54 protein-coding genes and 1 tRNA gene (2 of these 55 running past the window's edge) are annotated in these 55,597 nt (G+C 61.9%); 31 read left to right on the top strand and 24 right to left on the bottom strand.

All coding sequences use genetic code 11. The features are described 5' to 3' along the window. Together argJ and FB009_RS15250 are read right to left on the bottom strand one after the other, a co-directional pair. Positions 1-915: the 5' portion of a bifunctional glutamate N-acetyltransferase/amino-acid acetyltransferase ArgJ gene (gene argJ, locus FB009_RS15255; RefSeq protein WP_012066737.1), read on the bottom strand. The gene continues 327 nt to the left of window position 1, outside the view; the window shows 915 of its 1,242 coding nt (coding positions 1-915); the start codon lies at positions 913-915; the stop codon falls past the left edge of the window. Between the two features lie 172 nt (positions 916-1,087). Continuing rightward, complete coding sequence (locus FB009_RS15250) at positions 1,088-1,942, bottom strand: peptidylprolyl isomerase (protein ID WP_018010831.1); 855 nt, start codon at positions 1,940-1,942, stop codon at positions 1,088-1,090. 246 nt (positions 1,943-2,188) lie between these two features. On the opposite strand from FB009_RS15250, the gene secA reads away from it, so the two are divergent. From secA to FB009_RS15230, 4 genes are all read left to right on the top strand, one after another. Next, positions 2,189-4,900: a preprotein translocase subunit SecA gene (gene secA / locus FB009_RS15245; RefSeq protein ID WP_012066739.1), complete on the top strand. Its 2,712-nt coding sequence runs from the start codon at positions 2,189-2,191 to the stop codon at positions 4,898-4,900. Between the two features lie 179 nt (positions 4,901-5,079). Next, complete coding sequence (cml, locus tag FB009_RS15240) at positions 5,080-6,279, top strand: CmlA/FloR family chloramphenicol efflux MFS transporter (RefSeq protein WP_145161659.1); 1,200 nt, start codon at positions 5,080-5,082, stop codon at positions 6,277-6,279. Positions 6,280-6,432: 153 nt separating this feature from the next. Next, positions 6,433-7,830 carry a lipopolysaccharide biosynthesis protein gene (locus FB009_RS15235; protein ID WP_028054224.1) on the top strand — a complete coding sequence of 466 codons (1,398 nt, stop codon included), beginning with the start codon at positions 6,433-6,435 and terminating at the stop codon, positions 7,828-7,830. Continuing rightward, on the top strand, positions 7,827-9,101 hold the full coding sequence (locus FB009_RS15230; RefSeq protein ID WP_012066742.1) for a GNAT family N-acetyltransferase: 1,275 nt from the start codon (positions 7,827-7,829) through the stop codon (positions 9,099-9,101). Before FB009_RS15235 ends, FB009_RS15230 begins: the two co-directional genes overlap by 4 nt. A gap of 15 nt (positions 9,102-9,116) precedes the next feature. Here FB009_RS15230 and FB009_RS15225 read toward each other — a convergent pair whose 3' ends face one another. Together FB009_RS15225 and FB009_RS15220 are read right to left on the bottom strand one after the other, a co-directional pair. Next, a complete protein-coding gene (locus FB009_RS15225; protein ID WP_012066743.1) occupies positions 9,117-10,760 on the bottom strand; it encodes an AMP-binding protein in 1,644 nt (547 codons plus the stop codon). A 633-nt stretch (positions 10,761-11,393) separates the two neighbouring features. After that, positions 11,394-11,478 (bottom strand) — tRNA-Leu (locus FB009_RS15220). 273 nt (positions 11,479-11,751) lie between these two features. On the opposite strand from FB009_RS15220, the gene FB009_RS15215 reads away from it, so the two are divergent. Continuing rightward, positions 11,752-12,270, top strand: a complete 519-nt coding sequence (locus tag FB009_RS15215) for a disulfide bond formation protein B (RefSeq protein ID WP_024324271.1) — start codon at positions 11,752-11,754, stop codon at positions 12,268-12,270. Positions 12,271-12,287: 17 nt separating this feature from the next. Here FB009_RS15215 and FB009_RS15210 read toward each other — a convergent pair whose 3' ends face one another. Then, entirely contained in the window at positions 12,288-12,845 is a 558-nt protein-coding gene (locus FB009_RS15210) for an HNH endonuclease (RefSeq protein WP_024310944.1), read from the bottom strand. A 106-nt stretch (positions 12,846-12,951) separates the two neighbouring features. After that, positions 12,952-13,599 carry a DNA-3-methyladenine glycosylase family protein gene (locus tag FB009_RS15205; RefSeq protein WP_012066746.1) on the bottom strand — a complete coding sequence of 216 codons (648 nt, stop codon included), beginning with the start codon at positions 13,597-13,599 and terminating at the stop codon, positions 12,952-12,954. A 55-nt stretch (positions 13,600-13,654) separates the two neighbouring features. On the opposite strand from FB009_RS15205, the gene gluQRS reads away from it, so the two are divergent. After that, complete coding sequence (gene gluQRS, locus FB009_RS15200; protein ID WP_012066747.1) at positions 13,655-14,548, top strand: tRNA glutamyl-Q(34) synthetase GluQRS; 894 nt, start codon at positions 13,655-13,657, stop codon at positions 14,546-14,548. A gap of 17 nt (positions 14,549-14,565) precedes the next feature. Here the strand turns inward: gluQRS and FB009_RS15195 are convergent, their stop codons facing one another. Beyond that, the gene (locus FB009_RS15195; protein WP_012066748.1) at positions 14,566-15,438 is read right to left on the bottom strand and encodes a YihY/virulence factor BrkB family protein; all 873 of its coding nucleotides are present in this window, start codon (positions 15,436-15,438) and stop codon (positions 14,566-14,568) included. Positions 15,439-15,603: 165 nt separating this feature from the next. Between FB009_RS15195 and FB009_RS15190 the strand changes: the two genes are divergently transcribed. From FB009_RS15190 to FB009_RS15160, 7 genes are all read left to right on the top strand, one after another. Next, positions 15,604-16,437 carry an SDR family oxidoreductase gene (locus tag FB009_RS15190; protein WP_012066749.1) on the top strand — a complete coding sequence of 278 codons (834 nt, stop codon included), beginning with the start codon at positions 15,604-15,606 and terminating at the stop codon, positions 16,435-16,437. 22 nt (positions 16,438-16,459) lie between these two features. Then, positions 16,460-16,663, top strand: a complete 204-nt coding sequence (locus FB009_RS15185; RefSeq protein WP_012066750.1) for a twin transmembrane helix small protein — start codon at positions 16,460-16,462, stop codon at positions 16,661-16,663. Positions 16,664-16,731: 68 nt separating this feature from the next. After that, positions 16,732-17,310 (top strand): cob(I)yrinic acid a,c-diamide adenosyltransferase, encoded by a 579-nt coding sequence (locus FB009_RS15180; RefSeq protein WP_012066751.1) that lies wholly within the window; start codon positions 16,732-16,734, stop codon positions 17,308-17,310. A 124-nt stretch (positions 17,311-17,434) separates the two neighbouring features. Continuing rightward, on the top strand, positions 17,435-18,226 hold the full coding sequence (locus FB009_RS15175; RefSeq protein ID WP_012066752.1) for a rhomboid family intramembrane serine protease: 792 nt from the start codon (positions 17,435-17,437) through the stop codon (positions 18,224-18,226). 312 nt (positions 18,227-18,538) lie between these two features. After that, complete coding sequence (locus FB009_RS15170) at positions 18,539-19,288, top strand: electron transfer flavoprotein subunit beta/FixA family protein (protein ID WP_012066753.1); 750 nt, start codon at positions 18,539-18,541, stop codon at positions 19,286-19,288. 23 nt (positions 19,289-19,311) lie between these two features. Further along, on the top strand, positions 19,312-20,241 hold the full coding sequence (locus FB009_RS15165) for an electron transfer flavoprotein subunit alpha/FixB family protein (RefSeq protein ID WP_012066754.1): 930 nt from the start codon (positions 19,312-19,314) through the stop codon (positions 20,239-20,241). 143 nt (positions 20,242-20,384) lie between these two features. Next, entirely contained in the window at positions 20,385-21,257 is an 873-nt protein-coding gene (locus FB009_RS15160; RefSeq protein WP_012066755.1) for a 3-hydroxybutyryl-CoA dehydrogenase, read from the top strand. A gap of 37 nt (positions 21,258-21,294) precedes the next feature. Here FB009_RS15160 and tlpA read toward each other — a convergent pair whose 3' ends face one another. Beyond that, positions 21,295-21,969, bottom strand: coding sequence for a thiol:disulfide interchange protein TlpA (gene tlpA, locus FB009_RS15155; protein WP_012066756.1), 675 nt, complete (start codon positions 21,967-21,969; stop codon positions 21,295-21,297). 25 nt (positions 21,970-21,994) lie between these two features. Between tlpA and argH the strand changes: the two genes are divergently transcribed. From argH to FB009_RS15135, 4 genes are all read left to right on the top strand, one after another. Continuing rightward, positions 21,995-23,398, top strand: a complete 1,404-nt coding sequence (gene argH / locus FB009_RS15150) for an argininosuccinate lyase (RefSeq protein ID WP_012066757.1) — start codon at positions 21,995-21,997, stop codon at positions 23,396-23,398. Positions 23,399-23,617: 219 nt separating this feature from the next. Beyond that, positions 23,618-23,812 carry an LPS translocon maturation chaperone LptM gene (gene lptM / locus FB009_RS15145; RefSeq protein ID WP_012066758.1) on the top strand — a complete coding sequence of 65 codons (195 nt, stop codon included), beginning with the start codon at positions 23,618-23,620 and terminating at the stop codon, positions 23,810-23,812. A 14-nt stretch (positions 23,813-23,826) separates the two neighbouring features. After that, positions 23,827-25,095: a diaminopimelate decarboxylase gene (gene lysA, locus FB009_RS15140; RefSeq protein WP_012066759.1), complete on the top strand. Its 1,269-nt coding sequence runs from the start codon at positions 23,827-23,829 to the stop codon at positions 25,093-25,095. Between the two features lie 140 nt (positions 25,096-25,235). Then, positions 25,236-27,890 carry a TIGR02302 family protein gene (locus FB009_RS15135; RefSeq protein WP_012066760.1) on the top strand — a complete coding sequence of 885 codons (2,655 nt, stop codon included), beginning with the start codon at positions 25,236-25,238 and terminating at the stop codon, positions 27,888-27,890. Between the two features lie 215 nt (positions 27,891-28,105). Here the strand turns inward: FB009_RS15135 and FB009_RS15130 are convergent, their stop codons facing one another. The 3 genes from FB009_RS15130 to FB009_RS15120 form a co-directional block, all read right to left on the bottom strand. Beyond that, complete coding sequence (locus FB009_RS15130) at positions 28,106-28,465, bottom strand: response regulator (protein WP_012066761.1); 360 nt, start codon at positions 28,463-28,465, stop codon at positions 28,106-28,108. 214 nt (positions 28,466-28,679) lie between these two features. Beyond that, entirely contained in the window at positions 28,680-29,225 is a 546-nt protein-coding gene (gene hpt, locus FB009_RS15125) for a hypoxanthine phosphoribosyltransferase (protein WP_012066762.1), read from the bottom strand. A gap of 248 nt (positions 29,226-29,473) precedes the next feature. After that, entirely contained in the window at positions 29,474-29,893 is a 420-nt protein-coding gene (locus tag FB009_RS15120) for a hypothetical protein (protein WP_012066763.1), read from the bottom strand. Between the two features lie 466 nt (positions 29,894-30,359). Between FB009_RS15120 and ftsE the strand changes: the two genes are divergently transcribed. The 4 genes from ftsE to FB009_RS15100 all read left to right on the top strand — a co-directional run bounded on the left by ftsE (position 30,360) and on the right by FB009_RS15100 (position 33,772). Further along, entirely contained in the window at positions 30,360-31,043 is a 684-nt protein-coding gene (gene ftsE / locus FB009_RS15115; RefSeq protein ID WP_012066764.1) for a cell division ATP-binding protein FtsE, read from the top strand. Continuing rightward, the gene (locus tag FB009_RS15110; protein WP_012066765.1) at positions 31,036-32,055 is read left to right on the top strand and encodes a cell division protein FtsX; all 1,020 of its coding nucleotides are present in this window, start codon (positions 31,036-31,038) and stop codon (positions 32,053-32,055) included. The genes ftsE and FB009_RS15110 overlap by 8 nt, the downstream gene beginning before the upstream one ends. A gap of 105 nt (positions 32,056-32,160) precedes the next feature. Further along, a complete protein-coding gene (locus FB009_RS15105; RefSeq protein WP_012066766.1) occupies positions 32,161-32,859 on the top strand; it encodes a YdcF family protein in 699 nt (232 codons plus the stop codon). 133 nt (positions 32,860-32,992) lie between these two features. Next, on the top strand, positions 32,993-33,772 hold the full coding sequence (locus FB009_RS15100; protein ID WP_012066767.1) for a lysophospholipid acyltransferase family protein: 780 nt from the start codon (positions 32,993-32,995) through the stop codon (positions 33,770-33,772). A 20-nt stretch (positions 33,773-33,792) separates the two neighbouring features. Here FB009_RS15100 and FB009_RS15095 read toward each other — a convergent pair whose 3' ends face one another. Next, positions 33,793-34,362 carry a gamma-glutamylcyclotransferase gene (locus FB009_RS15095; protein WP_012066768.1) on the bottom strand — a complete coding sequence of 190 codons (570 nt, stop codon included), beginning with the start codon at positions 34,360-34,362 and terminating at the stop codon, positions 33,793-33,795. A gap of 255 nt (positions 34,363-34,617) precedes the next feature. Here FB009_RS15095 and FB009_RS15090 point away from each other — a divergent pair, with 255 nt between their 5' ends. Next, positions 34,618-35,631, top strand: a complete 1,014-nt coding sequence (locus FB009_RS15090; protein ID WP_012066769.1) for a DUF2125 domain-containing protein — start codon at positions 34,618-34,620, stop codon at positions 35,629-35,631. A gap of 87 nt (positions 35,632-35,718) precedes the next feature. Here FB009_RS15090 and FB009_RS15085 read toward each other — a convergent pair whose 3' ends face one another. The 3 genes from FB009_RS15085 to FB009_RS15075 form a co-directional block, all read right to left on the bottom strand. Then, positions 35,719-36,645: a prephenate/arogenate dehydrogenase family protein gene (locus tag FB009_RS15085; protein ID WP_012066770.1), complete on the bottom strand. Its 927-nt coding sequence runs from the start codon at positions 36,643-36,645 to the stop codon at positions 35,719-35,721. Further along, positions 36,642-37,748: a histidinol-phosphate transaminase gene (gene hisC, locus FB009_RS15080; protein ID WP_012066771.1), complete on the bottom strand. Its 1,107-nt coding sequence runs from the start codon at positions 37,746-37,748 to the stop codon at positions 36,642-36,644. The genes FB009_RS15085 and hisC overlap by 4 nt, the downstream gene beginning before the upstream one ends. 105 nt (positions 37,749-37,853) lie before the next feature. Beyond that, a complete protein-coding gene (locus FB009_RS15075) occupies positions 37,854-38,606 on the bottom strand; it encodes a class I SAM-dependent methyltransferase (protein ID WP_012066772.1) in 753 nt (250 codons plus the stop codon). Positions 38,607-38,704: 98 nt separating this feature from the next. On the opposite strand from FB009_RS15075, the gene gloB reads away from it, so the two are divergent. Both gloB and FB009_RS15065 read left to right on the top strand, forming a co-directional pair. After that, positions 38,705-39,475, top strand: a complete 771-nt coding sequence (gene gloB / locus FB009_RS15070) for a hydroxyacylglutathione hydrolase (protein WP_012066773.1) — start codon at positions 38,705-38,707, stop codon at positions 39,473-39,475. Beyond that, a complete protein-coding gene (locus tag FB009_RS15065; protein ID WP_012066774.1) occupies positions 39,475-39,939 on the top strand; it encodes a cupin domain-containing protein in 465 nt (154 codons plus the stop codon). The genes gloB and FB009_RS15065 overlap by 1 nt, the downstream gene beginning before the upstream one ends. 63 nt (positions 39,940-40,002) lie before the next feature. Here the strand turns inward: FB009_RS15065 and yddG are convergent, their stop codons facing one another. Both yddG and FB009_RS15055 read right to left on the bottom strand, forming a co-directional pair. Beyond that, positions 40,003-40,893: an aromatic amino acid exporter YddG gene (yddG, locus tag FB009_RS15060; RefSeq protein WP_012066775.1), complete on the bottom strand. Its 891-nt coding sequence runs from the start codon at positions 40,891-40,893 to the stop codon at positions 40,003-40,005. Positions 40,894-41,029: 136 nt separating this feature from the next. Then, positions 41,030-41,821 carry a DUF3108 domain-containing protein gene (locus FB009_RS15055; protein ID WP_018011273.1) on the bottom strand — a complete coding sequence of 264 codons (792 nt, stop codon included), beginning with the start codon at positions 41,819-41,821 and terminating at the stop codon, positions 41,030-41,032. A 413-nt stretch (positions 41,822-42,234) separates the two neighbouring features. Here FB009_RS15055 and rpmB point away from each other — a divergent pair, with 413 nt between their 5' ends. Together rpmB and FB009_RS15045 are read left to right on the top strand one after the other, a co-directional pair. After that, entirely contained in the window at positions 42,235-42,525 is a 291-nt protein-coding gene (gene rpmB / locus FB009_RS15050) for a 50S ribosomal protein L28 (RefSeq protein ID WP_012066777.1), read from the top strand. Positions 42,526-42,660: 135 nt separating this feature from the next. Continuing rightward, positions 42,661-43,299: a VUT family protein gene (locus FB009_RS15045; RefSeq protein WP_012066778.1), complete on the top strand. Its 639-nt coding sequence runs from the start codon at positions 42,661-42,663 to the stop codon at positions 43,297-43,299. 46 nt (positions 43,300-43,345) lie between these two features. On the opposite strand, the gene FB009_RS15040 is transcribed toward FB009_RS15045, so the two are convergent. The 4 genes from FB009_RS15040 to FB009_RS15025 all read right to left on the bottom strand — a co-directional run bounded on the left by FB009_RS15040 (position 43,346) and on the right by FB009_RS15025 (position 48,162). Beyond that, complete coding sequence (locus FB009_RS15040) at positions 43,346-44,338, bottom strand: esterase-like activity of phytase family protein (RefSeq protein ID WP_012066779.1); 993 nt, start codon at positions 44,336-44,338, stop codon at positions 43,346-43,348. A gap of 82 nt (positions 44,339-44,420) precedes the next feature. Then, positions 44,421-46,316 carry a cobaltochelatase subunit CobT gene (gene cobT, locus FB009_RS15035; RefSeq protein WP_012066780.1) on the bottom strand — a complete coding sequence of 632 codons (1,896 nt, stop codon included), beginning with the start codon at positions 46,314-46,316 and terminating at the stop codon, positions 44,421-44,423. Positions 46,317-46,455: 139 nt separating this feature from the next. Further along, on the bottom strand, positions 46,456-47,451 hold the full coding sequence (cobS, locus tag FB009_RS15030) for a cobaltochelatase subunit CobS (protein WP_012066781.1): 996 nt from the start codon (positions 47,449-47,451) through the stop codon (positions 46,456-46,458). A 75-nt stretch (positions 47,452-47,526) separates the two neighbouring features. Further along, positions 47,527-48,162 (bottom strand): J domain-containing protein, encoded by a 636-nt coding sequence (locus FB009_RS15025; protein ID WP_012066782.1) that lies wholly within the window; start codon positions 48,160-48,162, stop codon positions 47,527-47,529. Positions 48,163-48,302: 140 nt separating this feature from the next. On the opposite strand from FB009_RS15025, the gene FB009_RS15020 reads away from it, so the two are divergent. Further along, a complete protein-coding gene (locus FB009_RS15020; protein WP_012066783.1) occupies positions 48,303-48,584 on the top strand; it encodes a BolA family protein in 282 nt (93 codons plus the stop codon). Between the two features lie 21 nt (positions 48,585-48,605). On the opposite strand, the gene FB009_RS15015 is transcribed toward FB009_RS15020, so the two are convergent. The 3 genes from FB009_RS15015 to FB009_RS15005 are packed head-to-tail and all read right to left on the bottom strand — an operon-like array spanning position 48,606 to position 51,624. Continuing rightward, positions 48,606-49,910, bottom strand: coding sequence for an HlyC/CorC family transporter (locus FB009_RS15015; RefSeq protein WP_012066784.1), 1,305 nt, complete (start codon positions 49,908-49,910; stop codon positions 48,606-48,608). After that, entirely contained in the window at positions 49,907-51,040 is a 1,134-nt protein-coding gene (aroB, locus tag FB009_RS15010; RefSeq protein WP_028054226.1) for a 3-dehydroquinate synthase, read from the bottom strand. Before aroB ends, FB009_RS15015 begins: the two co-directional genes overlap by 4 nt. 5 nt (positions 51,041-51,045) lie before the next feature. Beyond that, positions 51,046-51,624, bottom strand: a complete 579-nt coding sequence (locus FB009_RS15005; protein ID WP_145161656.1) for a shikimate kinase — start codon at positions 51,622-51,624, stop codon at positions 51,046-51,048. 327 nt (positions 51,625-51,951) lie between these two features. Here FB009_RS15005 and FB009_RS14995 point away from each other — a divergent pair, with 327 nt between their 5' ends. The 4 genes from FB009_RS14995 to FB009_RS14980 form a co-directional block, all read left to right on the top strand. Then, positions 51,952-52,101 carry a hypothetical protein gene (locus tag FB009_RS14995; RefSeq protein ID WP_012066787.1) on the top strand — a complete coding sequence of 50 codons (150 nt, stop codon included), beginning with the start codon at positions 51,952-51,954 and terminating at the stop codon, positions 52,099-52,101. Continuing rightward, positions 52,098-53,039, top strand: coding sequence for a site-specific tyrosine recombinase XerD (gene xerD / locus FB009_RS14990; protein WP_012066788.1), 942 nt, complete (start codon positions 52,098-52,100; stop codon positions 53,037-53,039). Before FB009_RS14995 ends, xerD begins: the two co-directional genes overlap by 4 nt. A gap of 63 nt (positions 53,040-53,102) precedes the next feature. Further along, a complete protein-coding gene (locus tag FB009_RS14985; RefSeq protein ID WP_018011281.1) occupies positions 53,103-54,056 on the top strand; it encodes an acetyl-CoA carboxylase carboxyltransferase subunit alpha in 954 nt (317 codons plus the stop codon). Between the two features lie 265 nt (positions 54,057-54,321). Beyond that, positions 54,322-55,597 carry the 5' portion of a L,D-transpeptidase family protein gene (locus FB009_RS14980; RefSeq protein ID WP_026160936.1) on the top strand. It continues 146 nt past the right edge of the window, so the window shows 1,276 of its 1,422 coding nt (coding positions 1-1,276); its start codon is at positions 54,322-54,324; its stop codon lies off the right edge, out of view.

Below are 55,597 nucleotides of genomic sequence, written 5' to 3'. Positions count from 1 at the left end.
TTTCGCCGCGGAATCGTTCTCTGCGCCCTCGACGGTCACCTCGACCATCTTGCGTGCCCCCTCGCCGTCGCGCACCACCTGCAGCGCGAGATCGCGCAGCAGATCGTTGAGCGCGATGCGGAAGGCGTCGAGACGCGCGTCGGCCGCATCTTCTACCCTTACCTGGCCATCGTCTGCCGCCGCACCGGTTGCAAACAGCATCAGCGTGTCCGAGGTGGATGTGTCGCTGTCGACAGTCACCGAATTGAAGGTCGGTCCGACTCCGGCCGAAAGCAGCGCCTGAAGCGCCGCCGGAGCGATATCGGCGTCGGTGACGACGAAGGACAGCATGGTCGCCATGTCCGGCGCGATCATCCCGGCGCCTTTGGCAATCCCGTTGAGCACGACACTGATGCCGCCGATGTCGGCGCTGCGGGTGGCGACCTTGGGATAGGTATCGGTCGTCATGATCGCTTTGGCCGCTTCGAACCACAGGTCTTCGGTGGCCGACGCGGCAAGCTTATCGAGGACACCGGCGAACTTGGTGGCGTCGAGCGGCTCGCCGATAACGCCCGTCGACGCCAGAAATACCTCCGCCTCGCTGCAGCCGACCGCCCTGGCCGCGGCCTCGGCGGTCAGCTTGGTGGCCTCCCTGCCCTTCTTGCCGGTGAATGCGTTGGCATTGCCCGAATTGACGACGACGGCGCGCGCAACGCCGCCCGGCAGGTTCTGGCGGCAGTGGTCGACCGGTGCGGAGGGGCACTTCGACCGCGTGAACACGCCGGCGACGGATGCCGGCCGGTCGAAGAGCATCATCAATACGTCCGTACGGTTCTTGTACTTGATCCCTGCGGCAGCGGTTGCCATGCGTACGCCGCGCAGGGCAGGCATTTCGGCGAAGGTCTTCGGAGCAAGCGGAGAGACGGAACCGGACATTGAATCAAACCTGTTTTTCAGAAGTCTCGAATGTTGCGCGAAATGCCCGAACGGCGTTCAGCCGTCGGGCATCCTGGTCTTTTAAAGGCGAGCGGAGCAAATGCGAGCAGACCTTCAACCCCGCTCGGGCCGTACGCGCCCCGAAGGGACAGCCCCGCCCGGCCTTCGGTGCTTACTTGCTTTCCTGCGGTTTGCCGGCCTCGTCATAGGCCTTCTTGAGAGCCGGGTCGGAGATTTCGACTGCAGTGCTCTCCTTCGCTGAATTCAGAAGCTCGAGATACCTGTCGCGCATGACGAGCTGGCGAACCTGGGGCTCGACCTGCTCCAGCGTCGGCGGCGCCTGGGGACGCTTGTCCTCGACGAGGATGACGTGGAAGCCGAACTGCGTCTTGACCGGTGTCTTCGTGTAGGCGCCCTTTTCCAGAGCGAAAGCTGCCGTTTCGAATTCCGGCACCATGCGGCCCTTGGTGAAATATCCGAGGTCGCCGCCCTCGTCCTTGTTCGGATCGGTGGACTTCGCCTTGGCAAGCTCCGCAAAGTTCTTGCCGGCGTCCAGTTCCTTGATCACTGCCTTCGCCTCGTCCTCTGTCTTGACGAGGATATGCCGGGCCTTCACCTCTTCCTGCGGAGGAATGGCTGCAATTTCCTTGTCATAGCGCGCCTTCACTTCTTCAGGCGTCACGGCATCGATCACATGCTTTTTGAAATAGGCGTTGTGCAATTCCCGTTCCGTCAGGAAGGCAATGCGCTGCTTGAACGTCTCGTCGTTCTGAAGGCCTTCCTTTTCGGCGTCCTTCAAAAGCAGCTTGACGTCGATAACGGCCGAAAGCGCTGCGGCGCGCTTCTGCTCGTCGGGCATCCGCTGAAGTTGCGGATCGAGGCTCGTGACTGCGAGATCAAGTTCCGACTGGCGGATTTCCTGGTCCCCGACTTTCGCAATGACCGGGTCGGTCCCTTCGGCGCGGGCGACGCCCGCTGCAATCATCGCGACCAGGGCCGCGGCCGCAAGGGTCTTGTATCTGAGCATTTTCCTAACCTTTCACCATTGGCCGCCAGCGCGATTGGCGCCGGCCCTGCGAGTGCTGCACAACAACCAGAATGTGGCGGTTCTGCAGCCGTCCGGCCGTGCAAGTGCGTTGACATAATCCGACCCCCCTCTTATCTGTCACGCAACCTCGCGTCCAGAACAGTTTCCGGGCGTTTCGCGGCGTGACGCGGTTTTTCGACCGCGCGCCCGAAAGCCAAGGCGACAAATAAGGAAAGGACCATTCGCATGGTCAGTCTCGGCGGCTTTGCCCGCAAGTTGTTTGGTTCGGCCAACGATCGCCGCGTTCGCGGCTACAAGGGCCGGGTGGACGCCATCAATGCTCTCGAAGCCGAAATGAAGGCCCTGAGCGACGAGGCCCTTGCGGCGAAGACGGCGGAATTTCGTCGTGAAATCGCCGACGGAAAGTCATTGGACGACATTCTCGTGCCGGCCTTTGCAGTCGTGCGCGAGGCTGCGCGCCGCGTCCTCGGGCTGCGCCCCTTCGACGTCCAGCTGATTGGCGGCATGATCCTGCACGAGCGCGCCATCGCGGAAATGAAGACCGGCGAAGGCAAGACGCTCGTCGCCACCCTTCCCGTCTATCTCAACGCGCTCGCCGGCAAGGGTGTGCACGTGGTCACCGTCAACGATTACCTCGCCCAGCGCGACGCCGGCATGATGGGCCGCATCTACGGCTTCCTCGGCATGTCCACAGGCGTTATCGTCCACGGCCTCTCCGACGAGCAGCGCCGCGACGCCTATGCCTGCGACGTCACCTATGCGACGAACAACGAGCTCGGCTTCGATTATCTGCGCGACAACATGAAGTACGAACGCTCCCAGATGGTGCAGCGCGGCCACTTCTTCGCGATCGTCGACGAAGTGGACTCGATTCTGGTGGACGAAGCACGCACGCCTCTCATCATCTCCGGGCCGCTTGACGACCGTTCCGACCTCTACAACACCATCAACGAGTTCATTCCGCGCCTGTCTCCGGAAGACTACGAGATCGACGAAAAGCAGCGCTCGGCCAACTTCTCGGAGGACGGCACCGAGAAACTCGAAAACATGCTGCGTGAGGCGGGCCTGTTGAAAGGCGAGTCGCTCTACGACATCGAGAACGTGGCGATCGTTCACCACGTCAACAACGCGCTCAAGGCCCACAAACTGTTCACGCGCGACAAGGACTATATCGTGCGAAACGGCGAGATCGTCATCATCGACGAGTTTACCGGTCGCATGATGCCGGGCCGCCGCTACTCCGAAGGGCAGCACCAGGCACTCGAAGCCAAGGAGAAGGTGCAGATCCAGCCCGAGAACCAGACACTCGCCTCGATCACCTTCCAGAACTATTTCCGCATGTACGACAAGCTGGCCGGGATGACCGGTACTGCGGCGACGGAAGCGGAGGAATTCGGCAACATCTACGGCCTCGAAGTGCTCGAGGTGCCGACCAACCTGCCGATCAAGCGCATCGACGAGGACGACGAGGTCTATCGTACCGTCGGCGAAAAATTCAAGGCGATTATCGAAGAGATCAAATCCGCGCATGAGCGCGGTCAACCGATGCTCGTCGGCACAACCTCCATCGAGAAGTCAGAGCTTCTCGCCGAAATGCTGAAGAAGGACGGGTTTTCGAAGTTTCAGGTGCTGAACGCCCGATATCACGAGCAGGAAGCCTTTATCGTCGCGCAGGCCGGCGTTCCGGGCGCCATTACGATCGCCACCAATATGGCCGGCCGCGGTACCGACATCCAGCTTGGCGGCAACCCCGACATGCGCATTCAGCAGGAACTGAGCGACGTCGAACCCGGTGCCGAGCGCGAATCACGCGAAAAGGCGATCCGCGAAGAGGTTCAAGTGCTCAAGGAAAAGGCTCTCGCCGCGGGGGGGCTTTACGTTCTTGCCACAGAACGGCACGAAAGCCGACGCATCGACAACCAGTTGCGCGGCCGCTCCGGCCGTCAGGGAGACCCGGGCCGCTCCAAATTCTACCTGTCCCTTCAGGACGATCTGATGCGCATCTTCGGCTCCGACCGTATGGACGGCATGCTGCAGAAGCTCGGCCTGAAGGAAGGCGAGGCGATCGTTCACCCCTGGATCAACAAGGCGCTCGAACGCGCCCAGAAGAAGGTCGAGGCGCGCAACTTCGACATCCGCAAGAACCTCCTGAAATACGACGACGTGCTCAACGACCAACGCAAGGTCATCTTCGAGCAGCGCATCGAACTGATGGATGCGGAGAGCGTCACCGATACGGTGACCGACATGCGCAACGAAGTGATCGAGGAAGTGGTCGCGAAGCGGATTCCGGAGCGTGCCTATGCCGAGAAATGGGATGCGGAGGGACTGAAGGCCGACGTCCAGCAATATCTCAATCTCGACCTGCCAATCGTCGAATGGGTTGCCGAAGAAGGCATCGCCGAGGATGATATCCGCGAGCGCATCACCGCCGCTGCGGACCAAGCGGCGGCCGATCGCGCCGAGCGTTTCGGTCCCGAGGTCATGCAATATGTTGAGCGTTCGGTCATTCTTCAGACGCTCGACCATCTCTGGCGCGAGCACATCGTAAACCTCGACCATCTGAGATCGGTGATAGGCTTCCGCGGATACGCCCAGCGTGACCCGTTGCAGGAATACAAGTCCGAGGCTTTCGAGCTGTTCCAGGCGCTCCTCGGCAATCTGCGCCAGGCAGTGACGGCACAGCTGATGCGCGTCGAGCTGGTTCGCGAAGCTCCCGAGGAGCCTCAGCCCCTGCCGCCGATGCAGGCGCACCACATCGATCCCTTGACAGGCGAGGACGACTTTGCGCCCGCAGGCGACACTTTGCTGGCGGTCGCCCCCACGACCCGCGACCCGGCCGACCCGTCGACCTGGGGCAAGGTCTCGCGCAACGAAGCCTGCCCCTGCGGCTCCGGCAAGAAGTACAAGCATTGCCACGGCGTATACGAGGCTTGATCGCGAGCCCCGTATGCCCAAGTCCGAATGCATGGAGCCGTAGCCATGGGAGCTGAAAAGTCTTCAGACAAATAAGCCGCAACAACGCATTTCCTGTTGTTGCGGCGTCTGTCGATCCGACCCTGATCCTGATAGGCCGACCGCCGCCGAATGTTCCTCATTTGAGCGGAAGTCTTTCCATGTCTTCAAAGCCACATGTCTGGCGCTATTCGCTGCCGGCAGCGCTGCTGCTGATGGCGCCCTTCGATATCCTCGCCTCCCTGGCCATGGATATCTATCTCCCCATCGTTCCGGCGATGCCGGGCATTCTCGGGACCAGCCCCGCCGTGGTGCAGCTCACGCTGAGCCTCTATGTGGTCATGCTCGGCCTCGGCCAGATCGTCTTCGGGCCTCTCTCCGATCGCATCGGACGACGGCCCGTGCTCATCGGCGGAGCGATGCTTTTCGCCGCGGCTTCGTTCTGCCTTGCGGCATCATCCAGCGCCATTCCTTTCGTCGCCTTCCGCTTCCTGCAGGCGATTGGCGCATCTGCGGCCCTGGTGGCCACCTTCTCGACTATTCGGGATGTATATGGCAATCGCCCTGAAAGCGTGGTCATCTACAGCCTGTTCAGTTCCATCCTGGCATTCGTGCCGGCTCTGGGGCCGATCGCCGGTGCCGCGCTGGCGGAGAGGTTCGGATGGCGCTCGATCTTCGTGACACTGGGCGCATTTGCCGTAATCGCGCTGCTGCAGGCCTTGCCCCGGTGGCATGAATCTCGCCCTTCGGCGCCCGCGCCGTCGCGGCACGCATTCGGGCCGCTTCTCCGCAGCCTCGCCTTCTGGACCTATACTCTCGGCTTCAGCGCCGCCATGGGCACCTTCTTCGTGTTCTTTTCCACCTCACCGCGCGTGCTGATCGGCAAGGCAGGATATTCGGAGCTTCAGTTCAGCCTCGCCTTTGCCACCGTCGCGGCCGTCATGATCTTCACGGCGCGCTTTGCCAAGCAGTTTGTCTTCCGATGGGGAACTTCGGGCAGCCTCCTGCGGGGCATGTGCATGTTGCTCCTCGGGGCGGCACTCCTGGCTGCCGGGCAAGGCCTCGGCACCCCTTCGTCCTGGGTCTTCATCGCGCCCATGTGGGTCATGGCCGTCGGCATCGTCTTCACGGTGTCGGTAACCGCGAACGGCGCTCTCAAGGATTTTGGAGACATGGCGGGTTCGGCGGTCGCAGTCTATTTCTGCGTCCAAAGCCTCATCGTCGCGACGGCGGGGACACTGCTCGTGATCGCACTGCCCGGCGACACCGCATTGCCGCTTGCGGCCTATGCCTCGATCATGGCCGGTATCGTGCTGATCGCGCGCCGGCAGCTGCATTCCGGAAGGCAGCCGCAGACATGATTGTAGAGGAAGTCGGCAAAAGCCCGGCTTCCTCACCCGCTAAACGAGGGTGCTGAACCCTTTGTTAACGCTGATCTGGCAGAAGTGAAGCCCTGTATTGCGTAATGTCAGGGTGTGCTCGTGTTCATGGCGGTATGTCAATCGGCCGGACGAATGCTGCCGCCGGCGCTGAGATATCGCCTTTCTCTTGTTGCGCGGGGGCTCACGCCGCTTCTTGCGGGTGCCGATCAGAGGCGCAGCGCCCAGCGCGTTGCGCTCATCGCCTTTCTGATCCGTGTCGTCAGCGCGGCAATCGCTTTCCTTTCACAAATCGTTCTGGCGCGGTTCGTCGGCGAATTCGAATACGGCATCTTCATTTTCGTCTGGGTACTGGTCGTCCTCTTCGGGAACCTGTCCTGCCTCGGCTTCCATGCGACCGTGATCCGCTTCCTGCCGGAATATCATACGACCGCAGCACTTGCGAACATCCGCGGCCTGACGACCACGGCACGCGTCTTCGCGATGATTTCGGCAACCATGCTCGCCGCTGCCGGGATGACCGGCCTCTGGGCCTTCGGGTCAGCTATCGAAAGCTACTATGTGATCCCGCTCTATATCGGCCTGTTCACCCTGCCGATGATCGCGCTCGGCGACGTCCTGGACGGCACCGCACGGGCGCATAGCTGGCCGGTCGCGGCGATGAGCCCGACCTATCTCGTACGTCCGATGCTGATTCTCGGTTTCATGATCATCGCGGTCCGGGCCGGGCTCCCCCGTGATGCGACGACGGCCATGGGCGCTGCACTGGCGGCGACCTATGTCACCACGTTCGGACAGTTTCTTGCGATGGCATGGCGACTCCATCGGCACTACACGCGCGGACCGATGAAGATCGAGCTAGGGCGGTGGCTGCGCGTTTCCGTTCCGATCTTTCTGGTCGACGGTTTCGGTTTCCTGCTGACCAATTCCGACGTCGTCATCGTGGGTCTTTACCTGAAGCCGGACGATGTGGCGGTCTATTTCGCGGCGGCCAAGACAATGGCACTCGTTCATTTCGTCATGTTCGCTGTCAAGGCAGCGGCAGGTCCGCGGTTTGCCGCGGCCATGGCTGCCGGCGACCGCCGGCAGTTGGCGGAAATCGCCGTGGAAAGCGCGCGCTGGTGCTTCTGGCCTTCGCTTGTCATCGGCGGCTGCGTGCTGGCAGCAGGCAACATGCTGCTTTCGCTGTTCGGCCCGGCCTTTACATCGGGTGCGCCCTTGATGGCCATTCTGCTGACGGGAATTCTTGCCAAGGCCTTCGTCGGACCCGCCGAAACACTGCTCACGATGGCAGGGCGGCAAAAGCTTTGCGCCGTCCTTTATGCCGCCGCGCTCGGGGCAAACATCGCCTTGAACCTGACGCTCATTCCGGCCTTCGGCCTGACGGGCGCAGCCGCCGCGACTGCAGGCGCGATGTTCGTGGAGGCAGCCATCCTGCATTTCGCCGTCAGGCGCATCTTCGGCTTCTCCCTGCTGGCCGTTGCCGCCGCGGCGGGCATGAACAACAACGAGAACGAGGCGATTGAGCCATGATCGGCAATGTCCATCTTCCCGCAGACGCGAATGGCAGCGCGGACCGCCTGCTTGGCGGCCTTGCGCATTCTGGTCTCGACGGGTTGCAGTCCGAGCGGACGCTGATGATCGGAAGGCCCGGACGGCATCTCGCGGTCTATCCCGCGAGGGCCGGATACGAGCTGCAACGGGAGCTCGACTTCCTTTCCAATCGGGCCATCGAGCAGAACGTCTTCTTCACCGGCCGCTTTCTCGCGCCGGCCATGCCGCGCCTGGAAGATCGGGTGGTTCGGCTCGCGGTGATCCGCGACCAGAGCGAGCAGAGTAGCCGCATCCGGTTCCTTATGCCTTTCTCCATAGAGAAGCCCGGCTTCGCGATCGGCGCATCCATCATCCGCGCCTGGTCCAATCCTTTCGGGCCGCTGGGAACGCCCCTTCTCGACGCCGAGGACGCAGCCGAAACGATCAGCAATCTCTATGCCGCGCTGGCTACACCCTCAGCCGGCCTCCCGCCAGTGCTCGTGCTCCCCGACATCAGGTTGAACGGAAAATTCGCCCAGCTTGCGCGTGCCGTCGCGATCGGCGAAAACCTGCCGCTGACGGTGACCGACACCTTCAGGCGGCCGATGCTCGAAAGCCTGCTGGACGGCCCTACCTATCTGAGCGAGGCAATCGGCCCGCAGCGCCTCAGGGAGCTGAGGCGGCAGTGGAACAATCTCGCAAAGCAGGGATCGCTGACTTACAGTGTTGCGCGTCGGCCCGATGATATCCGCCTGCGCATGGAGGAGTTTCTGGTCCTCGAAGCATCCGGTTGGAAAGGCCGCGAACGCAGTGCCATGATCATGGACCGCTTTCGCGCCGCCTTCGCAAGAGAGGCTATAACCAACCTCGCAGAGGCGGATAGCGTCCGCATTCACACACTCGACCTGAACGGCAAGGCGATCGCGACCATCATCGTCCTGATAATGGCGGGCGAAGCCTATACCTGGAAGACGGCCTATGACGAGCGTTACGCCAAATATTCTCCCGGCAAGCTGCTCGTCGCCGAGTTGACGGAGTGGCATCTCGACGATGCCAACATCATCCGCTCCGATTCCTGCGCGGTGCCCGATCATCCGGTGATGAGCCGCCTGTGGCAGGAGCGTGAGGAGATGGGCACACTTGTGATCGGGCTCGGGCAGAACCGCGACCGCGACGTGCGCCAGGTCGCAGCACAGCTTCACCTCTATCGCAACACCCGCAATATGGCTCGGCTGCTGCGCGAGAAGATCCGGGCGCTGGCAGGTCGCTGATCTCCCAGCTTATCATCAGCCGTGAGACGGGCGCGCCTCTGCCGCCGCCTTCTGCCGCAAAAGCCGGCGGATCACCTTGCCCGACGTGGTCATGGGCAGGCTGTCGACGAAAGCGATCTCGCGCGGGTATTCGTGCATCGACAGCCGGTTCTTGACCCATTCGCGAATCCCGGCAGCGGTCTCTTCTCCGGCAGCTACACCTGGTTTCAGCACCACGAAGGCCTTGACGATCTCGGTCCGGATCGGGTCCGGTTTGCCGACGGCGGCGGCGAGCTGAACATGCGGGTGCCCGGCCAGACAGTCCTCGATCTCACCAGGGCCGATGCGGTAGCCGGATGAGGTGATGACGTCATCGTCGCGTCCGAAGAAGGTGAAATAGCCCTCCTCGTCCATCACGCCTTGGTCGCCGGTGGTCATCCAGTCCCCGATGAACTTGGCCTTCGTCGCCTGTTCATTGCCCCAATAGCCGAGAAACATCACGGGATCGGGCCGCCTGACCGCCACCTGCCCGACCGCACCGGCAGGCAGCACTCGCCCCTGGCCGTCAATTATCGCGACCTGATGACCAGGTGCCGCCTTTCCCATGGAGCCGGGCTTCACGACACCGAGGCCGGTCGCGGACGAGATTACGATATTGCATTCCGTCTGGCCGTAGAATTCGCTCACCTCGATACCGAGCTCCCGCTTGGCCCATTCGAAGGTCTCGCGCCCGAGCGCTTCCCCCGCCGAACCCAGGGTGCGGAGCTTCAGCGCGTAGCGCTGGCGCGGCCGCTCGACGGATTTGAGCAGCCTGAGCGCAGTCGGCGGTATGAAGGCATTGCGGATGTCCATCTCTTCCATGATCCGGAACGCCTTATGCGCATCGAACTTCTGCGCCGGCGAGGAAACCACGGGCACGCCGAAGAAGAGCGACGGCAGGAGAGCGTTCAGGAGACCGCCTGCCCAGGCCCAATCGGCGGGGGTCCACATCCGGTCGCCAGATTGCGGCAGGAAGTGATGATGCAACTGGAAGCCGGGGAGATGACCGAGCAGCACGCGATGCCCGTGCAGCGCACCTTTGGGTGGCCCGGTCGTCCCCGAGGTGTAGATCATCAGCGCCGGATCGTCTGGCTTCGTCACGGCGGCCTCGAAGCGGCTCACGCCGTTTGCCAGTGCACGAAAAGGAACGGTGCCGGGCTCATCGCCCCCTTCTGCAAGCACGACCAGTCGCAGTTCCGGCAGTTCGTCGCGGCTAGCTACAAGCCGTTCATAGCCGAAGCGATTGGTGATGATCGCTGCTGCGCCCGCATCCTTGAGGCGATAAGCAAGCGCCTCGACGCCGAAGAGCAGTGCCAGCGGCAGCGCGACGGCGCCCATCTTGTAAATAGCCGCATGGGCGATCGCCGCCTCAAAGCCCTGCGGCAAGAGGATAGCAACGCGATCGCCGGGGCTCACGCCGTGCGCGGCAAGGCCGCCGGCAAAGGCGGACGAGCGCGCTGCGAACGCACCATAGGTAAGCGCAGCATGCGCTCCATCCGGGCTGAAATGCTGCAGGCAGACCCGGTCCGGATCGCGGGCCGCCCAGGCGTCGCTGACCGCCACGCCGATGTTGAACGTCTCCGGAATCCGCCAGCGAAATTCGCGAAGGAGTTGGTCGTAGTCTTCGATCTTCGGTAGCATGGGCCCGCCGCAGCTGAATTTGCTGCAACGCAGCTAACATCTTCGCACGTGCGAGTTCAATGGGGTGGATGCACGGCAAGAGTCGCTGAAGCTTCAGCAGTATGGCCGAGTTTCGCCACCCGAAGCGATGAAGCACCGCATGTCCGGAGATCAGATGTCGGCAATTGTCGCCGGCGGCAGCCTACCGGCCCATAAGGAGGCCGAAATACAGGCGATATGGCCTTCGTGACGATGGAGAAACGACCGGACACAGCGCCATTCCCGCCAAGGCCAACGAAAGCCCGGCTTCTTCCGCAAGACGCTCTACAAGGGTCTGCCCGCATCGAGCAAGCCCTCGGAAAGCTCAAGCGCTTCGAGCGCGTCGCCCTACGCTGCGAGAAGACGAAGCGCCTTTGCAATCCTCGATCGCCCTCACCGCCGGCTTCATCTTGCTCAAATCCGTCCACACGACCTCGATTAGATACACAATGTGTATCTAATCTGGATACCGAGTTGCACGGACCGATAGGCGCAATCCCCCGACGAATGATTACCGAGAAGCGCATTCGCGATCTCGAAGCGGCAATGGCCGTCAAGGCCAAGTTACGTCCCGCTCCAAGATGTTGGGAGACCTGCAAATGTCAAAAAATAGAATGGTGCCCCATGCCGGAGTCGAACCAGCACTCCTTTCGGAACTCGATTTTGAGTCGAGCGCGTCTACCAATTCCGCCAATGGGGCTTGAGGCTTGCGTGATATCAGCGTTCGGGATTTACACGATCGTTTTCGCGCCGGTCAACCGGGAAGTTTCGATTTTCGTCAATCGCGTGAGTTTGATCCTATGCGGCACGGACGGCATCGCTTGCCGCCCTGCTCCGCACCGATCACAAAAGCGTGCAGGCGGCTGAACAGGCGAGCCGATTTACAGCGGCAGCGATCCTGCCTAAGAAGGCGGCGTTCGATTTAACGGGCGCCGGGGCGACGGGTCGCCGCCCAGGGCGCCGAGAGGTGTGCATGGTTGAAGCTCCGCTCGTACAGCGCCGGCAATTTCTTTTCGCCTTGCTCGTCACCATCGGCATGGCCGCGACCGTCGGAATTGCGCTCGGCTTCGAGCATTTCGGCGGCTACATCCCCTGCGCGCTCTGTCTACTCCAGCGCGATCCTTACTACTACGGCATACCGCTCGGCGTTGCCGCCGTCCTCACAAGCGCCCTGAAGCTGCCCTCCTGGACCACCCGCACGCTGCTTCTCATTATCGGCATCTTGATGCTGATAGGCGCCGGTCTCGGTGTCTATCACGCCGGCGCCGAGTGGCATTTCTGGGAGGGCCCCTCGACCTGCGCCACCACGGCCCAGGGCGTTTCCTCCGATGTCGGCGATCTGCTGGGCGATCTCGACGCCAAGCATGCACCTTCCTGCACCGATGCTGCCTTGCGCGTGTTTGGGCTTTCTTTTGCAGGCTGGAACGTTGTCGCGAGCCTGGTGCTTGCGGCGATTGCGCTAAGCGGGGCGCGCCGGGGCCTGACATCGTGATCTAAGATGCCGCGGCTTTACGGCTGCAGCTCGACATCCCAGTAGAGATAATCCATCCAGCTGTCATGCAGATGGTTCGGCGGAAAAAGCCGTCCGTTGTTGTGCAGATCCTGCACCGTCGGGTGATAGGGCTTCTGATGCGGGAACATGCCCGCCTGCTTGGGCAGTTTGCTCCCCTTGCGCAGATTGCAGGGAGAGCAGGCGGCAACGACGTTTTGCCATGTCGTCTGACCGCCATGAGCCCGCGGGATGACGTGGTCGAAAGTCAGGTCATCGGGCGACCCGCAATACTGGCACTCGAATTTGTCACGCAGGAAAACGTTGAACCGGGTAAAGGCCGGGTGACGCGAAGGCTGGACATAGCTCTTGAGACAGACGACGCTCGGCAGCCGCATCGAAAAACTCGGCGAGGAAACGGAGTGTTCGTATTCGGCAAGGATCGTCACACGGTCGAGAAAGACCGCCTTGATCGCGTCCTGCCAGGACCAGAGCGACAAGGGATAATAACTCAGCGGCCTGTAGTCGGCGTTCAGCACGAGCGCCGGCAGGGCCTGAGGTGAGACTGCAATCGTCAAGCGTGTTCTCCTGAGCGATTCGGCATCTGCATCTTCTATATTAGGCGCGTTGCGACAGGATTGTGAAGCCACAAAGAAAAGGGAGTAAAGCATCCGCCTTTTTTCTTCAGGGCACCACGGGGAGCGCATCGCGGCGCATTTCCTGCGCATAATAGGCCCAAAAAAGCCGCGCGGCGACGCTGCGCCACGGCGACCATGCGGCAGCGAGCGAATCGACCTCGCTTGCCGTGGGGCGCAGTTCGAACCCCAGCGCGTGGCCGATGGCATTCTGCAGGGCGACGTCGCCGGCGGGGAAGACGTCCGGATGACCGGCGCAGAAAAGCAGATAGACTTCGGCAGTCCACCGGCCGATGCCCTTGATCGCAGTCAATTCGTGGATCGCCGCGGGCGCTTGGACGTCGCAGATGGCATGCAGGTCGATTTCGCCGGCTACCGCGGCGGCCGCGGTGCGCCTGAGCGTATCGGCCTTGGCACGGGACAGGCCCAAGCGCCGGCAATCGTCATCGTCGAGCGCAAGCACCGCGTCTGCAGTGATCTCCCCAAGCAAGGACTCCATCCGCTTCCAGATCGCCGCCGCACTCGCTTTCGAGACCATCTGCGACACGATTATGTTGGCAAGTCCCCGGTAACCGGGGTCGGTGCGCCTCAACGGCACCGGCCCCGCCTTCCCGACGACATGTTCGAGCCGGGCATCGAGCAGCACCAGACCGGCGATTCCGGCCTCTATGTCCTCGTGCGTCCGGATGATTCGCATGCGTCCTCCAAAAAAAAAAGTGATATTTATATCGCTTCCATGGCAAAGCAAAACGATGCCGATTTCACGACCAGAGCAACCGGTTTTTCGCTTTGCGCCGAGCCCGAACGGTTTCCTGCATCTCGGCCACGCCCTTTCCGCGATCATCAATCACGACATTGCGGCTGACTCGGGCGGCCGGTTTCTGCTGAGGATCGAGGACATCGACAGGACTCGTTGCCGGCCGGAGTTCGAGGCCGCGATCCTCGACGATCTCGCCTGGCTCGAGCTCGAATGGGAGGAACCGGTGCGGCGCCAGTCCGACCATCTCGATCTCTATGCCTCGGCGCTCGAGCATCTCAAAGCAATGCGTCTCGTCTATCCGTCCGCGATGACACGCGGCGAGATCAGGGCCGCGGTCGCGGCGTCGGAGGCGAAAGGTTCCGCCTGGCCGCGCGATCCGGACGGAACGCCGCTCTATCCCGGCCGCGAGCGCGGTTTCAGGCCCGATGATCAGGCGGCGATCCTGGCGAGTGGCCGTCCTTATGCCTGGCGGCTGGACATGGAGGAGGCCGTGAAGCGTGCGGGCGGATCACTGAGCTGGCAAGAAAAGGGTTTTCGGGGGTCAGGTGAATACAGCCAGATCGCCGATCCGGCCGCCTGGGGCGATGTCGTCCTGTCGCGTTCGGATGCGCCGTCGAGCTATCATCTCTCGGTCGTGGTCGACGATGCCGTGCAAGGTGTCACCCACATCGTGCGCGGCCGCGATCTTTATCACGCAACATCCGTGCATCGCCTGCTGCAGCGCCTTCTTGAGCTTCCGGAGCCGGTCTACCACCATCACCGTCTTATCCTCGGCCCGGACGGACGGAAACTGTCAAAGAGCAACCGCGACACCGGCATTGCCGCTTTTCGGGCTGCCGGGCACGGGCCTGCAGATATCAGGGCGATGGTTCTCGGCGAGCAATGAGATAAGCCGATAGAGATCTACTCGCCGCGACCGGCCTGGAAACTGCGCCTGACCATGAGCTTCACCTTGTATTTCAGAATGGCGGCGTTGATTTCCGCGCCGATGATGAAGATCGCGCCGAGCATATAGAGAAATACCAGCACGACCATGATCGAGGCGAGCCCCGCATAGGTCGTGGCATAGCTTGAAAAATTGGCGATATAGGAGGCGAAAGCGTAACCGCCCACGGACCAGAGCACGAGCGTGAGGAAAATTCCCGGCAATACGTCGACGATGTTGCGGTGACCGGACGGCAGCCACAAATGCGCGACGAGCAGGCCGGCCGTGAGCATGGCCAGAGTCAGCGTCAGCCCCCAATCGTCCACCGCCGCCATAACCGTATCCAGCCAGGGAAACCACTGATCCGCATTGCGCACCGCCAGAGGCACCGCCACCAGCAGAAGGCTGAGAGCGGCGAGAATGAGCACGGCACCGAGCACGAAGCCGAGGCTCGAAAGCCGGGTCACGTACCAGGAGCGGCTTTCGGCGACCCTGTAAGCGCGATTGAGCGCGATCCTCAACGCTTCGACGCCGTTCGAGGCGAAATAGGCCGCGGCAAGAACCGAGATCGTAAGCAGGCTGCCGCGCGGTATAGTCAAGACGCGCACCACCTCGTCGGCGACCGGTTTGGCAATCGATTCGGGCCATGTGTCGAAGATCAGGTGGACTGCCGTCTCGGCGAATTGATCGGCCCCCAGGAAGCTGGCGAGTGCCGTGCCGAAAATCAGGAAGGGAAAAACGGCCATCAGCGAAGATAGGGCCACATGACTGGCCATCGCCCAGCCGTCATCCTCGCTAAAATGCCAGAGTGCATCGAATACGACCTTCCAGATGATGCGTATGACCGGCATTCCGTCTCCGATTCTTCCACCGGTTCCGCTCCAGGAAGGACCAGCCGGCGTGGTATTCGAGGCCGGCCTTGACCATCTCCGGTCCGGCCAACCCCCATGCAATTCAATTGTATCGCATCGATGAATATGGGAAATGGGGCTTGCATTGCTACAGGAATCGAGTGGATGCCGGATCGCCCCACGATTATCGTCACCGGTTGCTCCTCGGGTATCGGAGCCTATTGCGCGCGTGCGCTGAAGCGGGACGGCTGGCGCGTCTTCGCGACGGTGCGGCGGCCCGAGGATCAGCCGCCGCTCGAAGCCGAGGGCATCGAGACCTTCATCATGGACTATACCAGGCCGGAGACGATTGCCGCCCTGGTCGAGGCTGTGATGGCGCTGAGCGGCGGACAGATCGATGCATTGTTCAACAATGGCGCCTATGGTCAGGCCGGCGCGGTCGAGGACCTGCCGACCGAAGCCTTGCGGCTCCAGCTCGAGACCAACGTGATCGGCTGGCACGACCTGACGCGGCGCGTCATCCCGGCGATGCGCGCTCGTGGACAGGGCCGCATCGTCCAGTGCTCGTCCATTCTCGGCATCGTGCCCTACCGATGGCGCGGCGCTTATAACGCCTCGAAGTTCGCGCTCGAAGCGCTGTCGCTCACATTGCGAATGGAACTCGCCGGCAGCGGCATCGAGGTGAGCCTGATCGAGCCGGGGCCGATCGCATCGAAATTCACGGCCAACGCGATCGCCTATATCGAGCGGTTCATAGATCTTGAAAATTCAGTCCATCGCGCGGAATACGCGCGGCAGATGCGGCGCCTGCGCGGCGAAAGCAAGCCGGCACCCGGAAAACTCGGCCCGGACGCCGTCTACGCGGCGCTGAAACAAGCTTTGACGGCACGCCGCCCGAGGCCGCATTATATCGTAACAAGGCCAGCCAGACAGGGAGCGCTCCTGAAAAAGCTCCTGCCGGCGGCGCTATTCTATCGCATCATCGGTCGTCTCGGCTGACCGTATTACAAGGACTTACGCCATGAACAGCTTCCTGACCGGTCTGACCCTGCTCGTCATGGGCCTGGTTGCGATCGTGCTCATCCGCGGTCTCCTCAACATGGCAAAGGGCGGCAGCGGCAACACCTCCAACAAACTCATGCAGGCGCGCGTGCTGTTCCAGGCGGTCGCCATCGTGCTGATCATGCTGACGCTCTGGGTAACCGGCGGCGGTCGTCCGGGCTAGCAGGAAAGTGGGCGGTCATGGATCAACCACGCACATAAGAACAATGACCCGGGGATAGCGACAGCGCCATGGTGAAATTGAACAAGATCTACACCCGGACCGGCGACAACGGCACGACTGGCCTCGTCTCCGGTCCACGCCGCCTGAAAAGCGATCTCCGGGTGGAAGCCTATGGTGCCATAGACGAGGCGAATGCCTTTGTGGGACTCGCCCGCCAGCACACCCATGCGATGCCTGACCTCGACGCAACGCTCATGCGCGTTCAGAACGACCTTTTCGATCTTGGAGCCGATCTCGCGACGCCGGACACGGGTGAAAAACCCGAATACGAACCGCTGCGCATCGTCGCCGCCCAGGTCGCGCGCCTGGAAGAGGAGATCGACAGGCTGAATGCCGACCTCGAACCGTTGCGCTCGTTCGTGCTTCCCGCCGGCAGCGCCGCTTCCGCCGCACTCCATGTGGCCCGTACGGTAGCGCGCCGCGCCGAGCGGCAAATGGTCGCGCTCTCCCGCGTGGAGGGCGAAGTCGTCAGCGCCGAGGCGGTTGCCTATGTCAACCGTCTTTCAGATTTCCTGTTCGTCGCGGCCCGCTGGACGAATGACAAGGGACATGCCGACGTTCTCTGGGTTCCCGGCAAGAACAGATGATGGACTTTCGAAAGTTTGCGCTCTTTCCTCCGGCATGATTCCAGTTCACCCGGTCTAAAATCATCGTGATCTGATCGGATACGCCTACAAAGACACGTTGCAACAGCTCGAGCTCGGGGACCGCATGTTCATACCGCTGCATGATAGAAACGAGCTGAAGCACATCAGAATGCAATATGTGACGATCGCGCTGATCCTCACCAACATCGTCGTCTGGCTCGTCACGGTGCCGGTGGCGAGCGAGGAATTCGCCAATGCGGCGATCCTCGGGCTCGGCTACATTCCTGCGATCATCTTCGATTATGCCGATCTCGACCCGTCGCTGGTGATCGTCCCCGATGGGTTCACCTTCCTCACCTATTCGTTTCTGCATGGCGATCTTTCGCATCTTGCCATGAACATGCTTTTCCTTTGGGTTTTCGGCGACAATGTAGAGGACGCGCTCGGGCACTTCCGTTTCCTTGTCTTCTACCTCCTGTGTGCTGCCGCCGGAGCATTTGCGCACGGGCTGCTCGACCTCGCCTCCGAAGCGCCGCTGATTGGCGCCTCCGGCGCGATATCGGGCGTCGTGGCCGCCTATTTTCTCCTGCACCCGAAGGTGCGGGTCTGGGTGCTCGTGCTCTTCCGGATCCCCTTACCCCTTCCCGCAGCCATTCCGCTCGCCTTCTGGATCGGCCAGCAGTTTTTCATGTTGGTGGCAGATACCGACAGCGGCGTTTCCTGGAGTGCGCATGTCGGCGGCATCGTCGCGGGTCTTCTGCTCGTTGTCATTTTGCGACGCCGCGGTGTGCCCCTGTTCGACCGGACGATCGTTACGCCGCGGGCAGTGGAGCACCGGACAAAGGCGCCCGAAGAGGTGCTGACCCCGGCATCAGGAGTTTCGAGGCCTGCCCCGCATTGGGGCCGCCCGAGCTGATTTGGAGCGCAGCCTCCAAGAAAACCCGCAACAAACTAAGGTCGATAGCTGCCGGGTTTCAACAGGTTGCGCGCGATCTTCCGAGCTGATGCCCGAAGAGCTCATCTCGACTTGTCAGAGAGTATTTTGACTTGTACGTAAACGTCATTAAATTCGGACAGGGTCATATCGATTTGACCTTGGGTGATCGCGATTTAGCGTCAAGAACGGCTTGTCTACGGAGCAAAAACGCGTATCGATGTCGCCAACCGACAATCAGGCCGCCCTGTTAAGGCGCATTTTCCTGCGAACGTTCTTGGAGGGAAAGAATCCATGAAAATACTTGTGACGGTGAAGCGGGTCGTTGACTACAACGTCAAGATCCGGGTGAAAGCGGACGGCAGCGGCGTCGAGCTTGCCAATGTGAAGATGTCGATGAACCCGTTCGACGAGATCTCGGTGGAAGAAGCGCTGCGGCTGAAGGAAGCCGGCAAGGCTTCGGAAGTGATCGTCGTCTCGATCGGCCCGGCCAAGGCGGAGGAAACGCTGAGGACGGCGCTTGCCATGGGCGCCGACCGGGCGATCCTGGTCGAGACAGAGGATCAGGTGGAGCCGCTCGCGGTCGCCAAGATCGTCAAGGGTGTCGCAGAGGCCGAACAGCCTGGGCTGATCATCGTCGGCAAGCAGGCGATCGACGACGATTCCAACCAGACCGGGCAGATGCTTTCGGCACTGCTCGGCTGGGCCCAGGGCACGTTCGCCTCCAAGGTCGAGATCGGCGACGGCAAGGTCAACGTCACCCGCGAGGTCGATGGCGGCCTGCAGACGGTGGAACTGAAGCTGCCCGCGGTGGTCACCACCGACCTGCGCCTCAACGAACCGCGCTATGCCTCGCTGCCGAACATCATGAAGGCGAAGAAGAAGCCGCTCGACAAGAAGAGCCCGGCCGATTTCGGCGTTGACACCAGCCCGCGGCTGAAGGTGTTGAAGACCGAGGAGCCGTCCGGCCGCAAGGCCGGCGTCAAGGTGAAGACGGTTGCCGAGCTCGTCGAGAAGCTCAAGAACGAAGCCGGCGTGCTCTGAGAACGGAAAGGGAGAACTAAACCATGGCCATTCTGCTTCTGGCTGACCACGATAACAGCCACCTTTCCGACCAGACGGCGAAAGCGCTCACGGCGGCCGCCAAGATCGGCTCCGACGTGCATGTGCTCGTTGCCGGCGCGGGCGTCAAAGGCATCGCCGAACAAGCCTCCAAGCTTTCGGGCGTCGCCAAGGTGCTCGTCGCCGAGGACGCCTCGCTTGCCAACAATCTCGCCGAGCCGCTGGCCGCCCTGATCGTCTCACTCGCGGGAGGTTACGACACGATCGTCGCCGCCGCCACCTCGGTCGGCAAGAACGTCATGCCGCGCGTGGCCGCCCTTCTCGATGTCGTTCAGGTCTCGGAGATCGTCGAGGTCGTGTCCGCCGATACCTTCAAGCGGCCGATCTATGCCGGCAACGCCATCCAGACGGTGCAGACGAGCGAATCGAAGAAAGTGATCACCGTGCGCACGGCTTCCTTTGCCGCTGCCCCGGAAAGCGGCGCGGCCCCGGTAGAGACGGTTGCCGCAGCGGCGAACCCGGGCCTTTCCTCCCATGTTTCCGATGCGCTGTCGTCCTCCGACCGGCCGGAACTTACCTCGGCGAAGATCATCATCTCCGGCGGCCGGGCTCTTGGTTCTGCCGAAAAATTCCAGGAAGTGATCCTGCCCGTGGCCGACAAGCTCGGTGCCGCCGTCGGCGCATCCCGCGCCGCCGTCGATGCCGGCTATGCGCCGAATGATTGGCAGGTCGGTCAGACCGGCAAGGTGGTCGCCCCCGATCTCTACATCGCCTGCGGCATTTCCGGTGCGATCCAGCACCTCGCCGGCATGAAGGATAGCAAGGTGATCGTCGCCATCAACAAGGACGAGGAGGCGCCGATCTTCCAGGTTGCCGACTACGGCCTGGTCGCCGACCTGTTCGACGTCCTGCCGGAACTCGAAAAGGCGCTCTGAGGAACTGGCCGCCGGCACGAAAAAGCTGGAAAAAGCGCCGGCATGGCATTAACAATCGTACCGGGCCGGCCCTGCCGGCCCGGTATTTTTGCATCTACTGCAGCATCGCTGCCGTAACCTGTTGAACATGGGTGTTCGCTTCAATGATCAAGACGGTGGGAATTATCGGCGCAGGACAGATGGGCTGCGGAATTGCCCATGTTTCGGCTGCCGCCGGATATAAGGTTCAGCTCTACGACATCGCTGCAGACCGCATCGAGGCAGGGCTTGCCACCATCAATGGCAACCTTGCCCGGCAGGTTTCGTCCGGCAAGATGACGGACGAAGACCGCAAGCGCGCTCTTTCCCTGATCAAGGGCTCAGGCGATATCAACGATCTCGCCCAGGCCGATCTCGTCATCGAAGCGGTGACGGAAGACGAAACCGTCAAGCGGAAGATCTACGGCCAGGTTTGTCCGGTCATGAGACCCGATGCCATTCTGGCAACCAACACCTCGTCTCTGTCCATCACCCGGCTTGCCTCCGCGACCGACCGCCCCGAGCGCTTCATGGGCATCCACTTCATGAACCCGGTCCCGGTCATGAAGCTGGTGGAGCTCGTACGGGGTATCGCTACGGAGGAAGGGACCTTCAAGGCGGCAAAGGAATTCGTCGCGCATCTCGACAAGACCGTCACTGTCGCAGAAGATTTTCCCGCCTTTATCGTCAACCGCATCCTGCTGCCGATGATCAACGAGGCGATCTACACCCTGTATGAGGGCGTTGGAAGCGTCGATGCCATCGACACCGCCATGAAGCTCGGCGCCAACCATCCGATGGGCCCGCTGCAGCTTGCCGACTTCATCGGTCTCGACACCTGCCTTTCGATCATGCAGGTGCTCCATGACGGCCTGGCGGATTCGAAGTATCGCCCCTGTCCGCTGCTCGTGAAATATGTCGAGGCCGGCTGGCTCGGCCGCAAGTCCGGCCGCGGCTTCTACGACTATCGGGGCGAGGCTCCCGTACCGACACGCTGAACCTTTCTTCAGCAACGGCGAAAACCCGCCTGCGTCTTCAACTCGCCGCGGGCGGAGCCATCGCCGCCTCGATCAGCTTCTTTGCATCGTCGCTGTCCCAGGCGGCAGGTCCATTCATCGAGCCGATCAGGCAACCCTTTTCGTCGAGCAGCAAGGTCGCGGGAAGCCCAAAGGCGAGCCCCTCCTTCTTGAGCGTGTTGAAAACGCCCATCGAGGCGTCGCGGTAGTAGCCGAGTGCTTGAACGCCGACCTCGTCGAGAAAAGCCTTCGGCTTGTCGTCGGCACCGGTGTCGATATTGATCGCGACCACTTCGAAACGATCGCCGCCGAGCGCCTGTTGCAGGGCGTTGAGCGCCGGCATTTCCTCACGGCAGGGCACGCACCAGGTCGCCCAGAGATTGACGAGAACGGTCTTGCCTGCAAAGGCAGCGAGCGTCAGCGGCTTGCCGTCCGGGCCGGCGAAGTCGAGGCCGCCGATCGGCCGCGCGTTGGCCGCCGGAGTCATCGCCGCGACCTGACCACGCATCAGCGGCGTGAGCGAAGCAACCTTTTGCGCCGCAAGCGGGCAGCTCGCATCGGCCGTCGGCGCGTCGCCGCCATTGCCAGACCCCGTCTCCTTCACGTATACCGCAGCCGCACCGGCGATCACCCCAAGAAGGGCAGCGATCGCGAACAATTTCCGGGCTGGAGGGCGTTTCTTCTGGTCTGGCATTTCATTCTCCAAGGCGGGCATCCTGATGGCTGACGGCAGTTCCGAGACGAAATCCTCCAACCAGATGTGGGGCGGTCGCTTCGCCTCGGGGCCCGCTTCCATCATGGAGGAGATAAATGCCTCGATCGGCTTCGACAAGAAGCTCTATGCCCAGGACATCCGCGGCTCAATAGCGCATGCAACGATGCTGGCGCAGCAAGGCATCATTTCCGCCGAGGACAAAGACAAGATCGTTCACGGCCTCAACACGATATTGTCAGAGATCGAAGCCGGCGCATTCGAGTTCTCGCGTCGCCTCGAGGACATTCACATGAACATCGAAGCGCGGCTGGCGGCGCTGATCGGCCCTGCCGCCGGGCGCCTCCATACGGCGCGGTCGCGCAACGACCAGGTTGCGCTCGATTTTCGCCTGTGGGTCAAGGAAGAGCTTCAGAAAGCCGATGCGGCACTCACGGCTCTGATCGCCGCCTTTCTCGACCGCGCCGAGGAGCATGCCGAAACCGTGATGCCCGGCTTCACCCATCTGCAGACGGCGCAGCCGGTCACCTTCGGGCATCACTGCATGGCCTATGTGGAAATGTTCGGCCGCGACCGGGCGCGTGTTCGTCACGCGATCGAGCACATGGACGAGAGCCCGATCGGCGCTGCAGCCCTCGCCGGCACGGGCTTTCCGATCGACCGGCACATGACCGCCAGGGCGCTCGGCTTCCGCGAGCCGACGCGCAACTCGATCGATACGGTTTCCGACCGCGACTTCGCGCTGGAGTTTCTCGCGATCGCAGCGATCGCGGCGACGCACCTGTCGCGGCTTGCAGAAGAAATCGTCATCTGGTCTACGCCGCAATTCGGCTTCATCCGGCTCTCGGACGCCTTTTCGACCGGATCCTCGATCATGCCGCAGAAGAAGAATCCGGATGCGGCGGAGCTCGTACGTGCCAAGACGGGCCGCGTCAACGGCTCGCTGATCGCACTGCTGACGGTGATGAAGGGCCTCCCGCTCGCCTATTCCAAGGATATGCAGGAAGACAAGGAACAGGTCTTCGATGCGGCCGAGAGCCTCGAGCTCGCGATCGCGGCAATGACCGGCATGGTCCGCGACCTGACCGTGCGGGCCGACCGGATGAAATCCGCAGCCGGTTCCGGCTATTCGACAGCGACCGATCTCGCCGACTGGCTGGTGCGCGAGGCAGGCCTTCCTTTCCGTGACGCCCACCATGTGACCGGTCGCGTGGTCGCGCTTGCCGAAGAGAAGGAATGCGATCTCGCCGACCTGCCGCTGGGCGAACTTCAGGCGATCCATTCCGCGATCACGGACAAGGTCTTCGGCGTCCTGACGGTCGAGGCCTCCGTGGCGAGCCGCACCAGTTTCGGCGGTACCGCGCCCTCCGAGGTCCGCAAGCAGATCGCCTGGTGGCGGGCGCGCGATTGATCCTGCCGCTGGGTCCGTCGCAGGTGGCCCGTCCATCGCCGGCCGGCCGTCTCCTTCCGCAGGCGGGGCGAAGCCGGCACCCTGTTCCTTCGGAGCAAGCTGTGCCGCAGAAACAGGGTGCACAAACCGCTGAAAAATCGATAAGACATCGCACCGGAGTGGGGGAACGACCTCAACTCCGAAGAACGTCGCTCTCAGCTTCGTCAAAGGGAAATTACGATGATATTCAGGAAGGCCGCCCGAATAGCGCTTCTTCTGGCAATTCCCGGGCTGGTTCTCGCCGGCTGCGGGCGCAAGGGCGACCTCGACCGGCCCGGCGCCAGCACACCGATCAATACGAAAACGCCCGCCGGTACGGTCGCACCCAACGAGACTGTCGAGGACCGACCGTTCCTGCTTGACCCCCTCCTCTGAGCCGAGGAAAGACCGTGAACCATTTTCAATACCGCGACGGAATTCTTTACGCCGAAGACGTGCCTTTGACGGAAATCGCGCGTGCCGTCGGGACGCCGTTCTATTGTTACTCCACCGCCACGCTGGAGCGTCATTACAAGGTATTCTCGCAAGCCTTCGCCGATGTGGACGCGATGGTCTGCTACGCAATGAAGGCCAATTCGAACCAGGCCGTGCTGAAAACGCTTGGCCGGCTCGGCGCCGGCCTCGACGTCGTGTCCGAGGGTGAGCTGCGCCGCGCGCTTGCAGCGGGCATTCCGCCGAGCCGGATCATGTTCTCCGGCGTCGGCAAGACGGCGCGCGAGATGGATTTCGCTCTGGAGGCCGGCATCTATTGCTTCAACGTCGAATCCGAGCCCGAACTGGAGGTTCTGAACCAAAGGGGCGTGCGCGCCGGCAAGAGGGCGCCAGTTTCCTTCCGTATCAATCCCGATGTCGATGCTCGCACCCACGCGAAGATCTCGACCGGCAAAAAGGAGAACAAGTTCGGAATTTCCTGGGAGCGGGCACGCAGCGTCTACGCCCACGCCGCAACGCTTCCCGGTATCGAGGTGACCGGCATCGACATGCATATCGGCAGCCAGATCACCGAACTGCAGCCCTTCGACGACGCCTTCAAGCTTTTGCGCGAGCTGGTCGATACTCTGCGTTCCGACGGGCATGTCATCGAACATGTCGATCTCGGCGGCGGCCTCGGCATTCCGTACCGGGAAGATAACAACCCACCGCCGCTGCCGGACGCCTATGCAGATGTCGTCAAGAACCAGCTCAAAGGTCTCGACTGCAAGATCGTCACCGAACCCGGCCGGCTGATCGTCGGCAATGCCGGCATCCTCGTGACCGAAGTGGTCTATGTAAAGGACGGCGGCGACAAGACTTTCGTCATCGTGGATGGTGCGATGAACGACCTCATCCGCCCAACGCTCTATGAGGCCTATCACGAGATTCGGCCGGTGCGGATCTCCGCAGCCAGTGCGCCGCGCATCAAAGCCGACGTCGTCGGTCCGGTCTGCGAGACCGGCGACTATCTGGCCCTCGACCGGGAAATGGCGATGCCGAGGGCGGGCGATCTTCTCGCGATCGGCTCGGCGGGAGCGTACGGTGCCGTTCAGGCGGGAACGTATAACAGCCGCCTGCTGGTGCCCGAGGTGCTGGTCAAGGGCGATCGTTTCCACGTGATCCGTCCGCGCAAGGACTATGACGAACTGATCGGCCTCGACTCGGTGCCGGACTGGCTCGATTGAGTCGCCTGCTACTGCGGCGCCTCGCGGCGATCACGTTTTGTTGTCGTCCTCGCCTTCGCCACAAAGAATGTTATCCTGAAGCCAGCCTCTACCGCGGCGCGCTGTAGCGGCGCCGCGCGATTGAAAGGAATACAGGGCGGATGACGCAGTTCCGTGAGGATGAAACGCCAAGACGGCCGTCATTTGCCAGAATGTTGGCGGCGAAGCGGTTTCTCGCCCGCCTCGTTCTTTTCGCGGAAGAGCTGCTGCCGCGCATGCTCCTCCCTGCTTCGCTCGTGCTTCTGTTCCTCTCCGCGGGTTGGGTCGGCCTCTTCCGGGCCGCGCCGTTCTGGCTGCACGCCGCCCTTCTCCTTGCCTTGTTTGTGGGGCTATTCTTCTCCCTGCTGCCGCTGACCCGCATTCGCTGGCCCGCAACGCCCGAGGCGGACCGGATGCTGGAGGAACGCAACCGTCTGCCGCATCAGGCGATCCGCGTGCAGGACGATGCTCCGGCGACGGAAGGCGCTTTCGGTGCCGCGCTCTGGCGCGAGCATCAGACGCGTATGGCGCGCATGGTCCGGGAGCTCGATGCGGGTCTGCCGCGGCCCGATATTGCACGGCATGATCCGTGGGCGCTGAGGGCTATTCCCGTGCTGCTTGCCTGCATCGCCTTCGCCTATTCCTATTCGAACCGCGCCGGCCTGGTTTCCGACGCCTTCCGCCTGCCGGAGCGCGAATTGGCCGCTGCCGACATCCGTATCGATGCGTGGGTCACGCCGCCCGCCTATACCGGCCGTGCGCCCATCTTCCTCACGGGGCGGCAAGACGCGGCCACCTCCGGGCAGAACCAACCACAGGACGGGGATCCGCAGGAAAAGGCTGAGATCACGATACCCCAGTTCAGCGACCTTACGGTGCGGATTACCGGCGCAGGAACGGAGGAAAAGGTCAGATACGCCGCGGCGGGCGACGATGAGATCGTCATCCCGCCCTCGGACGCAAAGGCGGAGACTGCAGTTAAGCCTGAAGCGTCCGAGCCTGAAACGCCGAAAACATCCCCAAATGGGGTACGCAATCACATCTATAAGATCGCCAAGGACGGAACGCTTTCCGTTGGCGGCCAGAGCTGGACCTTCAAGATCACGCCGGACACCGTGCCCGACATCGCTTTCGACGGCGCGCCCCGCCCAACCGTCAATGCGGCGCTGGACATCAGCTACCTGGCCCATGACGACTACGGCATCACGCAAGCCTGGGCGGAGATCAAGCCGCTCGAGGAGCCGGCACAGAATGCCCGTCCGCTCTACGCTCCTCCCGAATATCGGCTTGATCTGCCGCGGCGCAATGCCCGGGAAGCAAAGGCCACCACGAGCCGCAATCTAAGCGAGCATCCACTTGCCGGAAAGCGCGTGAGCATCACGCTGGTCGCACGGGATGCAGCCGGTCAGGAGGGGCGAAGCGTGCCGCAGGAGATCGTTCTGCCGGCCCGCCGGTTCTTCGAACCGCTCGCCGCTGCGGTCGCCGAACAGCGGCAGGTCTTCGCACTTGACGCCAACCAATTGCCGCGCGCGATTGATCTCAACGATGCGCTGACGCTTTATCCTGAGGAGACGATCCCGAATCCAACGCACTTCCTGCTCCTGAAATCGGCACGCACGCGCATGCAGCTCGCCCGGAACGACGACATGCTGCGCGATGCTGCCGACCACCTGTGGGAAATCGCGCTCGGCATAGAGGACGGCGACCTGTCGCTCGCTGACCGTCGGCTGCGCGATGCCCAGCAGAAACTCTCGGACGCACTCGAGCGCAATGCTTCGGACGAGGAAATCGCCCGGTTGATGGACGAGCTCCGCCAGGCGATGCAGGAATATATGCGCGCACTTGCCGAGCAGGCCGCCAAAAATCCCGCCGTCGCCGCCAATCCCGAAATGAACAACGTGCTGCGCCAGCAGGATCTGCAGAAGATGATGGATCAGATCGAAAATCTGGCCCGCTCGGGCGCTCGCGACCAGGCGCGGCAGATGCTCTCCGAGTTACAGAGGATGATGAACAATCTCCAGGCCGGACGGATGCAGCAGCAGATGGGCGAGCAGAACAACGCCATGCGGCAACAGATGGACAAGCTTGGCGAGTTGATGCAGCGGCAGCAACAGCTCATGGACGAAACCTTCAAGCTGGACCAGGCATTGCGCGACCGCATGCAGCGCGGCGATCCGCTCGACGGCGAAGACGAGGAACTCTTCGGCCAGGACATGCCCCAGGAGCCCGGGCAGCAGGGCGACCCGAACGGGCAGCCCAACCCCATGGACAACATGACCGCCGAGCAGTTGAGGGAGGCTCTCAAGCAGTTGAGGCAACAGCAGGAATCGCTGGGCAAGCAACTCGGCGAAATGCAGAAGGGACTCGAGAACCTGGGCATCAAGCCGGGCAAAGGCTTCGGCCAGGCGCAGCGTGAGATGGAAGGTGCCGCAGGCGCACTCGGCAAGGGCCAGGGCGAGCAGGCGGTCGGCAGCCAGGGCCGGGCCCTGCAGGCCCTGCGCGAGGGTGCTCAGGACATGATGAACCAGATGCAGGCCCAGGGACAGGGGCAAGGCCCCGGGCAAGGCATTCCGCAATATGGTCAGAACGGACGTGACCCGCTTGGCCGCCGGCAGCAGAACGCCGGTCCCGATTTCGGCAACCAGGTGAAGGTGCCGGACGAGATCGACACGCAGCGCGCCCGACAGATCCTGGAAGAGATCCGGCGCAAATTGGGGGACAGCCTGTCGCCCGAACTGGAGCGGCAGTATCTTGAGCGTCTGCTCGACATGCGGTGATAGTCTAGACCACGATGTATCAGGTCGGGTGGACCGTATGACGTGATCGGTATCAGGGAGTTCGTGCGGGCGGAAAACCGCACGAACTCTTCCTCATCGTGCTTCGGCGCTTGCGCGCATCCTCATCCGCCTGCGGGCCATCTTGTCGCCTCAGGCGAAGGAGGCGGCGTCTTCCGGAGCCGCCTTTCCCCGCGCATCAACGGTTTACGAACGCGTCAGGCCGCCAGCGCCAGAGCAACCGCCTTGCGAATATCGGGTAGTGAAAACGGCTTCTCGATGACGTCGACGACCTTCGCGGAGAGGTCGTCGGCACGCTCGCGCTGTTCGGCGTAGCCGGTCATCAACAGGATCTTCAATGCTGGAAATGCAGCGGCGGCCTGGTGAGCGAGTTCGATGCCGTCCATGACCGGCATCCGGATATCGGACAGCAACAGGTCGAACGGCTGATCGCGAAGGCAGGCGAGCCCATCGGCTCCGTCCCCGGCTTCGACCGTTTCATGGCCGTCGAGCCGCAACGCGCGCGCGACGAAGGAACGCAGGGCATCTTCATCCTCGGTGATCAGGATTTTCGCCATCATGGCCTCCCGTATTTATGCTGCGGGGAGCGGCGTGGCGCTTGGATGCCATGAACGCTCCGTTTGATCTCCATATCGTCGGACGCCTCATGCGACCGCAATACGTCTCCCAAACAACCAGCTTTTCGTTCGATTCCGGTAAACGCGATAGGAGGCATTTTAATCATTCGGCGACGGCGCCCCCGAAGGAGACCGACAGGCGTGTGCGGTCCGGTTATTTTGCGTCACCCGTCACCACTCCGACGAACGGCAGCTCCCGGAATGCATAAGCGACATCCATGCCGTAACCGACGACGAAATGGTCCGGGCATTCGAAGCCGACATAATCCGCTTCGAGATCGACGCGGCGTTTCACCCGCTTGTCGAGCAGGACCGCGATGGTGACGTTGCGGGCGCCGCGCTCAAGGAGGAGTTCCTTGGCGAAGCGCAAGGTCCGGCCGGACTCCAAAATGTCGTCGATGAGAAGTACGTCCCGGTCTCGCACATCGCTGTCTATATCCTTGGTGATCTTGACGCCCTTGGATTCGGTCCCGGTTCCGTAGCTCGAAAGCGTGATGAATTCGACCTCCGGCGCAAGGCCTGCAGCGTGCATGGCGCGAATCAGATCCGCCGCAAAGATGAAAGACCCCTTGAGGATCGAGATAACCAGAAGGTCCTTGTGCGGCCCGCGAACGATATCGGCGGCCAATTCCTGGTTCCGCGCTGCAATGGTTTCGGCACTGTAGAGGACTTCGATATTCTTGCCACGGACGACGGGCATGCGGGTTTCTCCATTTCGTAAGGAAGAACACCGGCCTTCCCTTGTGGATCACGCCGACCGAAGTTCGGTCGATTCAAATCATCGTGATCGCATGTCAGCTACTGCATGTTTCCGTAGTTCGTAACGGCTGCACCTCGAGGAAACATGCAAGCAGGCGGCATTAGCACATTCAGCGTTCGGAAACACCGCCTTCGGCAAAGGAAACCATCATGTCGGGCTTTTTTCCGCCCCATAGGGGCACCGGGCCGTCATCCCTCGGCCTTTGTCTCCACGGAGGCGGCAGCCCCTCCGACCGCTAGAGGATCCGTCTCGCCATGTCCATCTCCGCCAAGCCCGGCGATCATCGCGAAAACCGCCAGTACAAGGGCGGCGACAAGGCCGGCAAAGCGCCGACGGGGAATGACGCTGAGCCGCGCCTCCCACGCGCTCAGAAGGCGCCCTGCCATGCTCACCTTTGCCCGAATTATCCTGGTGCGGTAAGCCGGCCCGCCGCCGGCACGGCGATTGTCGTTGAAGACAGGATAAGGGCTGCGCCGCGCTGTCGGCGCAACGGTTTCGAACTCTACATCGATACAATCCAGCCGCCTCGGAGCGGCGGCGCCGGAACGCGATTTGCGCTCCGGTGGAATCAGGTCGATACCGGAGGGCTTTGAGCGAAATGCCTGCATGGGCGCTCCCCGTCGCGGCGCCGAACGTCTTGGCGTACAAGGAACGTCCTGGCGTACAAGACCGCCGCAACTCTTCTGCCTGCCTTCGATGACGCCCCTTGCAAGAAGCGAGGCTTTGCGTCTAATTCTCACGACACGTAAAGCAAAATGGTTAATGCTTTCGAAAGACGGCGGCGAAGGGGGCGCTTTTCCGACGGAAAGTAACACTTGCTTAACCATAGAGGAGGAGAAAGATGTGTGCGGCTTGCCGCCCGCATAGGGCTCCAACCTTTTAAATCGATCACGTTCATGATTTCAGCCCGGTCGGGCCTAAATTCATCGTGATCTCGTGCCATGCACGGTTTTGCCTTGGCAGGAGCGCTGTCCTACTGCATGTTCCTGCAATCGACGCCGGTGCAGGAAACACGCCGTGTTTTCAAGACCGGTGGAGCTGCGATAACCCGGCCTGCGGCATAGTGGCGAGGTCGTGACGAGAGACTGGGCTGTCCCATTGATTCACTTTGAAAATGTCGGATTGCGCTATGGCATGGGACCAGAAATCCTTCGGGACCTGACATTCGACATTCCGCGACGTTCCTTTCAATTCCTCACCGGCCCGTCGGGCGCCGGCAAGACGACACTGCTCAGGCTCCTCTTCCTGTCGCTGAAGCCGACGCGCGGCCTCATTCGCATGTTCGACCGCAACATCTCCTCCATTCCCCGCGAGGAGTTTCCCATGCTGCGCCGCCGGGTCGGCATCGTTTTTCAGGATTTTCGGCTGCTCGACCACCTGACGACTTATGAGAACGTCGCCTTGCCTCTCAGGGTTCGCGGCAAAGAGGAGGCGAGCTATCGCTCCGACGTGCTCGAGCTCCTTAAATGGGTCGGTCTCGGCGAGCGCCTCAATGTACTGCCGCCGGTGCTGTCCGGTGGAGAGAAGCAGCGTGCCGCGATCGCGCGGGCGCTGATCGACCGGCCGGAGATCCTTCTTGCCGACGAGCCGACCGGCAATGTCGATCCGCCAATGGCGCGGCGATTGCTCAATCTCTTCCTGGAACTCAACCGGCTCGGGACAGCGGTGGTGATCGCCACGCACGACCTGTCCCTGATGGATCAGGTAGAGGCCCGGCGGATGATCCTGTCACAGGGGCGGCTCGACATCTATGAATGAGAAACGCGCTCCTCGCCGCGAGCCTGACCCGCCACCGCAACAACAGCAGCAACGCCGCAGCGAGATGCGCGTGCGCCCGACGGGCCCGATCGTGCCTTCCGCCAATGTTTCCGGCCATGCGCTCATGTGCGTCATCGCCATCATGTCCTTTCTCGCCTGCCTGACGCTCGGCGGCGTGAGCATGGTACGCGCGACCGCACAAAGCTGGCAGTCGCAGATCTCCCGCGAGATCACCATTCAGATCAAGCCGGACGACAACCTCGACATGGAGAGGGCGCTTGCCGACGCGCGTGATCTGGCCTTGACCTTCAACGGGACGACTGGCGGCACGATCATCGACCGCGCGGCGACGGCGCGCCTCCTGGAACCGTGGCTCGGTGGTGGACTGGACCTCAACGAACTGCCCGTCCCGCGGCTCGTCGTCGTCACGATCGATGAGAACAATCCCCCCGATTTCACCGCAATGCGCAACGCGCTGACCGAAATCATCCCGCAGGCCTTCCTGGATGATCACCGCACCTGGGTCGATCGACTGGTCGCAATGGCGAGCACGACCACGATGATCGGAACCGGGGTGCTGGTGCTGGTCTTCTCCGCAATGGTTCTGACGGTCGTTTTCGCTACGCGCGGGGCGCTGTCCGGAAACCGCCATATCGTCGAGGTTCTGCATTTCGTGGGAGCGGAAGCGGGCTTCGTCGCCGCCGAATTCCAGAAGCACTTTCTCCGAATCAGCCTTAAAGGCGCAGGCGCAGGCGGCTTTCTCGCGGCGCTGTCCTTTGCGCTGGCGAGCTTTTGGCAGTCGCAGACGCTTGCAACCCCGGAAACGGATCAGGCAACGGCGCTTTTCGGCACCTTCGCCATCGGCTACACAGGCTATCTCGGCATCTTCGCCATTATCGTCGTTATTGCCTTGCTGACGACCTTGACGGCGCGCCTCACCGTCATGCGGACGATCTACGAAATAGACCTCATCCGATCCGATCCCGGCCGGACCGACAGCTTTCAGGGTTGAAAACGGCCGGAAAGCCATGATTTACCCGCAAACGATCTATTCCCTGCCGCAATCTGCGGCTATGTGATGGGAATCATGAAGGCGGGAGAACTACGCGGGAGCGGAATGGCCGAGAGGGGCAAATGGCTGGAGAGGGCCGCGCGCCGTCGCCAGTCCCGCAGCGTGCTGCGCAAACTCCTGCGCCGCAGTTTCTTCGTGCTGCTCGCCTTTCTCGCCGTATTCATTGCCGGCTTCCTTCAATTCGCCGATACGGTCGCCTCGCTGCAGCCACCTCCCACCCCGAAGGCGGACGCGATCGTCGTGCTCACAGGCGGCTTTCAGCGGATCGACCAGGCGGTCGACCTCCTGAAACTCGGTGCCGGAAAGCGGCTGTTGATTTCCGGCGTGCATCCGTCGACGACACGAAGCCAGATCCGGCGCAACACCCAGAGCTCGGCCGACCTCTTCAAATGCTGCGTCGATATTGGCCGTGAAGCGGTCGATACGATTGGCAATGCGACCGAGACCTCGCATTGGATCCGCAGCCGGGGGTACCGGACCATTCTCGTCGTGACGAATAACTACCATATGCCGCGCAGTCTGCTCGAACTGCGCCGCGCCAGGCCGGAAACGGAATTCGTCGCCTATCCTGTCGTCAACTCGGATCTCAAGACGACCAACTGGCTCCGCAACCCGCTGGTGCTCAAGGCCATTCTGCTCGAATACGTCAAATACTCGGTCTCCTCGCTCCGCGACGTTATGGGCGCCGGTTGGACCAATGGACTGAGGAATGAGCCCTCGCCTGTCAGACTTGGCAAGGAATAGCTCCGCCGCAGACACGGCCCCTGCATCTGGTCGAGGATCGCTCCTCCAGTAATGCGCCGATACGGCTGTTTTCCTCGCGCGCATATTCGTGTAGGCAGCGTGGCGTCCATATCCGCTTCGAGAGTCTGCCCTGATGATCATCCTGCGTTCGATCCTCTTCAACCTGGCCTTCTACGCCAACCTGGTCGTGCAGATGATCGTGCTGACGCCGATCTATTTCCTCGTGCCGCGCAAAACGGCCTGGTTCGTGCCCAAGAACTGGGCGCGAAGCAACCATTGGCTCCTAGCGAAGATCGTCGGAACGACCTTCGAGGTCGAAGGCCTCGATAACATTCCCAAAGGCGCCTACATCTTCGCGCCGAAGCATCAGTCCTTCTGGGATGTCTATGCGCTTCTGCCCTGGCTCGACGATCCCTTCTTCATTCTCAAGCGGGAGCTCACCTGGATACCGCTGTTCGGCTGGTACGTTATGAAGCAGCGCATGGTTCCGGTGAACCGCGCCGCGCGCGGCAAGGCGATGGCCGCGGTCATGGAGCGCACGAAGCACGAGATGGCAACGGGTCGTCAGCTGATCATCTATCCTGAAGGAACGCGACGTCCGCCCGGCGCGCCGCCGGAATACAAATATGGCATAGCCCGGCTCTACCGCGACCTCCAGGTTCCGGTGGTTCCCGTTGCAATGCATCCGGGGCTGTTCTGGCCCCGCCGCAAGTTCCTGCGTTTCCCCGGCCACTTCAAGGTGCGGGTCCTTCCGCCGATCGAGGCCGGTCTGGATCCGGACGCCTTTCTCGCGAAGCTGGTGGAAGTGACGGAGGCGGCGAGCGACGACCTGCTCGTCGAAACGGTGAACGCCAATCCGCATCTGCCGCTGCCGCCCACTGCCGAACAGCGGCTGCGCGAACTTGCAGCGTGATCGCGGGAGCGAGGCGGGCATCACCCGCCCGCGTGCAGGCTTCGGTCGGGCGGTGCTTCGCTAGCCGCCAACCTCGCGGCAACCTCCTCCAGCCAGTGGTCACGAATGCCCATTTCGCGGAGATGCTGGAGCGTGTTGAGAACATATTCGCTGTTCGGGCCGGATTTGCCGATGGCCACGGCAACCGCCGCAGCCGCCTCCTCTGCGCGAAGCGCGCCGGCATATTGAGCGTGGCTGCGATCGATCACATAGGTCAGCGCAGGGACGCGCCGTCCGTCGGAAAGTAGCACCGGCATGGTTCTTTCCTTGTAAACATGGGTGACCAGTTCGCGTTCGCGCAGATAATCGATGACGCCAGTCTTCTGCGCGGACTCGACGCGGAAAGCCGTTCCGACGCAGGAGCCCCCATAATCGAGCCCGAGTACCAGCCCCGGGCGCAGTTCCGTGCCGCGGTGAACCCAGGAGCGCACACACAGGGAGCGGCGATAACCGAACGCGCGCGCCGTCAGCTTCTCCTCGAAGCGAAAGCCCGGATTCCACATCAGCGACCCGTAGCCAAAGACCCAAAATTCGTCCATATCCACTGCCATCCAAACATGCCGCCGGACCGGTCACCGAATTAGTGGCCGGCGCTCCTGCGGCGTACCGGAATTTTTACTGCATAATCGCCGAGATCGTGTCGATCGAAAGACAAAATTATGCAGCAGTTCTATTGCAATCCAGTCATCCGCGAAAAGGGGCATGACGGTCCCGAACTCAGGGACGCGGATGAAGACTAGTTCGCCGCTTGGCGACCGGCCACCCGAAAGGCCGCTTACTGCGGCAAGTTTGGAGTACCCATAATCATGACCGTGACCGCCGTCGCCAAGCCATCGCCTGCCGGAAGGAAATTCTTCTGGCTGGCAACAGGTATCGTGCTCGTGAGCGGCCTCTATTCCGCCGGCTGGTTTCTCGCCGCGGACCAGATTCGAGAGCGGCTGACCGCTTTTCTGACGGAAAGACAAGCGATCGGCTTCAGCGGTGAATGCGGCGCTATGGAAGTGCGCGGCTTTCCCTTCCGCCTCGGTCTTTTCTGCGACAAGGTTCGCCTGGATGATACACGCCGTGGCGCTTCCGCTTCCTTCGGCGCCTTGCGTTCGGCGGCGCAGGTCTACCAGCCCGGGCGTGCGGTGCTTGAGCTGGACGGGCCTGCAGAAATACGCGTGTCCCCCGGCTTCACCGTTTCGGCCGACTGGACCCTTCTCCGTGCAAGCGTCGCGGCAAGCTTCTCTGGCGTCGACCGCACGTCGATCGCCTATGACAACCTGACAGGCACCGCGCGTGCGCCCCTGACCGGCACGGGCCTCGGCTTCGGCGCCAGCCATGGCGAGCTTCATCTGCGCCAGAACGAGGGCGATCTCGACGCAGCCCTCAGCATCGAAGGGCTCGACCTGCGCCCCGACGAGGGCCCCAGCCTGGCCGCACCTGCCGATGTATCAATGGATCTGACCGTCGCGGAAAAAGCCGAGTGGCTTCAGTCGGCCCACGTAGCACCGCACATGCTCCGCGGCAGCAAAGGCGAATTGCGGCAATTGACACTCGATGCGGGCTCGGGGATGACGGCGAAGCTCACCGGCCCCTTTTCGGTGAACGATCAAGGCCTGATTTCAGGAGAATTTTCCCTCACGCTTGCAAATATCGATGCCTGGCGGGAAAACATCGTCAAGATCGCTCCCGACGAAAAAGACCTCATCGATAACGTCGCGAATATGTTGAAGGCCCTTGCGGGCGGCAAGAACGAGGCGACCGTGAAGCTGAACGTCAGGGACGGCACCGCTTTCCTCGCCTTCGTACCGATCGGGATGCTGCCGACGCTGTAGGCGCCGCTCTCCTTAAGGCGCACGCACCTTTCCTCGTCCCGCTCCAAAACCCGTCAGCATCTCAATCAGATAGCGGAACGCCGTGGCCTACTTCTGATCCATCGCGTGCCGGCCGAAGTCGGGCATAGCGGTATCCTGACCGGCCTGGATGATCGAGCGGCGTATCGCCCGCGTACGGGTGAAGAGATCGAAAAGCTTGTCGCCGTCGCCCCAGCGGATCGCGCGCTGCAGGGAGGCGAGATCTTCGGAGAAGCGGGCAAGCATTTCGAGGATCGCCTCCTTGTTGTGCAGGCAGACGTCGCGCCACATGGTCGGATCGGAGGCCGCGAGGCGGGTGAAGTCGCGAAAGCCCGAGGCCGAGTATTTGATAACCTCGGACTCAGTCACCGTCTCGAGGTCGTCGGCGGTGCCGACGATATTGTAAGCGATGATGTGCGGAAGATGCGATACGATCGCCAGCACCTTGTCGTGGTGCTCGGGATCCATCTCGTCCACCATCGAGCCGAGCGTTTCCCAGAAGAGCCTGAGCCTGGCGACGGCCTCGTCATTCGTGCCGGTGGGCGGCGTCAGAATGCACCAGCGGCCACGAAAGAGACCCGCAAAGCCCGCATCCGGACCTGAGTGCTCGGTGCCGGCAATAGGATGGCCGGGAACGAAATGGACGTTTTCAGGCAGATGCGGGGCCATCTGGGCGATGACCGAGCCCTTGGTCGAGCCGACATCGGTGACGATCGCCCCCGGTTTCAGATGGGCCGCGATTTCCGCAGCGACCGCCCCGGAGGCACCGACAGGCACCGACACGATAACGAGGTCAGCGCCCTTTACCGCCTCGGCCGCCGAAAGCGTGTAAAGATCGCCGAGGCTCAATTCGCTTGCACGCTTCAGCGTCGCTTCGCTGCGGGTCGTAACCACTACCCGACCGGCAAGCTGCTTCTCACGGATATCCCGCGCAATCGACGATCCGATCAAACCGACGCCGATCAGAGCGATGGTTTCGAACTGCTGAGCCATCATTTCCGTCCCATGAATTCAGTCAGCGCCGCAACGACGCCCTCGTTCGCTTCTTTCGTGCCTATCGTCATTCTCAGCGCATTGGGAAAACCGTAGGCGCCGACGGCACGCAAGATGAAACCGCGGCTTGTCAGATAGGAATCCGCATCGCCGGCAGACATGCCGGCTTCTGCCGGAAAATGGATCAGCACGAAGTTCGTCACCGACGGCGTAACGCGGAGGCCGATTTTCGTCAGCGCCTGACTGACGATTGCCAGCCATTTTTGATTGTGGTCGCCCGCCTCGGCAATAAAGGCCTGATCGCGGATTGCCGCGGCGCCGGCGGCGATCGCCGGAGCATTCAGGTTGAAGGGGCCGCGCACGCGGTCCAACGCCTCCACCACGTCGCGCGGCGCATACATCCAGCCGATGCGCAAACCCGCGAGGCCGTAGATTTTCGAGAAGGTTCGCGTCATCACGACATTGCGGTTGGAGGATACGAGCTCAAGCCCGGCTTCATAGTCGTTGCGCCTGACATATTCCGCATAGGCGGCATCGAGCACCAGCAGAGCGCCGGCCGGCAAAGCCGCATGCAGGCGCCGGACTTCGTCCACCGGGACATAGGTGCCGGTCGGATTGCCCGGGTTGGCTATGAACACGATCCTCGTCCGTTCGGTGACGGCCGCGATGATCGCATCGACATCGACGCGCTCGTCCCTTTCGCTGACCGTGACGGGCGTCCCGCCGGAGGCAGCGATCTGGATCCTGTAGACCAGAAAACCATGCTGGGTGACGATCCCCTCGTCGCCAGGGCCGAGATAGGTCTGGCAGAGAAGACCGAGCAGTTCGTCCGACCCGTTTCCGCACAGGATATTGGCGGCATTCAGCCCATGAACGGCAGCGATCGCTTCCTTCAACGCATTCGCCTGACCGTCCGGGTAGCGTTCGAGATTGAAAGCTGCCTTCTGGAAAGCCTCGATCGCGCGCGGGCTCGCGCCGAGAGGCGTTTCGTTCGACGAAAGCTTGTGCACCTTGGCAAGACCGGGCGCTATTTCCTTGCCGGGCACGTAGGCGGCGATGTCCAGAATGCCGGAACGCGGCTCAGGGCTTTTCAGGGCAAGATTCATCGGACCAGCTTTCACGGGGAGAATGCGGTCCAGCCAATACCGGGGACGGTGGAGTTTGTCGAGTGCGGCCGTGGCATGCTGGCGGCCTCCGCTGTGTCGGTTTCCCTATGGTCGGCTGCGCGTGCTGGGTATGCCGCGCGGGGCGAGCACCGGCACAAAGACGCGCCGCGAGGCACGCGCCGCCACGGGCAGGCCCTGATAAAGCCGTTTCTGCGCCTCGACGATGATCACGCCCGAAAAGGCGGGCCAGAGCGAACGACCAAACCGTTCGAGGCCGTGGCGCAGCCGAAGTGCAAGCTTGCGTTTCGAGGGCGGAAAGAACAGCGCTTCCGAGGTGGCGCCGGGCGTGAAGTTCGTTTCGCGCAGAAGCGCAGTCAATTGTCCGCGCGAATAGGGCCGCCCCGAGCCGAAAGGCGTGTGCTCCATCTGCGCCCACACCCCGCGGCGGTTCGGCACCACGATGATCAGGCGTCCGCCGGGCGCCAGGACACGCCAGATCTCCTTCATCGTCTCGCGCGGGCTCTCGGCAAACTCAAGAGAATGGACCATCAATACGCGATCGATCGAGGAATCCGGCAATGGCAGTTCTTCATCGAAAACCAGTGCCGTCGAAGAAAGGTCCGCGACCGGCCAGTTCACTGCACCCTGGCCGGCCGGCATGAAGGCGAAGGTCCGCTCCGTATCGGCACGGAAGCGCTCCAGATACGGTACGGCGTAACCAAGCCCGAGGAGTCTCTCTTCAGGCAGCCGTGCCCAGATTGAAGCAAGCGCCGCGCTGACCGATTGCTCCGCCATTCGGCCGAGCTCGGAGTGGTAGAATTGGCGGAGATCGACGATATCGGTGTGCATGGACGACATGTTAGACTCGAAGCGGTAGACTTCAAGGCGAGCCTCGCTACATTCGATCGAACGGGATCGCCCCGTCCCGATAACCGGCACCGATCGGAGGACCAATCATGGCCGCCCTCGAACTCGACCTCTTCCTCTGCCGCACCGACAATTACGGTGTGCTCCTCCACGATCGGCTGAGCGGCGCGACGGCATCGATCGACGCACCGGAAGAAAGACCGATCCTCGACGCGCTCGAACGGCGCAGCTGGCAACTGACGCACATCCTCACAACGCATCACCATGGCGACCATGTGGCCGGCAATATCGGTCTGAAGGAACGCTTCGGCGTGACCATCATCGGTCCGAAGAACGAGTCTCCGAAGATCCCTGGTATTGACAGAAGCGTGGGCCATGGCGACCGCTTCGACTTCGCCGGCCACCCAGTCGAGGTCATCGAAACGCCGGGACATACGGCCGGCCACGTCTGCTACCATTTCCCTGAGGACAAGCTGCTTTTCGCCGCCGATACGCTTTTTGCTCTGGGATGCGGCCGTCTGTTCGAAGGAACGCCCGAAACGATGTGGCAGTCGCTGAGCCGACTGATGGCGCTACCGGATGACACGGCCATTTACTTCGGCCACGAATACACGCTCGCAAACGCGCGTTTCGCCGTCACCGTCGATCCGGAAAACACGGCGCTGAAGGAACGAGCGGCCGAGATCGAGGAGACGCGATCGGACGGCGGATTCACTGCGCCCACAACCATGGGCCTTGAAAAGCGGACGAACCCGTTCCTGCGCGCCGATGATCCAAAGATCCGCGCCTTTCTGGGCATGGACAAGGCGAGCGATGCCGCCGTCTTCGCAGAAATACGCAAACGCAAGGACAGTTTTTGATGACGACCCGGGAGATGACGGCGGCAGCCATTATCGAAACCCTGAGGCTCGCGCGGCATCCTGAGGGTGGCTGGTATGGCGAGACATTCCGCGACGCCGACGGCGGTCCGCGCGGTCACTCAACGGCCATATACTACCTGCTCGAGCGGGGCGACCGATCGCACTGGCACCGCGTTCGCGATGCCGCAGAGGTCTGGCACTACTACGCCGGCGCGCCGCTCGAACTTAGCATTGGCGAACCAGGCAGGCCCCCTTCTCAGGTCCGGCTGGGCTCAGACATTCCCGCCGGAGAACGGCCGCAGCATGTCGTCCCCGCCAACTGGTGGCAATCCGCCGCTTCGCTCGGAGACTGGACGCTCGTCGGCTGCACCGTTGCCCCCGGGTTTGATTTTACCGTCTTCGAGATGGCGCCCCCGGAATGGCAGCCGCCTGACGCACACAAAGGGGCTCAAGTGAACGGGTGAGCGGATTCTTGCCCCTATTCGACCATCGGGGTGAGGGTTGAATCCGAAGAGGGGAAATTCGCTTTACTCCGCGGGTTGCGTCGTGGCCCTGCCCTTGCGGAAGATCATGTCCTTCGCCGCAAGGACGGCGCCGCCCGTGACCAGGAGACAGGCAGCCACAATTCGCCAGGAAGGCTCGGCGAAGCCGAACAGGATGAGGATCAGGGTCGAAAGCACCGGCGCCGCATAGCTCGCGACGCCCAGAAACTGGATATCGCCGTTCTTCACGCCGTGGTCCCACGCATAGAATGCTGCACCGACGGGAAGCAGGCCGAGCCCAGCCACCGCGAGCCACTCGAAGAGTGTCTCGGGCCAGACCGTCGTTTCAAGTCCTAAATGGCAGAGGAGGGACAGCGCGGACGTGGCAAGACAGAAACCGGTGACGACATCCGTCGAAACCGCGTCGAAGCAGCGTGTGATCAACGAATAGCCGGACCAGGTGAAGGCACAGAGGAATGCCGCGCCGTAGCCGAGTGCATAGGCGTCGTCGAAGGCGATGCCGTTGCGCGCCACGATGAGGATTGTTCCGACGAGCCCTGCCAGGGCGCCGGCGATATGGTGCCAGCCAAGCTTTTCGCCCGGCAACAGCGCGGAGCCGACGACGATGAAGAGCGGCCAGAGGTAAGCGATGAGCCCCGCCTCCACGGCCGGCGCGTTGCGGAGCGCCGTGAAATACAGAAAATGATAGCCGAAAAGACCTGCAATGCCGGTGATCCAGACTTTTGCCGGTTGCCTCAGAAGCGGGAGGCGCTCAGGCTTCGACGCAAGAACGAAAATGCCCGGCAGGCTGCCTATGAGAAAACAGATAGCCGAAAGCTGAAACGGCGGCATCTTGCCGGACGCGGCAGTAAAAAGCGCCAGCAGCGACCACATGAGGATCGCGGCGAAACCGATCAGCGTAGCCTTGAACTTCATTCCTGCCTCCTCACGCGGCGAATCAGCTTCGGCGGTCGCCGATAGCTCGATCGCAACTTTCACTGATCTATCGCGCTTCCTGGATTGTCGAAAGGGGCGCCACAGGTGGACAAGGCGGATCGCACCCCCGCGGGCCTCAATCGCCGAATCGCGTCGCCGACACCGTGACAGGGCCAATCTTCGTCGGTATGCGCGCATAGACCGGCGCATAGACGTCTACGCCGTTCGCTTTCGCATACCAGATCTCCATGGTTCCCAGGCGGCGCAGATATTCGACGTCCTCGCGTCCTTTACGATATCCGGCCTTCGGCACGAAGCGGATGCCGCAGACGATGACCTCCCCCTCGAATCCCCTCGTTTTGAAGTTTCTAGTCCCCTTCGGCGAAAGCCTTATGTCGAGTCGCGATTCGCCATCGAAGATCGGCAGGGTGTTGGGGCAGACCCGGGCCTTGGCCGGGATGATCAGGCCCGAGAGCGGATCCAGCACGTTTCGCATATCCCGGCTGGTGACCGGCACCCAGTTCTTTGGCAAAGGGCTACGCTTCGGGACCATGCTTGATCGCACGACATTGCCGTTGCGAAAACTCACATTGATGGCCCGGCCCTTCCGCCCACTACGATAGGACATGGAATATTCGCTGGCCCGTAGATGATCTCGGTCGATCACCCCCGAGACGCGAGTCTGCCCGGTCGTGTGGCTGATGATATCCGCGAGCCCTGAGGAATTCAGCGTTCCGGAGATCGTGTAGCGATTCTTTTCGACCTCGGTGTGGAACGATGCGCGCGCCAGAGGCAGGCCGGCAAGCCTGATACTGTAATCCGTCTGATGCGACACCTCCGCAGCGAGCGGAGCTGTGGAAAACATCATGGCGGCCAGGAGTGCCGGCGCGCGAAATCCAATGCACAACTTCATGCCCGAAAGCCCCATTCTCTCGTGCATGGTCCCCGATACCGGAATGGCTCGAAACGGATCCATGCAGCAGTTCACAGTGTTGCAGCGACTCGACGTTTCCGACGATAGCGTATTTATGCCGCAAACACCTGAGATGCGGGCGGTTTGCGGCATTTCTGCGCCCGCCGGAAATCTGGCGCAGTCCTCATGGAAAAGATAGCCTATCGGCCGCACTCTTGGAATGCGCCTGGCGTACCCGAACGGCCGTGCTAGACACGGAAAGACAGCCGAAACTGCCGCATTCGCCAGGGAATGCGAAGGATTGACTTGACTGGCGAGCCACCTGTGACTATAGAACCGCGACTTTCCAATAATGGCCAACAGGAACGCGGCCTGGGCTCTAGGCCCGCTACCGCATTGTCCGGCGGCGATAAGAGAATAGGTGTACCATGTCCCGTAGTTGCGAATTGACCGGCAAGGGCGTCCAGTCGGGCAACAATGTCAGCCATGCCAACAACAAGACCAAGCGCAAGTTCCTCCCGAACCTGTGCAACGTCACGCTGATTTCCGATGCTCTCGGCCAGCGCTTCCGCCTGCGCGTTTCCGCTGCGGCTCTCCGCTCGGTCGAACACCGCGGCGGCCTCGACGCCTTCCTGCTGAAGGCCGACGAGACCGAACTCAGCATGCGCGCTCGCCTGCTGCGTCGTCAGATCGTCAAGAAGGCTGCCGAAGCCGCCTGATAGCGCCGGTACGTCTGAGTAGACCATGAAGAGGCTTGCGGGTTCGCCCGGCGAGCCTTTTTCTCGTGTCGTCAAATCGCCGCGCAAGCACTGCCTGCGTATCCCTCAACTGGTGGCATAACCCAGGATAAAAAAATGCTGATCAACCGTATGTTCTACCTCTATGTGGCGCTGATGACCCTGGTGGTCGTGGCATCGAACTTCCTCGTTCAATATCCGCTCCCCGGCTCCATCGCCGGCATGCAACTGGGCGATCTCCTGACCTGGGGCGCCTTCAGTTATCCCTTCGCATTCCTCGTCACCGACCTGACGAATCGCCAGTTCGGACCCAGGATCGCGCGACGCGTCGTTGTAGCCGGCTTCGCGGTCGCCGTCCTGCTCTCCGTCCTTGCTGCAACGCCGCGTATCGCCATCGCCTCCGGTTCGGCTTTTCTGCTTGGGCAGCTCCTGGACATCTCTATCTTCAACAGGCTTCGGCGCCAGACCTGGTGGCATGCGCCGCTCGCGGGTTCGCTCATCGGCTCGGGCCTCGACACGGCGATGTTCTTTTCCTTCGCCTTTGCGCCGTTCTTCGTCTTCTTCGGTCCGAATGACGGTTTCGCGCTGGAAGCCGCTCCGGTGCTGGGTCTGCTCAGCGTCGATGCACCGCGCTGGATCTCCTGGGCGCTTGGCGATCTCGCGGTCAAGATTGTCTGCGGTATCGTCCTGCTGCTTCCCTATGGCGCGCTGATGAGCGTCGTTAAACCCATGCCCGCAGCAAAGGCCACGGCCTGAAAGAACGTCGACTGAAAAGCGTCTTTACGGGCCATCCGGCCCCGTTTCATTTGACGAGCCGGAATTCGAGCATCAGGTTCCGCTCGAGAATGGAGTGGTTATCGTCGGAAACGACGACAATCCGGATCTCGCCATCAGGCAGGGCGATGACGTCGAGCGCTTCCATATTGTCGATCTGATAGCCCATATCGGCCTCGAGCATCACGTCACCGTCGACGACTGCGCCCGGACGGATGTCGGCTCCAGCGATACGGCGGATGCGCATGCCGAGACCCGAGGCGAAATTGAAACGGCGTTCGAGGAGGAGCAGGTCGCCGTCCGGCAGGAAAGCCCCGTCAGTCACGGCATAGGGATCCGCACGCACGACCGCGAAGGCGCCCTTCATCGGCCCCTCCAGTATCCCCGCGAAGAGATTGTCAGACCTGTCGACACTGCGCTCGGATACGATCACGGCGGCGCCGCGCAAAGCGCCGTCCTTCGGCGCTATCGCAATGGTCTCGATGCCGCCATTGCTGCGCAATTCCTCAACAGGAAACGGCAGAGCCATCTGGCCGACCGGCTTCGCTTCGGCAAACCCCGGATAGGGATAGACCTCGATGCGCGGCGACTGCTCGAAGCTGACGATCGCCTGCCCCTCTCGCAAAGCCAGCCCCTCGGAATCGACCCGCCATTTCTCGAGCTGGGCTTCGCCGTTCGCATCGGTTATCGATGTGACCGTCAGATCGGTTAGCCCCTCGAGCCCGCCGGCATCGTCGCGGATGACGGCTCCCTTGACCCAGTGACCCGTATCCATGACTGCGACGAAGGATTGACCGTCGGGCAGGAATCGGATTGCCGAGAGCGCGCCGAACAATGGATTGGCCGACGTCATCTCGATGCCGCCGATGAACTCGAGGGCGCCGAACAGCCTCTCGTTGGACCCGACCCTGAATTGCGATATTTGCCGGCTCTTGACCGGAACGATCTCGCGCGCCGGCTCCGCGCGCGCGGCCGCGGCCGAGATCAGCATGAATAACACGGCGAAATGTCGGCAGAACATCTGAGCAATGACCTTACGCGGGGCAGCCGCTGCCGGACCGGAGCGGCACCCGTCGAGGGGGAATCCGGCGCGGCCGGCTTGATTAACCGGCTCGACGCGCCCCGCCCGGGCGGCGGCGCGTACTCTCGTCCTCGAAGAGGGCTGCAAGCTGCTCCGTCATCGCTCCCGCGAGTTCGTCCGCATCGACGATCGTCACGGCGCGGCGATAATAGCGTGTGACGTCGTGCCCGATGCCGATCGCAAGCAACTCGACCGGAGAGCGCGTTTCGATCTGCTCGATAACGGCGCGCAGATGGCGTTCGAGGTAATTTCCGGGGTTCACCGAAAGGGTCGAATCGTCGACCGGCGCGCCATCCGAGATCATCATGAGAATGCGTCTTTGCTCGGACCGTGCCAGGAGCCGGTCATGCGCCCACATCAGCGCCTCGCCGTCGATGTTCTCCTTGAGCAGTCCCTCGCGCATCATCAGACCGAGATTGCGCCGTGCGCGGCGCCATGGCGCGTCAGCGGACTTATAGATGATGTGCCTGAGGTCGTTGAGGCGGCCCGGCGACTGGGGCTTGCCGCCGGCAAGCCATTTCTCGCGCGACTGTCCGCCCTTCCAGGCCTTTGTCGTGAATCCGAGGATTTCGACCTTCACGCCGCAACGCTCGAGCGTTCGCGCAAGAATGTCGGCGCAGGTGGCTGCTACCGTGATCGGACGCCCGCGCATGGAGCCGGAATTGTCTATCAGCAGCGTGACGACCGTGTCGCGGAAATTGGTATCCTTCTCCCTCTTGAAGGAAAGCGGCTGCATAGGATCGATGATGATGCGCTGCAGCCGGGCCGTGTCGAGATACCCCTCCTCGAGATCGAACTCCCAGGACCGGTTCTGCTGCGCCATCAGGCGGCGCTGCAGGCGATTGGCGAGGCGCCCCACTGCACCCTGCAGATGGGCGAGCTGCTTGTCGAGAAAAGCGCGCAGCCTGTCGAGCTCCGCCTCGTCGCAGAGCTCTTCCGAGGCAATCGTTTCGTCGAAATCCCGGGTATAGACGGAATAATCCACCTTCTCGTTGAAATCCGCGAAGGGATGGTTCGGCCGCTTGACCTCGCCCGGCGTTTCGCTGTCCTCGTCGCCTTCGTCCTGAAGGTCGTCGTCGGAAATTTCCGCGCCGTCCATTTCGCCATCTTCCATCTGCTCCTCGGCAGACTGGTTTTCCTCGGCAGGGGCGGCATCGGAGCCCTGCTCTTCGTCGCTGGCGTTTTCGTCCTGCTCCTGACTGCGCGGCTGGTCCTCGTCGGTCTCGCTCTCCTGTTCGTCCGGCTCGCTATCGTCGTCGCCGTATTTCTCGGCAACGTCCATCGAAGACAGCATGTCGCGCACGACGCGGGCAAAAGCCTGCTGATCGTTGACCGTACCGGCAAGGTTGCGCATGTCGCTGCCGGCCTTCTGCTCAATGAACTCACGCCAGAGGTCGAGGACCTGGCCGGCCGATTCCGGCGGCTTCTCGCCGGTCAGCTTCTCGCGCACGAGCAGCGCCACCGCCTCCTCGAGCGGCGCATCCGCCTGGGCATTGATTGCCGAGAAATTCGCCTTGGCGTATTTCTCCTGGAGCATGGAGGAGAGATTGTCGGCCACACCCGGCATCCTGAGAGCGCCGATCGCCTCGACGCGCGCCTGCTCGACCGCATCGAAGATCGCTCGGGCGTCCGCCCCCTGCGGCGACATCGTCGCATGGACTCGAGCATCGTGGCAGGCCTTGCGCAGCGCCATGGAATCGCCAAGGCCCCGCGCCACTGCCAGCTCCTGACGGGTCGGGCGTTTGGAGAGTTCCGGCAGCCGAATGCGCTCGGCTGTCATTCCCGGCCGCTCATTGGCAAAAGCGACCTCAAGCTCCGCATCGCCGGCGATGGACCTGACGCAGCCGGAGAGCGCCCGCTTGAACGGTTCGGCGGCGTTTTCCCTCGTATTCGGTTTCGCCTTGGAATTCGAACTCACTGCAATTCCTTCTCCAGCCGGATTCGGACGCTATCCGAGCACATCGACTATAATGATAGGAGCGGAATCTGCATAAAAAACAATCCCTCCCGCTCCAGGGAAGCAGTCCGGCTTCTCACGGAAACCGGCGCTTGAAGGCTCAGGCGGTCGCTTCCAGCACGATATTGGCAGCGCTCTCCTTGAGTTCGACGCCGAAAGCGCGCTGATAATGCTCGGCGACCAGCGCCCGCTCCAGTTCGTCGCACTTGTTGAGGAACGTCACGCGGAAGGCGAAGGCGATGTCGCCGAAGATATAGGCATTTTCGGCCCAGGTGATGACGGTACGAGGGCTCATGACCGTCGACAGGTCGCCATTGATGAAGGCGGCACGCGTCAGGTCGGCCACACGAACCATCTTCGACACGGTCTCGCGCCCCTTGTCGGCAGTGAAACCCTTGACCTTGGCGGCAACGATGTCGACTTCCTTGTCGTGCGGCAAATAGTTGAGCGTCGTCACGATCGACCAGCGGTCCATCTGGGCCTGGTTGATCTGCTGGGTACCGTGATAGAGACCGGTCGTGTCGCCGAGGCCGACGGTATTGGCGGTCGCAAACAGACGGAAGGCCGGATGCGGACGGATGACGCGGCTCTGGTCGAGCAGCGTCAGGCGGCCGGAGGCCTCGAGCACGCGCTGAATGACGAACATCACGTCCGGGCGGCCGGCATCATATTCGTCGAAGACGAGCGCGACATTGTGTTGATAGGCCCAGGGCAGTATCCCGTCCTTGAACTCGGTGACCTGAAGCCCGTCCTTGACGACGATGGCGTCCTTTCCGACGAGATCGATGCGGCTCACATGACTGTCGAGATTGACGCGCACGCATGGCCAGTTGAGACGCGCCGCTACCTGCTCGATATGGGTCGATTTACCGGTGCCATGGTAGCCCGAGACCATCACGCGCCGGTTGTGGGCGAAGCCGGCAAGAATGGCGAGCGTCGTATCACGGTCGAAGAGATAGTCCTGATCGATATCGGGTACATACGCATCGCCCTTCGAATAGGCCGGAACGCGCAAATCGGTGTCGATGCCGAAAACCTCCCGGACCGAGACGGTCGTGTCGGGAAGGTTGGAAATGTCGAGGTCAATCTTGCTCATCATAACTCCAGAGCGGCCGCCGGACGGCACCCGCGCATTCGCCTGCAAACTGTGCTTCTGTCATAATCCGCGTTGTTAGCAGAAACCAGCCTGTTTTAACAATTGATAGGCTTGAATCACCGCCCGAAAGCGGTCTTCCGATCCCCTGTCTCCGCCATTCGCGTCGGGATGGTGCTTCTTCACGAGCTCCTTATAGGCCGCCTTTATGTCGGCCGAGGTCGCCGAGGCTGCAAGCCCCAGCGTCTCGAAAGCCTTGGCCTCGAGCGTCTTCAACTTCCGCATGCGCGGCTCGTGCCGTGCCTGGCGGGCCCGTGCCTCGTTGAAAAAGCCGAAGGGATCGCGCATGCGCGCCTGCGCGCCGGCCGTGCCGGAGCGCGTCTGCGACTGTGTCGGAGCGTTACGCGCATTCTTGTTGACGCCCACCGTCCAGGTCGGACGGTGTCCGGTGACCGCTTCCTTCTGGTAGCGGGCGATCTCGGTGTCCGAAAGGCCGGAGAAATAATTATAGCCTTTGTTGTATGCCTTCACATGCTCGAAACAGAACATGAAATACTCGCCCTCGGCATTGCGTCCCACGGGCGCCCGATGGACTGCCGTCTCGTCGCATCCATCCCACTGGCATAGCGGCGCAGACGGCTCCACGCGCGCTTGGCCCCGGGGGCGCGTCCGGATGCGGTCGAAATATTTAGAATCGAGCTTCATGACGCACATTATGGGGTTTGCAGAGGGCCACAACAAGAATTGACAAAGCGGAATGTTGCTGGCTTTGTGCGGGCATTTTGCATCGTTTGGGGTAGCGCCGCCGTCCCGTTCTATCCCGTGCAGCAAAACAGGAAGATGGGGCTGAAAATATGTCGCTGCGACGCCATATCGAAGACAAGCTTACGGAAGCCTTCCATCCCGAGCGGCTGATGGTGATCAATGAGAGTCATCAGCATGCCGGGCATCAGCCGGGGTTCGACGGCGGCGGCGAGACGCATATGCGCATCCGCATCGTTGCGAGCGCCTTCGCCGGCATGAGTCGTGTGGCGCGCCACCGCGCCATCAACGACCTGTTGAAACCGGAACTCGATGCCGGTCTTCATGCCCTGGCAGTGGAACCGGCTGCGCCCGGCGAGCCGACGCGCTGGTGAGTGAACCAACGCGCTGGCAAGCTAACCGACCTGCCCCTCGTCCTCGGCGGCGCGGATTCGCAATTTGGTGATCCGGTTTTTAACCCGCTTCATCACGGTGAAGCGCTTGCCGTAGAACGTGAAAGCCTGCCGCTCTTCCGGAATGCTCTTGGATTCATGGATCACGAGGCCGGCAACCGTCGTCGCCTCTTCGTCCGGCAATGACCAATCGAGCGCGCGATTGAGATCGCGGATCGGCACGGAACCATCGACCACGATCGATCCGTCGGCTTCCTGACGCACGCCTTGAATGTCGATGTCGTGCTCGTCGGCAATGTCGCCGACAATCTCCTCGAGAATATCCTCCAGCGTGACAAGCCCCTGCACCTGACCATATTCGTCGACGACGATGGCAAGATGCAGCTTGCGGCGAAGGAACGCATTGAGCTGGTCCTTGAGATTGGTCGAGTCCGGAACGAACCACGGCTTTTGCGCGATCTTGACGATATCGAGCGTCTCAGGTTCCACATTCGGTTCGGCCAGCGCCCGGAGCAGATCTTTGGAATGGACGACGCCGATGATGTTGTCGGCGGATCCGCGCCACAATGGCAGGCGCGTAAACGGACTTTCGAGGATTTCGCGCACGCAGGTCTCGGGCGGATCATCCGCGTTGATCGCCCGCATGGAGGTGCGATGGATCATGATGTCGGAAACCTCGAGTTCGCCGAGATCGAGCACTCCGCCCAGCCGGTCGCGGTCCGCCTTGATGACCGATCCCTCCCGATGAAGCAGGTTGACGGCACCGCGCAGTTCTTCATGCGCCGACAGCATCGGCAGGTCGGATGAAAGGTTGACGCCGAAGAGGTGCAGGATGCGGCGAACGATCGCGTTGACGAGGGAGGATATCGGTCCGACGACGACAACGAAGGGACGGACCAGAGGCGCAACCGCCAGCGCGAACCGATCCGGCGATGCGATCGCCCAGCTTTTTGGCAGCACCTCGGAGAAGATGACGAGCAGGACCGTCATGGCGACGGTGGCGATCGCCACGCCGGAATCGCCGAAGAGGCCGATCAGAAGGCTCGTCGTCAACGACGAAGCGAGAATGTTGACGAGATTATTGCCGATGAGCAGCGTCCCGATCAGACGGTCGCGCCGCTCGATCAAATTGTTGACGATACCGGCACGCTCGTCACCGTTGTTTTCCAGCGTGTGCATGCGCGAGCGCGAAGCCGCGGTCAGTGCGGTCTCCGAACCGGAAAAAAACGCCGAAATGACGAGAAGGCAGATAACGGAAAGCAGCGACAGCCAGTAGTCGGCCAGAAAGGCAAGGATAACATCGGTCATCGCGGGATCCTTTCCTCAAGAAAGCTTAGGACCTCCGAGGAGGGCACGTCATCCGCGATGAAGGACTGTCCGATGCCCCTGGTGAGAATGAAGGTGAACTTGCCTCCCTTTACCTTCTTGTCCTGGGCGATCGCCTCCAGCAGTCGATCGGCGGGCGGCAACATACCGGGAATGTCGGCCATGCGTGTCGGGAGGCCGACCGTCTTCAGATGCATTTCCACGCGCCGCGCATCGTCGGGACTCGCAATGTTCATCCGGGCCGAGAACTCGTGCGCCAGAACCATACCGATCGCAACGCCCTCCCCGTGCACCAGCCGTTTGCTGTCGTATCCGGTGGCGGCTTCCAGGGCATGACCGAAGGTGTGGCCGAGATTGAGCAGCGCACGCAGCCCGTTTTCGCGCTCATCCGCGGCGACGACGTCGGCTTTCGCCTGGCAGCTGACGGCGATCGCCTCGATCCGGGCGGGTCCGCCGGCAAACACGGCCTGCCAGTTCTGCTCAAGCCATTCGAAGAAATCCGGCTTGTCGATCAGGCCGTATTTCACGACCTCGGCATAGCCTGCACGGAATTCGCGCGGGCTGAGCGTGTCGAGCGCGGCGGTGTCGGCGAGAACGAGGTCCGGCTGGTGGAAAACGCCGATCAGGTTTTTGCCGTGCGGCGAATTGATGCCGGTCTTGCCGCCGACGGAGGAATCGACCTGCGCCAGCAGCGATGTCGGGATCTGGATGAAGCGAGAGCCGCGGCGGACGATACCAGCGGCGAAGCCGGTGAGATCGCCGATCACGCCGCCACCGAGCGCGATCACCGCGTCGTTACGCTCTATTCTGGCACCCAGGACCGCTTCGCAAACCGGGATCAGGTGCTCGAAGCTCTTGGTCTTCTCACCCGCCGGCAGAATCAGGGAGACCGGATCCATGCCGCTTCCCGCAAGGCTCGCCATCAACGGTTCGAGATAGCGCGGCGCAACATTCTCGTCGGTGATGACCGCCATCTTCCGGCCCTTGAGCCGCGAGGCGATCTCCCCGCCCGCGGCGGCGATCAGGCCGGGGCCGATGAGGATATCGTAGGAACGCTCCGCAAGATCGACGCGGACCTTACGCTCGGCGGCTGGCATCACATCGCTGGTCATGGGTTTCATGCTTTCTGGTGATCGGCGATGGCGGCGAGAACCTCCTCGACCATCGCTTCTTTTTTCACATCGCGCGAAAGGACCGTCAGATCCGCCTCGGCATAGATCGGATAGCGCGCGCGCATCAGGTTTTCGAGCGTCTGCTTCGGGTTCTCGGTCTTCAGAAGCGGCCGGGTGTCGCGTTTGTTCACCCGCTCCCAGAGAACGTCGAGCTCGGCATTGAGCCAGACCGTCAGGCCGCCCCTTTTGATATGCCGCCGCGAGCGTTCGTTGATATAGGCGCCGCCGCCGGTCGACACCACCCGAGGACCCGACCTGAGCAGGCGCTTCAGCACGCGAGCCTCGAGCGCCCGGAATTCTTCCTCGCCGTAGGTCGCGAAGAGATCGCTGATCGTCATGCGCGAGACGCGCGCTATCTCGTGGTCGGAATCGACGAAGGGGACGCCAAGCGCCTGCGCGGTCAGACGCCCGATTGCCGATTTACCTGCCCCCATGAGGCCTATGAAAACGAGATTGCGCTTACCGAGGGCGCGCTTGGCCCTTTCGACCAGCGTCGCGGAAACCGGTTCGGTCACATCGTTCATTGCACTTCAATTTCCCCATTCCCCCCCGGTATCGACAAATCGGGGTGGAGCGTCAAGTCGCAGGCGTTGGGGGCCACCTCGGACGATCAATGGGACATGGTCTCACGACCGGCAGAGCTGGTGCTATGCGAAATCCGGCAAAGGCGAGCGATCGCTGGCGCATTCAGGGCCGTGGTTTGTCTTCTTGAACTCTCCGGCGGAGCCGTTCATATAGTTCACGCACCCGCTGCAGCCTTCGTCCATGAACGTGCCGCAGCACATCGAACGGCTGCATGGCCCGTCCGCGAAACGGATCCGGTGTCCCGGTGCCATGCAGAGGAGACCGAAATGCCCACCCTCTTCCGCTTCCTGTTCATCTGCGCCGTCGCGGCCGGCATGATCTATGGCTCGATGGTGGCGCTCGTCACCTTCGTCGACCCGGTTGAGCGGGACGTTACGGTGCGCATTCCCTCGGAACGGATCAACAAGCCGCAATGACGGATCTGTCGGGAGCACACCTCGAAGCCTTCCTGGAAATGATGAGCGCCGAGCGCGGAGCGGCCGTGAACACGCTGCAATCCTATGAGCGGGACCTCAGGGACGCGCGTTCTTTCCTGCGCTCGCGCGGCGTGGGGCTTGTCGACGCCTCGGCCGACGATCTCCGAAGCTATCTCTCCCACCTCACGGGTGAGGGCTTCAAATCGTCGTCGCAAGCCCGGCGGCTGTCGGCCCTCAGGCAATTCTACAAGTTTCTCTATGCGGAGGGGCTGCGCACGGATGAGCCGACCGGCATCCTTGACGCGCCGAAGAAAAACCGCGCGCTTCCCAAGACGCTCAGCATCGAAGACGTCACAAGGCTGATCGGCCAGGCGGAGACGGAAGCAGAAAAGGGCGGTGAGGACGCCGTCGCGAAGCTGCGCATGCACGCACTGATCGAACTCCTCTACGCGACCGGCATGCGCGTCAGCGAGCTCGTTTCGCTGCCGGCGAGCGTGCTTGCGCAAGACGGGCGTTTCCTCATAATTCGCGGCAAGGGTAACAAGGAAAGGCTCGTACCGTTGTCGCAGACGGCGATCCGGGCTATGCGGGCCTATGGCCAAGCACTGCACAGAGAGGCCGACGGCGCCGATAGCCCCTGGTTGTTCCCCTCCTATGGCAGGAACGGGTATCTGCCGCGGCAGGTCTTCGCCCGCGACCTCAAGAGCCTCGCCGCACGTGCCGGAATTCGCGTCGCGGCGATCTCTCCGCACGTGCTGCGACACGCCTTCGCGAGCCATCTTCTCGCCAACGGCGCCGACCTTCGCGCCGTGCAGGAACTGCTCGGCCATTCGGACATTTCCACCACACAAATCTATACGCATGTGCTGGAAGAACGGCTTCACGACCTCGTGCAAAGCCATCACCCCCTTGCCAAACAGGCGAAAAAGCAGGATTAGGTCCGCCTAACGGAATGGATTGGCAGGGCGACCCCTGTCGAAAAATGATCGGAAACGCATCTGATGCACAATTATCTCGACTTCGAAAAACCCATCTCTGATCTCGAAGGCAAGATTCTCGAACTGAAGAAACTCGCCAGCGAAGACGAGAGCGTCAACACATCAGACGAGATTGCCCGATTGGAAGGGCGCGTCCGCGATGCGATGGTTGAGATCTATTCCAAGTTGTCCCCCTGGCAGAAGACTCAAGTCGCACGCCACCCCTCGCGTCCGCATTTCCTCGATTATGCGTCACGCCTCTTCACCGAGTTCACCCCGCTGGCCGGCGACCGGAACTTTGCCAATGACGATGCAATCCAGGCCGGGCTCGCCCGATTCCGCGGCGCGCCCGTCGCCGTCATCGGTCAGGAGAAGGGCAACGACACCAAGTCGCGGATCAAGCACAATTTCGGCAGCCCTCGACCGGAAGGCTATCGCAAGGCAACACGGATCATGGAGATGGCCGACCGTTTCGGCCTGCCGCTGATCACGCTGGTCGATACCGCGGGCGCCTATCCAGGTGTTAACGCGGAGGAGCGCGGCCAGGCCGAAGCGATCGCGCGCTCGACCGAAATGTGCCTCAACGTCAAGGTGCCGATCGTCACAGTGGTCATTGGAGAGGGCGGCTCAGGCGGCGCAATAGCCATTGCAACAGGCAACCGCGTCTACATGCTGGAACATGCGATCTATAGCGTGATCTCACCGGAAGGTGCTGCCTCGATCCTTTGGCGCGACTCGACGCGAGCCAAGGAGGCCGCGAGCAACATGAAGATCACCGCCGAAGACTTGAAGTCACTCGGCGTCATCGATGGAATAATTCCGGAGCCGATCGGCGGGGCCCATCGCGATCCGGACGCGGTCATCAGCCGCACCGAAGCCGTGATCGGCGATGCCCTCAAAGAGCTGTCCGCACGCAGTGGCGACGAATTGCGGTCCGACCGGCGGCAGAAATATCTGAACATCGGCCGTAATCTCTGAAAACCCTGGGAAAAAGCTCCGTCTTATCGCTCGTATCTGGCTTGTTCCGATCTGAACCATCGCGATTATCGGGAGCGTTCGACAACCGGATTTGGACTATGGCCAAATCTTGGCCATATTCATGCGGTCATGAGAGATGGCCATTCGCAGGGGGCGCCTGCACGGTTAAGATTTCGTGAAGAATAATGACGTACTGATTCGTTGACGCCTGTCCTTCCTGGAAGAGGCGTGCACGGATGGAATGTGGCTAGAACGGGCTTTGCTGATGCGTTTCAGGAACCTTATCCTCACCGTCGCTGTCGCAGCCGCTCTTGCGGGCTGCACCAACGAAACGCTCGATTCCGTAAACCTGTCCTCCGTCAAGAACAAGACCGAGTACCAGCTCTCCGGCAAGATGGTCAGCAAGATGCGAGAGCTGGGGATGCAGAAGACATCCCCGATCCTGCTGCGCATTTTCAAGGAAGAAGGTACGCTGGAAGTCTGGAAAGCGAACACGGCCAACCGCTTCCAGCTTTTGAAAAGCTATAAGATCTGCGCCTGGTCCGGTAAGCTTGGGCCGAAGGTGAAGGAGGGAGACCGGCAGGCCCCGGAGGGCTTCTATCCGCTCTATCCGCGTCAGCTCAACCCCAATTCGAGCTATTATCTTGCCATCAATACCGGCTACCCGAACACCTATGACAAGGCCAACGGTCGCACCGGTACGCATCTGATGATCCATGGCGCCTGCTCCTCGTCCGGCTGCTATTCGATGACGGACGAGCAGATCATCGAGATCTTCGCGCTCGCCCGCGATGCGTTCAAAGGTGGTCAGGAAAGCGTGCAGCTGCAGGCCTTCCCTTTCCGCATGACGGCGGAGAACATGGCGCGCCACCGCGACAATCCGAACATCGATTTCTGGAAAATGCTGAAGGTCGGCTACGACCAGTTCGAAGTGACCAAGCGCCCGCCGGCAGTGAATGTCTGCGAGCGGAAATATGTCTTCAACCAGCAGTCCGAGGGCCAGTTCAACGCGACGGCCCAATGCCCGCCAATGTCGACACCGCCGGCGCTGCAGATGGCTATGGCGAGCTACGACAAGGACTTCCGGCGCGACTACGAGAAGGCGTTGAAGAAATACCAGGGCATGGTCTGGTACGAACCGACCGAAGCCGAGCGCAAGGCTGTTGTCGCCGATCAGCGCAAGGGGCGCGAGCTTGCCTACGCGCCGACCGGCAGCTCGCTCGATGCCGGCAAGCTGCTCAAGGTGAGCGAACTCGAAAAGAAGATCGCGGAGCAGAAAGAGGCCGAGGAAGCCAAGCAGGCAGCCTTGATCCAGAAGGAAGCCCTGGAAAAGGCGGCCCGCGAAGGCAAGGGTCTGCCGGTACCTCAGGCCAACCCGCTTGAGCGCTCTGTCGAGCAGGCAGCGGTGCAGCCGGAGCCTGCGAGTAAGTCGCTATGGGGTCTTTTCTCCCGGAACGAGCCGAATGCCTCACCCGTGGCACCGACGGCCGCTTCTCCCGCGCCGCAGGCCCCGCCGCAACCCGCCGCAAACGGGCAACAAG

Source organism: Sinorhizobium medicae, assembly GCF_007827695.1.
Classification (GTDB): Bacteria; Pseudomonadota; Alphaproteobacteria; order Rhizobiales; family Rhizobiaceae; genus Sinorhizobium; species Sinorhizobium medicae.
Note: the sequence above shows the minus strand (reverse complement) of the source record. Positions and strands in the feature narration are given on the sequence as shown.

Excerpts from the sequence above, each read along its gene's own strand:
- yddG (WP_012066775.1), bottom strand. The coding sequence starts at position 40,893 with ATGAAGTTCAAGGCTACGCTGATCGGTTTCGCCGCGATCCTCATGTGG.
- FB009_RS15015 (WP_012066784.1), bottom strand. The coding sequence starts at position 49,910 with ATGACCGATGTTATCCTTGCCTTTCTGGCCGACTACTGGCTGTCGCTG.
- FB009_RS15110 (WP_012066765.1), top strand. The coding sequence starts at position 31,036 with ATGAATGAGAAACGCGCTCCTCGCCGCGAGCCTGACCCGCCACCGCAA.
- gloB (WP_012066773.1), top strand. The coding sequence starts at position 38,705 with ATGGCCGCCCTCGAACTCGACCTCTTCCTCTGCCGCACCGACAATTAC.
- FB009_RS15095 (WP_012066768.1), bottom strand. The coding sequence starts at position 34,362 with ATGGCAGTGGATATGGACGAATTTTGGGTCTTTGGCTACGGGTCGCTG.
- FB009_RS15055 (WP_018011273.1), bottom strand. The coding sequence starts at position 41,821 with ATGGGGCTTTCGGGCATGAAGTTGTGCATTGGATTTCGCGCGCCGGCA.
- FB009_RS15065 (WP_012066774.1), top strand. The coding sequence starts at position 39,475 with ATGACGACCCGGGAGATGACGGCGGCAGCCATTATCGAAACCCTGAGG.
- rpmB (WP_012066777.1), top strand. The coding sequence starts at position 42,235 with ATGTCCCGTAGTTGCGAATTGACCGGCAAGGGCGTCCAGTCGGGCAAC.
- FB009_RS15025 (WP_012066782.1), bottom strand. The coding sequence starts at position 48,162 with ATGTGCGTCATGAAGCTCGATTCTAAATATTTCGACCGCATCCGGACG.
- FB009_RS15205 (WP_012066746.1), bottom strand. The coding sequence starts at position 13,599 with ATGCGAATCATCCGGACGCACGAGGACATAGAGGCCGGAATCGCCGGT.
- tlpA (WP_012066756.1), bottom strand. The coding sequence starts at position 21,969 with ATGCCAGACCAGAAGAAACGCCCTCCAGCCCGGAAATTGTTCGCGATC.
- FB009_RS15230 (WP_012066742.1), top strand. The coding sequence starts at position 7,827 with ATGATCGGCAATGTCCATCTTCCCGCAGACGCGAATGGCAGCGCGGAC.
- FB009_RS15250 (WP_018010831.1), bottom strand. The coding sequence starts at position 1,942 with ATGCTCAGATACAAGACCCTTGCGGCCGCGGCCCTGGTCGCGATGATT.
- FB009_RS15105 (WP_012066766.1), top strand. The coding sequence starts at position 32,161 with ATGGCCGAGAGGGGCAAATGGCTGGAGAGGGCCGCGCGCCGTCGCCAG.
- FB009_RS15075 (WP_012066772.1), bottom strand. The coding sequence starts at position 38,606 with ATGTCGTCCATGCACACCGATATCGTCGATCTCCGCCAATTCTACCAC.
- FB009_RS15195 (WP_012066748.1), bottom strand. The coding sequence starts at position 15,438 with ATGCCGGTCATACGCATCATCTGGAAGGTCGTATTCGATGCACTCTGG.
- FB009_RS15185 (WP_012066750.1), top strand. The coding sequence starts at position 16,460 with ATGAACAGCTTCCTGACCGGTCTGACCCTGCTCGTCATGGGCCTGGTT.
- FB009_RS14985 (WP_018011281.1), top strand. The coding sequence starts at position 53,103 with ATGCACAATTATCTCGACTTCGAAAAACCCATCTCTGATCTCGAAGGC.
- FB009_RS15180 (WP_012066751.1), top strand. The coding sequence starts at position 16,732 with ATGGTGAAATTGAACAAGATCTACACCCGGACCGGCGACAACGGCACG.
- FB009_RS15160 (WP_012066755.1), top strand. The coding sequence starts at position 20,385 with ATGATCAAGACGGTGGGAATTATCGGCGCAGGACAGATGGGCTGCGGA.
- FB009_RS14995 (WP_012066787.1), top strand. The coding sequence starts at position 51,952 with ATGCCCACCCTCTTCCGCTTCCTGTTCATCTGCGCCGTCGCGGCCGGC.
- lptM (WP_012066758.1), top strand. The coding sequence starts at position 23,618 with ATGATATTCAGGAAGGCCGCCCGAATAGCGCTTCTTCTGGCAATTCCC.
- FB009_RS15130 (WP_012066761.1), bottom strand. The coding sequence starts at position 28,465 with ATGGCGAAAATCCTGATCACCGAGGATGAAGATGCCCTGCGTTCCTTC.
- FB009_RS15020 (WP_012066783.1), top strand. The coding sequence starts at position 48,303 with ATGTCGCTGCGACGCCATATCGAAGACAAGCTTACGGAAGCCTTCCAT.
- FB009_RS15005 (WP_145161656.1), bottom strand. The coding sequence starts at position 51,624 with ATGAACGATGTGACCGAACCGGTTTCCGCGACGCTGGTCGAAAGGGCC.
- hpt (WP_012066762.1), bottom strand. The coding sequence starts at position 29,225 with ATGCCCGTCGTCCGTGGCAAGAATATCGAAGTCCTCTACAGTGCCGAA.
- FB009_RS15225 (WP_012066743.1), bottom strand. The coding sequence starts at position 10,760 with ATGCTACCGAAGATCGAAGACTACGACCAACTCCTTCGCGAATTTCGC.
- FB009_RS15045 (WP_012066778.1), top strand. The coding sequence starts at position 42,661 with ATGCTGATCAACCGTATGTTCTACCTCTATGTGGCGCTGATGACCCTG.
- FB009_RS15100 (WP_012066767.1), top strand. The coding sequence starts at position 32,993 with ATGATCATCCTGCGTTCGATCCTCTTCAACCTGGCCTTCTACGCCAAC.
- FB009_RS15215 (WP_024324271.1), top strand. The coding sequence starts at position 11,752 with ATGGTTGAAGCTCCGCTCGTACAGCGCCGGCAATTTCTTTTCGCCTTG.
- FB009_RS15235 (WP_028054224.1), top strand. The coding sequence starts at position 6,433 with ATGCTGCCGCCGGCGCTGAGATATCGCCTTTCTCTTGTTGCGCGGGGG.
- FB009_RS15085 (WP_012066770.1), bottom strand. The coding sequence starts at position 36,645 with ATGATGGCTCAGCAGTTCGAAACCATCGCTCTGATCGGCGTCGGTTTG.
- FB009_RS15135 (WP_012066760.1), top strand. The coding sequence starts at position 25,236 with ATGACGCAGTTCCGTGAGGATGAAACGCCAAGACGGCCGTCATTTGCC.
- aroB (WP_028054226.1), bottom strand. The coding sequence starts at position 51,040 with ATGACCAGCGATGTGATGCCAGCCGCCGAGCGTAAGGTCCGCGTCGAT.
- secA (WP_012066739.1), top strand. The coding sequence starts at position 2,189 with ATGGTCAGTCTCGGCGGCTTTGCCCGCAAGTTGTTTGGTTCGGCCAAC.
- FB009_RS15170 (WP_012066753.1), top strand. The coding sequence starts at position 18,539 with ATGAAAATACTTGTGACGGTGAAGCGGGTCGTTGACTACAACGTCAAG.
- FB009_RS15120 (WP_012066763.1), bottom strand. The coding sequence starts at position 29,893 with ATGCAGGCATTTCGCTCAAAGCCCTCCGGTATCGACCTGATTCCACCG.
- FB009_RS15165 (WP_012066754.1), top strand. The coding sequence starts at position 19,312 with ATGGCCATTCTGCTTCTGGCTGACCACGATAACAGCCACCTTTCCGAC.
- xerD (WP_012066788.1), top strand. The coding sequence starts at position 52,098 with ATGACGGATCTGTCGGGAGCACACCTCGAAGCCTTCCTGGAAATGATG.
- gluQRS (WP_012066747.1), top strand. The coding sequence starts at position 13,655 with ATGCCGATTTCACGACCAGAGCAACCGGTTTTTCGCTTTGCGCCGAGC.
- argH (WP_012066757.1), top strand. The coding sequence starts at position 21,995 with ATGGCTGACGGCAGTTCCGAGACGAAATCCTCCAACCAGATGTGGGGC.
- FB009_RS15090 (WP_012066769.1), top strand. The coding sequence starts at position 34,618 with ATGACCGTGACCGCCGTCGCCAAGCCATCGCCTGCCGGAAGGAAATTC.
- FB009_RS15190 (WP_012066749.1), top strand. The coding sequence starts at position 15,604 with ATGCCGGATCGCCCCACGATTATCGTCACCGGTTGCTCCTCGGGTATC.
- hisC (WP_012066771.1), bottom strand. The coding sequence starts at position 37,748 with ATGAATCTTGCCCTGAAAAGCCCTGAGCCGCGTTCCGGCATTCTGGAC.
- FB009_RS15175 (WP_012066752.1), top strand. The coding sequence starts at position 17,435 with ATGTTCATACCGCTGCATGATAGAAACGAGCTGAAGCACATCAGAATG.
- cobS (WP_012066781.1), bottom strand. The coding sequence starts at position 47,451 with ATGAGCAAGATTGACCTCGACATTTCCAACCTTCCCGACACGACCGTC.
- cml (WP_145161659.1), top strand. The coding sequence starts at position 5,080 with ATGTCTTCAAAGCCACATGTCTGGCGCTATTCGCTGCCGGCAGCGCTG.
- FB009_RS15040 (WP_012066779.1), bottom strand. The coding sequence starts at position 44,338 with ATGTTCTGCCGACATTTCGCCGTGTTATTCATGCTGATCTCGGCCGCG.